Here is a 57,671-nt window from a genome sequence, read left to right as displayed (position 1 = left end):
AATATCTACAATAACCATAGGCGCGATGACAGCAAAAGGCGACCCGTCTACTAAAATAACCGCCTTTCCTTTTGCCAAAGAAGCTATCGCTCTGTCTGGTCTTTCCGTATTTAAAAATTGTGGGAAAGGAGATAGAGTATTTTCCTCCAATAGGTGCTCAACTTTCCCAGAATCTAATATCACATCCGTCTCAATCGACTGTAAGCGCCGATTCAATTCATTTACGATATAAGGATTGATTATATCTTCAATATAAATTAATGTAACTTCTTTTTGAGAGCGTTTTCCCATAATGTAGGATTGAAATCGAAGTTTCGGGTCACGCAACTCACGCCGAATTAGCATCTTATTTGTTGCAATATCCTCAGTGAAACCTATTTTAGGACCCCGAATGATATTTTCTGTAATCGGTGGCTCTAAACTTCGTCTTTCCCACGCTCGGCTATTAATCACTAATGCATGAGAAATTCCATCAATTAAAACAACCGTATCTCCTACTAGAACAGAATTAATAACATCTGAAAATGTCTCAACTATATTTACTTCACCTATAGAAATAAATCTATCTAATAAGGTTTGCATGATTGGGACTTTGTTCGGAATCTCTTCTTGTTGTAGTGGACGAATAATAAATCGATAAATTAAGTCTTTATCAGTAAGCCCACATAGAAATACAACAGCACACCGAGTAGATGAGCAAGAAAGCGCAAACTCCCGCACTGTTAAATCATTAGGAGACTGCAATGTTTCTCGAATAGAGTTTGTAATTGCAGATAAGCTTCCCTCTAAATTTGTCATCTACTTCACCTAACTTCCCTCTCAAGATGTTACCGTTATATTTCTCCATCTCGGGAAAATGTATGCAATGAAAAAAGCTATCTCCCTTTAGAAAGATAGCTTTTTCATTGCATACTATTCTTACTTCTCTAACGCAGTAGAATTGTATCGCACTTCAACATTTCTAGTTATCATACTAACTCCAAACATGACAATGATGTTTCTGATTAACGCCACAATACCGAAAAATAAAGACAAACTTTGTAAATACTGGTCCAATAACTAAGCAAAAAAATAGGAATACGTGCTAGTACGTGTATTTTTTTATCTCATTCCCCTTTTCTCATACAGTTCAAAACAGACTTCACAAAAACTTCTACCCCAATTGGTAAGGCATCTTCATCAAATGTAAAACGCGGATGATGATGTGGATACACAATGCCTTTTTCTTTATTTCCAGCGCCAATAAAGAAAAACGTACCCGGCGCCTTTTGTAAAAAGGCTGAAAAATCTTCCCCTGCCATCGTAGGTTGCAACCTACTTACTCGTTCTCTTCCATAAAGCTCTAGTGCTGTATTTTCCACAAGTTGTGTAACCCATTCATCATTCACAACCGGACGATAACCATATTCATAAGAATAATGATATGTAGCACCGTACGCTTCTGTAATATGCTTCACAATATTTTCAATCTGCTGGGCGGTTTGTTCTCTTAATTCATGCTTTAAACTTCTTACCGTACCTTCGATTTTCGCCTGCTCAGGAATTACATTATGCGTTGTACCCGCATGAAACTGCGTTACAGATAAAACGAGAGAATCTAACGGATTCGTAAGACGCGATACGATTTGCTGAAGCTGCGTAACGACCTGCGTACCAATGGCAATGCTATCAACTGTTTCATGAGGAATACCTGCATGCCCACCTTTTCCTTCTATTGTAATTTTAAACACATCAGGCGCTGCCATCGCTGGACCATAAATAACCCCAACTTTCCCAACTTCTAAAGAAGCCCAAAGGTGTGCTCCAATAATATAATCAACATCTTCCATTACACCTGCAGCAACCATCTCCCCAGCCCCACCTGGAAAATTCTCTTCGGCATGTTGAAATAGAAAGCGAATTTCACCTTGGATTTTTTCCCTTTGTTCTACGAGCGTATATACAGTGCCCAGAAGCATTGCAATATGACCGTCGTGCCCGCAGGCATGCATCACTCCTGGATTTTTAGAAACAAATTCAAACTGATTTTCTTCTCGTATGGGGAGTGCATCCATATCTGCACGAATTGCAATTGTTTTCCCTGACCTCTTACCAGTTAATCTTGCCATAATGCTATACTTTGTCGGCCTTGAAATTTCTAGGTGAGGAATTGTTTGAAGTATGTCGTATATGAACTGCGATGTTTTTTCCTCATGAAAAGATAACTCTGGATATCTGTGAAAATGCCTTCTCCATTCTATTAACTGTTCTTTAAAAAGAACACTTTCTTTTACTTCATCCATCTATCCTCTTCCTTTCTTCACTAAGTTAGCTGTTAGTATAACCCCAATCTAACATAAAAGAAATAATATTCAGAATATTTAATTCGCATAAAAGAAAAAGCTACCATATTAGATAGCTTTTTCTTTTATAAAATAGTAATTGCTTGCTTGCCCATTTGTTCCCATGCTCTTTCAAATTCAGAACGTGATACTTTTTTATTCGGATTATTAGCTAATGGATCATTCATATATACATAATTTTGATCATATCCAACTACCACAACACTATGCTCATAATATGTAATTTTTACATCGCCTTTATTTGTATTCCATGTTTCAAAACTATCCTCAGCTAGCGGTTGAAACGTTGTATTTGCAATGACCCATACTGGTGAACCCGAACTAATGACTTTATATATATCTTCAATCTCTCTTCCAGTTAAATTAATCGTTTTTTCAGGTACATATTTTTCTGCAAGTTTAAAAATTGGCTGATGATAAACACCGTAACCTGGTTCAGATTTCGTATAAATATTCCCTACAAATCCTTCATGAGGATTTCCGCGAAGATTATTTTCTTTAAATGGAACTTTATTGACTTCACTTGCAAGTTGCATCTTATCTACTTGTACATCTTTATACTGCAATAACATTGCTAGACTCGTAACCTCACAACCTCGCTGTAGTTCTGGAAGTTGTTTTATAAATGGAACATTTTCAATCATAGCTGTTTCTTTCATATCAAACAAAAAACTCACGCGTAACTCGTGTACTTTTTGAAGAATTTTATTTTTCCCTACAAAAATAGCAACAACAAGTACAATCGCTACAATACACATATATTTAAATTTCTTTAACATATTCAAAACTCCATTACATCATTATTTTCAGCAAACGCTACTCTTTTTATTGTACCTTTCTTCTACCCAGTTTGCTAGAAAGATTATATGAATTAGTATTCGATTAATATGTTTTAAAATTCTTATTTTTTGTAATAAAAAGAAAAATAAATATACATTTTCAGAATATTTCGCTATAATTAAAAATACTTAGAAGAAAGAATCCTCTTTCATTCACAAGACGTAAGATTACATGAAGCTAATCATAGTTATTTGTATCACCACTCTTACACCCAGAAAGTATACATAATCGATTTCTATAGTGATATAAAGAAAACTACTATTAGTATGTTTTTCATCCCCCACTGATGATTAGTGAAACGAAGCACGCTCGATACTCATTGAGTAAAACAAATAAGGAAAGAAATACGGGGTGAAGAGAATATGAATCAAACAACTACAGAACAAACTAGCTTACAACGTACAATGAAAAGTCGACACCTTTTTATGATTGCACTTGGAGGTGTCATTGGCACAGGACTCTTTATGGGATCAGGACAAATTGTCCATAACGCTGGACCTGGCGGAGCGATCCTTGCATTTTTAGTTGGTGGTTTCGTGATGTATTTAACCATGCTCTGTCTCGGTGAACTATCTGTTGCCATGCCAGAAGCAGGCTCATTTCAAAGTTATGCAAGCAAATTTATTTCACCTGGTTTTGGATTTGTCGTTGGCTGGATGTATTGGCTGAACTGGGCTGTTACAGTTGGCGTAGAACTGACAACTGTTAGTATTTTAATGAAGCGCTGGTTTCCAGATGTTTCTTCATGGATTTGGTGTGTTACATTTGCAGCAATCCTTTTCATTGTAAACGCTTTATCAACGAAAGCATTTGCAGAGGCAGAATTTTGGTTTTCCAGTGTAAAGGTCACAACAATCGTTGTCTTCATTATACTTGGAGGCGCTGTTATGTTTGGGTTCTTAGATTTCAATGGGAAACCCGCACCAATGCTTCATAACTTCACTGAAAATGGTGGGTTATTTCCAAATGGTGCCTTAGCTGTTCTTCTTACAATGATTACTGTAAATTATTCCTTCCAGGGAACGGAACTAATTGGAATTGCTTCAGGTGAAAGCGAAAACCCTGAAAAAACAATTCCAAAAGCAATTAAAAATACAATTTGGCGTACTTTATTCTTTTTCGTATTAGCAATTGCAGTTGTTGTAGGCCTACTCCCATGGCAGGAGGCTAATCTTGTAGAAAGCCCATTTGTACTTGTCTTTGATACAGTTGGGATTCCATATGCAGCTGACATTATGAACTTTGTTATCATTACCGCTGTACTATCAGTAGCGAATTCAGGGCTATATGCTAATTCTCGTATGCTTTGGGCTATGTCAAAACAAGGTATGGCAAGTCCTGCATTTGCGAAATTAACAAAGAAGGGAGTACCACTGAACGCTTTAATTTTCAGCCTTATCTTTGCAAGTCTCTCACTTTTAACAAGTGTATTTGCTGCAGACACTGTCTTTTTAGTTCTAACATCGATTGCCGCAATGGCAGCAGTTGTTGTCTGGATGTCAATTGCAGCTTCACAATTTTTCTTCCGAAGAGAATTTATAAAGAATGGCGGAAATATAAACGATTTAAAATACCGTACACCTCTTTATCCAATTGTTCCAATTTTAGCTTTCTCTTTAAATTTTATTACATTCGTTAGTTTGGCTTTCATTCCAGATCAAAGAATCGCCCTTTATTGTGGGATTCCATTTATGATTATTTGCTATATCTTATATCAAATTAAATATAAAAAAATCGTCACATTTGAACAACAACAAAAGATTACACAAGAAATAAACTAAATATATAAAATATTCAACTATCTTATTTTATGATAAGATAGTTTTTTTCTATTTATTGGATATGTTGGTATAACTTTATTTATCTTAAAATTTTTACAATCATGTTTTCATCAAAAAAATAGTTTACAATGTTATCAGGTTGCAAATGATATTCACCGTAAAAAGCGTGCATTTGTGTCTATTTTTTAACAATATGACAAAAACTATTGCCTTCTATAAATTAATAGGTTTATATTGTTTTATTGGCATAGTTTCAATCCAAGGAGAAAGGAGATTTTCAATCGTGCAACTAAAGAAATCGTTTTGGAAGTTGGCTTCACTTCTTCCTTTATCACTACTCTTGTTCCTCGGTGGCTGTGAGAAAAAACTTGCAGTATTAAATCCACAGGGGCCTGTTGCAAAAGCACAGTATGATCTGATCGTTTGGTCATTCGTACTTATGTTGTTGATTATTGCAATTGTATTCATCTTGTTTACAGTCATTTTGATTCGTTATCGTGAAAAACCAGAAAACATGGACTATGAGCCACCTGATCAACACGGTAACACATTATTAGAAATTATTTGGACACTCTTCCCAGTTATTATCGTTATCGCATTATCAATTCCAACGGTAAAAGCAACTTATGCATCAGAAGAAGTGCCAAAAGAGTCTAAACATATTAAACCAGTTGAAATTTATGTTACATCTGCCAACTGGAAATGGTTATTCAGTTATCCAGAGGAAAATATTGAAACCGTTAACTATTTAAACGTACCAGCTGGTACACCAATCCAGTTTAAATTAACATCTGTTGGTCCAATGAACGCCTTCTGGGTTCCAGAACTTGGTGGTATGAAATACACAATGGACGGCATGATCATGGATTTATTCCTACAAGCTGATAAGCCAGGATCTTACCTTGGTCGTAGCTCGAACTTCTCCGGTGAAGGATTTACTCACATGGAATTTGAGCTTGAAGCAAAGAAAAAAGAAGATTATGACAAGTGGGTAAAAGAAGTAAAAGAAACTGCTAAACCACTGACAGAAGAAAAATATAACGAAATCATTAAACCTGGTGTAGTAGGGCGTATGACATTCTCTAGTCACCACTTAAAGTATGTAGATCCAAAATCACTTGAATACTGTGATTACAACTACTACAAAAACAAAAAGTAATAGATACTATTCCAACAGATTGGAGTGAACACAGTGAAGCTTGATGAATTTTTTGTCACAGGTGATCCGATAATTTACGGAGCTGACGCATCTATCGTTCTTGTGACATTAGCAATCATTTTCGTACTGACAAAGTATAAAAAATGGAAATGGCTTTGGGATGAATGGTTAACAACTGTTGACCATAAAAAAATCGGTATAATGTATATTATATCGGCAGTTTTAATGTTATTCCGTGGTGGTATGGACGGTTTAATGATCCGTGCACAATTAACATTCCCGGATACAACATATTTAAACGCTGAACACTATAACGGAATCTTTACAACGCATGGTACAGTTATGATTCTTTTCATGGCGATGCCATTCGTTATGGGATTAATGAACGTTGTTGTACCATTACAAATTGGTGCTCGTGACGTTGCATATCCATTCTTAAACGCATTGAGTTTTTGGTTATTCTTTATTGGAGCAATGTTATTTAACATCGCTTTCGTTATCGGAGGTTCTCCAGACGCTGGGTGGACATCATACTTCCCAATGGCTGGTACCGAATTTACGCCTGGCGTAGGAAATAACTTCTACGCAATTGCACTGCAGATTTCAGGTCTTGGTACATTAATGACCGGTATTAACTTCCTGGTTACGATTTTAAAAATGCGTACACCTGGTATGACATTAATGAAAATGCCAATGTTTACTTGGTCAATCTTAATTACAACAATTATCATTATTTTCGCTTTCCCAGTATTAACAGTTGCTCTTGCATTAATGACATTTGACCGTCTATTTGATGCTCACTTCTTTACGATGGCGAGCGGCGGTATGCCAATGCTTTGGGCCAACCTATTCTGGGTATGGGGTCACCCTGAAGTATACATTGTTATCTTACCGGCATTCGGTATTTTCTCTGAAATCATTAGTACATTCTCACGTAAACGTCTATTCGGTTACAGTGCGATGGTGTACTCAATGATTGCAATTTCTTTACTGAGTTTCTTAGTATGGCTTCACCACTTCTTTACAATGGGATCTGGTCCAGCTGTTAACTCATTCTTCTCGATTTCGACAATGGCGATTTCGATTCCAACCGGGGTTAAGATCTTTAACTGGTTGTTTACACTGTATAAAGGACGTATTCGTTTTACAGTGCCAATGCTTTGGTCATTAGCATTTATTCCAAACTTCGTAATCGGTGGGGTTACAGGGGTTATGCTTGGAATGGCAGCAGCTGACTATCAATACCATAACAGCTACTTCCTAATCGCCCATTTCCACTACGTATTAATCGCAGGTACAGTATTCGCAATGCTTGCTGGATTTACGTTCTGGTATCCAAAAATGACTGGTCATATGTTAAACGAACGCCTAGGTAAATGGACATTCTGGATCTTTATGAGCGGATTTAACATCTGTTTCTTCCCAATGTACTTCTTAGGTTTAGATGGTATGACTCGTCGTATGTACACTTACTCAGAAAGCCTTGGATGGGGTTGGTTAAACCAAATCGCATCTGTAGGTGCAGTAATGATGGGTATTGGTTTCATATTACTATGTTACAACGTAATTTGGAGTGCTCGTCACGGTGAACGTGACACTACTGGAGATCCATGGGATGGCCGTACACTTGAGTGGGCAACTCAATCTCCTGTACAACATTATAACTTCGCTAAACTTCCTGAAATTAAAGAAGCTGATGCTTTCTGGTTCATGAAGAAACGTGGAGAAACAATTACACCAAAAGCAGATGAATTAAAACCAATTCACATGCCAAGCAATTCAGGTGTTCCTATTATTATGTCTAGCTTTATCGGTCTTGCTGGTTTTGCGTTAGTATTTAGCTGGTTCTGGTTAGCAATTATTGGTGGTATCGGTATGCTAGCTTGTATGATCTACCGTTCATTTGATTATGACGATGGTTACTACGTAAGCGTTGATGAAATTAAAAAAACAGAACATGTAGCATGAGAGGTGAAACGAAATGGCGGCTTTAGATAAAAGCTTACCTTTAGAATATCAATCTGAACAAAGCAGATTGAATATTCTAGGGTTCTGGATTTTCCTAGGGGCTGAAATTATGCTGTTCGCAACACTTTTCGCCTCTTATCTAGTCCTTGCTGGTCGTACGGCGGATGGCCCAACACCAGCAGACTTGTTTGAAGTTAAAACACTTTTAATTCAAACATTACTACTTTTAACAAGTAGTTTTACATGCGGTATCGTAATTCATGAAATGCGTAAAAACAACCAAAAAGCTATGTTAGGATGGTTCCTTTTCACATTGCTTTTAGGTGCAGGCTTCCTATTCTTTGAAATTGAAGAGTTCATCATGTATGTTGGAGAAGGCGCTACGATCCAAACAAGCGCATTCTTATCTGGATTCTTCGTTCTTCTTGGAACACACGGTGCCCACGTAACGGGTGGTATCATTTGGGCAACTTGTGTAATCATCCAAATTTTAAAACGCGGATTAACACCAGTTACAGCTCGTAAAGTATTTATTATCAGCTTATACTGGCATTTCCTTGACCTTGTTTGGATCTTTATTTACACACTAGTTTACTTGAACGGGATGGTGGCGTAATAATGGGACAAAACAATACACAAGCAAATGGACACACGCATAGCGGGTTTCCATGGTCACACGTTTTCGGGTTCATTTTATCGCTTGGACTAACGTTCCTTGCTTTATACGTTGCGCTTTACACAGACTTGCCACTTTCGACGATATTAACAACAATTATCGTAATGGCACTTGCGCAAGGTTTATTACAATTAATTATGTTCATGCACTTAAGAGAAGGAGAAGGTACAATTCAAATTGTTACAATGATATACAGTTTCTTCGTTGCAATTGCAACAGTTGGTCTTACTGTATGGATTTTCTTCTCTATGTAATGGACATGAAAAAGACTGCTGAGATAATCTCAGCAGTCTTTTTATTTATCCCCTCCTCCACCATATTACGGAAATTACAACATTATCATGTAAACTATACTTATTATGACAAATGTTAAGAAAACTCTTTCTTTATGGAATCGAGTTCATATGCATTGCTTTTCTTCAAATAATATAGCTAAAATATGTACTATATTATTTGAAGGGAGAGAACGCAATGGAACAACATTCTTCAGTCTTATCACTTATGATTGTCGTCGCAATCGCGTTTTTCGTTCCCCTTTTGTTGCAACGCTTTAAGTTAAAAGCAATTCCTGTCGTTGTTGCAGAAATTATTGCAGGAATTTTTGTAGGAAAAAGTGGGTTTAACGTTATTGAGCCAGATATGTGGCTTCAAGTCTTATCAACACTAGGATTTATTTTCTTAATGTTCTTAAGCGGTTTAGAAATTGACTTTTCGATCTTTAAACAAAAAGGAAAAAAGAATACGACAAATGAACCAAATACGTTCCAAGCCGCAAGCATTATCTTTTTATTCATTTTCATCTTATCCTATGCCCTATCACTTATATTTGTATGGCTTGGATTTGTCGATAATGCAATGTTCATGACATTAATTATCTCAACGATTTCTTTAGGTGTTGTTGTACCGACATTAAAAGAAAATAACTTAGGAAAAACAGCAATCGGCCAAATTATTTTATTAGTCGCTGTGATTGCTGACTTAGTTACAATGATTCTACTCGCTGTATTTGTCGGGTTAAATTCCGAAAGTGGTCGGAGCATGTGGCTTCTTCTCGTTCTATTTGGCGCAGGTATTGTCATTTACTTTGTGGCAAGACGCTTTAAAAATATTCCATACTTAGAAAGCCTAAAAGCTGGTAGTGTACAAATTGACACACGTGCTGTTTTTGCACTCATTTTAATATTAGTCGGATTATCTGAATCTGTTGGTGCAGAAAATATTTTAGGAGCCTTTTTAGCAGGCGTGCTCGTATCCTTACTATCACCAAATGAAGATATGGTCGAAAAACTTGATTCCATCGGATATGGTTTCTTCATTCCCATTTTCTTCGTTATGGTTGGGGTTAATTTAGAAGTATGGTCGATTTTTAAAGAGCCTTCTAGTATGCTAATGATTCCCATTTTAATTGTTGGACTCTTTATTTCAAAATTATTGCCATCGCTTGTACTAAGAAAATGGTATCCACGTAACATTGTACTCGGAAGTGCCATTTTATTAACATCTACACTTTCATTAGTTATCGCTGCGGCACAAATTGGTGAAAAGCTAAATATCATTAGTCCGAGTCTATCTGCTTCACTTATTTTAAGTGCAGTTATTACATGTATTTTTGCACCTGTGTTATTTAAAAAGATGTTTCCAAGGGTTGAAACACCAAAACCAAAAGTTTCTATCATTGGAGCAAGTCGAATCACTCTTCCATTATCACTTGATTTAAAACGTGAAGATTATGATGTAACATTATACATGATGCGTCAAAATAAAGTAAATGCAGAGGAAGCAACATCTCATGACTTCCCTATTGTAAAATTAGATACAATGACGATAGAACAATTAGACGAACACAAAGCATTCAATGTAGATCGAGTTGTTGTCGCAACAAGTGATGATGAACAAAACTTATTATTAGCAGAACATGCGAAAGAATTAGGTGTTGAACACGTCATTGCAAGTGTAGAGGATCCTCTTCTACAAGAAAAAGCAACGCAAGAACATATTGCCGTATTCTCAACCATCAACTCTACAAGAATTTTATTACGTGCACTTATCGATAAACCAAGTCTCGTTCGTTTAATTACAACTGCAAACGAAACGGTTCGTGAGATCGAATTACGTAGTAATAAATATAATGGTTTAGCGCTTCGTCGCTTACCATTCCTAGGTGATGTACTCATCATTCAAATTTACCGAGGTAATAAAGCATTGGTACCTCATGGTGATACAACATTACAACATGGTGATACGCTTCTTGTAACAGGTTCAAAAGAACATATTGATACAATGAAAAGCATATTAGAATAGCAGAAAGTCCCCTTTTCATCACGAGGGGACTTTCTGCTTACATAACACTTATTCCTTTCACCATACACTTTCAAACTTTTTCTTAAGATTCTCGTTTTTTAATGGTAAAATATTACTATCAAATATTCTGGGGATGAATCACACTATGTCTATTTCAACTTTAGCTCTTTTGCTACTCGCAGAAGTACTCGTTGCCATTATTCTCATCGGTATTAGCATTGAAATTTGCAGTTATGGATGGAAAAAAACAAATGGAACGAAATACTTTTGTCTCTTTCTTTCTCTTCTCATTGGTACTTGTAGTATATTAGGTCTTTGTGTTGCACCGGCCTATTTCTTTTTACAACTCATAGAAAAAGCGTCATAAGAAAGGTGGATTCTGTATGGTTACAATTAGATGTATTGATGCCTCTGAAACATACGAACTACGTCAAAAAATTTTACGTCCAACTCAACAGTTGGAAGATTGTAAATACCCATCTGATTACGAAACAAATTCCTTTCATCTCGGTGCTTTCTTACATGCTGAACTCATTAGCATCGCATCTTTCTCAGCTGAATCAGAACCTTCCTTACAAGGTAATAATCACTATCGTTTGCGAGGCATGGCTACAATGCCTAGCTTTCGAAAACAACATGCTGGTAGCTCATTAATCCAGCAAGCTGAAGTAATGTTAAAAGAGCGTGAAGCAGAGCTATTGTGGTGTAATGCTCGTATTACCGTTACAGATTACTATAAACGTTTAGGATTTCTTGAGCATGGCGAAATATTTGATATTCATCCAATTGGACTTCATAAATTAATGTATAAAACATTATAAAATAAAGAGGTCATCCTCTTTATTTTATAATTCCCCCCTCTCCTTGTAGCTCTTTTAAATACTCTTCTTTCTCATCACGGTAAAATAAATTATACGTATCAAACGGAATAATTCTTCCATCAGGATGTACAATATGAACACAGGATTTCTTTACCGAACGTATATCTAAATCATAATTATCCATAAACTTCATAATTAATACGCGGAATACATTCTCATAACCAATCCCTGTTGGAAGACTAACTTTTGGCAAGCAACAGAGCAATTCTTTTAATGAATCATAGCCACTTTCTGGTGAATGATTTAAGCTAAATAACTTAAAGATTTGTCCTTTTAATTGCTCATCACTTTCAAAAACAATCGTATTCCGCTCTCCTTCTAATAAAATATTTCGATCAATTATACTGGTTAGTGGAAAAATAGATCCATCTAATTTTAATGCGTATGCCATCGCCAAACTATCCGGATGACAAGGAACCGGTATTATATCGTCTTCTGTAAATAACGAAGATTGTTCGATAATCATTTGACGTACTTCACTTAATGTTAAACGATTGGTTTCAGGATTAAAATCTTCTGTTCGTCCCGCTTGCTGAATAGGTTGAAATGTAACACCCCGTACACATTTTTGTTGTATTGCATATTGTAATATCTCACCTATTTCCTTATCATTTACTCCTTTTTTCAATGTAACAACAAGGGTTGTAGAAATATTGTATTTATTTAAGTTCTCAATCGCTCTTCTTCTTATTTCACGTAAATCAACCCCGCGTAAACTCTGCAGTGCTTCTTTTTCCAAGCTATCAAACTGTAAATATATTTCAAATCCAGGTGTATATTTTACTAACTTTTCTACAAACGTAATATCCTGTGCAATGCGTAAACCGTTCGTATTAATCATAATATGTTTAATTGGTTTTTGTTTTGCAATATTTAATATATCAAAGAAATGAGGATGAAGCGTTGGCTCACCGCCGCTAATTTGAACAACATCTGGATTCTTTTCGTTTTTTACAACGGCATCTAACATCATCTCCACATGTTCTACTGTTCGCCATGTAGTGCGCTTTGGTGATGATTCTGCATAACAAATCGGACACTGTAAATTGCATACATCTGTAATTTCAATAATACTTAAGCAACTGTGTTGCTCATGATCCGAACAAAGTCCACAATCATAAGGGCACCCGTATTTAATAGGTGTATTCCAACGATATGGCATTTCACTCGGCTTAATAAATTCGCGGCATTGCTTATAATACGAGACATCTGTTGAAATGAGCACCTTTTCTCGGCCATGCAACATACAATGCTTTACCATATAGACTCTTTCATCTTGTATAATGATCTTCGCTTCTACTTTCTGTAAACATGTGGAGCACACACTACTCGTTAGGTCATAATATAAATAGTCCCTATTTGGCATGTCGTCTTTCCCCTTTTCTCTTTTTCATAACTAACACAACATAATAACAAACACCCAAAATACAAGCCCATTGAATCGCACTCAAATGCACATATAACTTATCTGTCGGCTTGAGCCATTCAACCAAAAAGCGAAAGTTTAAATATGCCAACATAAAGATTTGAAAAACGAACCCTTCCCACGGTTTATGTCTACTTAGCCAAATACAGCAAATCATAAGGATAAATAAATAACCAATCTCATATAATTGTGTCGGATGCCGGAGCATCCCATCACCAAAATCAATTCCAACTGACCATGTTGTTTGTATCCCTACCGTTTCATCTCCAATGCCAGTTAAAAAACAACCAATTCTACCAATTGCAATTCCTAGTACCAGAGGAATGACCATATCATCACCCGTTGATTCTGTATGACCAACCATTTTCTTCACACTTTCTACACCAATAAGTCCACCTAACAAACCGCCTACAATTGTTTTCCCTTGAATCAATCCTTGCCAGCCATTCTCCCCTATTACTTTCTGAACCTGCAAAAGATGCTCCAGTGTTGCCAAAAGAATCGCCCCAAGAAAAGCACCAAATATAGCACCTAAAAAGATGAATAGCGCTTTTACTTCTGGAATCTTCTCTTTTCGTCGACTTTTTAAATAATAACGAAACCCAAGAAACATACCGAGTGATTCAAAAATAGCATGAGGATGTAGCTTTACTCCAAATACATGTAAATAAATTGGAAATTCCATATAATTATACCTTTCTTACGTCTATTATCTATCTTTAATAATACATATATTGTAAAATAATACTTATTATAAAACAATTCCGAATTTTCAGGAGGTATTTATGAGTAATACAAACTCATCAAAAAAACCTCGTCCTTTTCAACAATGGATGATTGGCTTTGCAGTTACATTTCTAGCTCTCATCATATTATTTGGAGTTCTTATTCGCTGGATTGAGATTACATTTATTATTGTAGGAGTCTCTTTATTATCTTGGGGAGGATACGAAGCATATCGAGGGCGACCATTTATTTTACTAGGAATTATTAGTACACCCTTTATTTTAGGATTCGTATTCTTTATTATTTGCGGTGGATTCTTGATATTTTCTCTTTAAAAGACATGAAAAAACCTTCCATATGCCCGGAAGGTTTTTCTATGCTTTAGTTATCTTCTTTAGCTCTTATCATTCTTCTATAATTATAAATAATAAAGAGGGAACCAAAAAACAAAGAAACTTCACGATTAATGTTAAATTCTTACAAATAAATACTCTTTTCTATATTATAAGAACAAATGACATCCAAATAAAATTGCAAAGAAATACAGAAGCGGATGAACTTCCATCCCTTTCCCTTTCACAATTTTTAAAATTGGATAAATTAAAAATCCAAGTGCAATTCCGTTCGCAATACTAGATGTTAATGGAATCCCTACAAAAATTAAAAATGCCGGCAATGCATCTTCAAATTCATTCCAGTTAATATCACGAATACTTTGTGCCATTAAACTCCCTACTATAATTAATGAGGGAGCCGTAATTGCTGCCACACTTGATAAAGAAGCAATTACAGGACTGAAAAATGCTGTAACTATCGTTAAGCAGATTACTACAATACCTGTTAATCCTGTTTTACCACCTGCTGCAATTCCTGCTGACGATTCAATCGTTGCCGCTGTCGGACTTGTCCCGAACACTGCTCCCGTTGTACCACCTATTGCATCAGCAATAAATGCTTTACCGAAACGCTTTTCAGCATTATCTGTATTTAAACCAGCTTGTTTAATTAGACCAAGCAAAGCCCCTGTTGTATCAAATAAAAGTACGAGTAAGAATGAAAAAACAACGCCGTATAACCCATATTCCATTACATCAGAAAATGCAGTTATAGGATTGGAAACGATAATCCCTTTTGGTAAATGAGGAATCGCTGCAATTTGATCACTAAACTTCAATTGCCCTGTAAAGAAGGCAATTATCCCCGTTACAATCATACTTATAAATAGCGCACCACTCACACGTAATGCCATTAACACTGCTGCTAACACTAAACCAATCAGTGTTAAAATAACAGCCGGTGAATGAAAATCTCCAATTGTAACTAAATTAGATGGATAATCAACAATAATACCAGATAAACGAAGACCAATGAAAGCAATAAATAACCCAATCCCACCTGCAATAGCATGCTTCAAACTATCTGGAATTGCTACAATAAGCTTTTGACGAAATGATGTAAAAGACAATAAAAGAAAAATAATACCCGTTACAAATACTGCTGAAAACGCAATAGCATATGTAATGCCTTCTGCTTTTTGTACAACAGAATAAGCAAAGTACGCATTCATCCCCATGGCTGGAGCAATGACGATTGGATAATTTGCAAAAAACGCCATACATAATGTTCCGACAATTGTCGCAATAATAGTTGCCGTAAATGCTTGATCAAAAGGTACACCTGCATCAGATAGTATTTTCGGATTGATGACAAGAATGTACGCAAATGTAAAAAATGTTGTGATGCCAGCTAAAATCTCTTGCTTCACAGAAGTGTTATACTTTTGTAATTGAAACATGCTTAAGTACCCTTCCTACACAATGAATTATTATCACACATTCTTATAATTATGCGAGAAAATGTAATACTTAATCTTACCAATCAATAAAAGAAAGAGTCAATGTATTCAATAATAGTTAGAATTTTAAGTTTAGGTCTGACAAATACAGATATAGTACAACATACATCGACAATTTTTGTAGCATAACAGACAGAAATGTTTTATAATTTAAAATAGTTGCACTTCTAGTAAGCGCATTCAATCTTTTCATCCTATAAGGAGGCTTTTTATGCAGCAAACAAACAAATCAGGAACTTTAAACCGCGGTCTAAAACAAAGACACATCACATTGATGTCTCTTGGATCCGCTATTGGTGTAGGACTATTTTTAGGATCTGCTTCTGCTATCAAATTAGCTGGACCTTCTATTCTATTAGCTTATATGATTGCTGGACTCGTTATCTTCTTCATTATGCGTGCTCTTGGGGAAATAGCAATTGAACAACCAGTTGCTGGTTCTTTTAGTAAATACGCACATGATTATTTAGGACCCTTAGCAGGTTATATAACTGGATGGAACTATTGGTTTTTATGGGTTGTTACTTGTATGGCTGAAATCACTGCCGCTGGAATTTATATGGAATATTGGTTTCCAGATATCCCGCGCTGGATTTGGGCGTTATTGGCTCTCGTATTAATGAGCGCATTTAACTTTTTATCTGTAAAAGTATTTGGAGAGCTTGAATTTTGGTTTGCTTTAATTAAAATTGTCACAATTATCTGTATGATTGTAATTGGGACAGGAATTATTCTATTTGGATTTGGAAATGATGGCATCGCTACTGGAATTTCGAACCTTTGGTCACACGGCGGATGGTTCCCTAATGGTTTTTCTGGGTTACTTCTTTCCTTACAAATGGTTTTATTTGCTTATCTAGGAGTCGAACTTATCGGTGTCACAGCTGGTGAGGCACAAAATCCGAAGAAAACACTTGCAAAAGCAATTGATAACGTATTTTGGCGCATTTTACTGTTCTACGTTGGAGCATTATTTGTTATGATGGCAATTTATCCATGGAATGAACTTGGCGATAAAGGAAGTCCGTTTGTATTAACATTCCAACAAATTGGTATAGCAAAAGCAGCGGGAATTATTAACTTCGTTGTTTTAACGGCAGCTCTTTCTTCTTGTAACGGTGGTTTATTTAGTACAGGACGTATGTTATTTACATTGGCAGAGCAAAAAAAGGCGCCTGAAAAATTCGGCCGTTTAAATAAAAATGGCATTCCAAGTAGTGGAATTATAGCAACTTCCTTAGTCTTACTGGTTGGTGTTATTTTAAACTATCTTGTTCCTGCAAAAGTATTTACATGGCTTACTAGTATTTCAACGTTCGGTGCAATTTGGACATGGGGGATCATATTAGTTACTCAAATCCGATTCAGAAAAGGATTACCAGCACAAACTAAGCAAAATTTAACGTACAAAATGCCTTTATATCCATTAAGTTCTTATTTTTCACTTGCTTTCCTTGCATTAGTATTAGGAATTATGGCTTATTCAGAAGATACACGAATCGCATTAATTGTTGGTCCGATTTGGTTGATTTCATTAGTAGTTGTATATTACTTAAAAGGATTTCATAAGATAGATGCTGCACAAACTTCAAAAATTAGTTAAATATGTTGCCCCTTCCTTATAGCGAGGAAGGGGTTTTCTTATTTTTCACACAAATATTTATCAACAAAATCCATGTTATTTTTACAAATTTTTTGTATATTTTACATTTTCCATCTTTATTTTCATAAAAAAATCCATTACATTATTAAGGCACATATATTTATTATTAGGGGGATTCTTCTATGAAGAACAAAAAATGGCTTAAACTTTCTTTAGCAACAGCAATTACATTCAGTATCGGAAGCACTTCTATTCCACTAGCTTTCGCTGAAAGTTCTACAGATCCAGCACCAGAGATTGCTGCAAAAGTTGTAAATCAAAACAATGGGAAGAAAGTATTATTTGATAATACACACGGGCAAACAGCCGGTACAGCCGATTGGGTCATTGATGGTGGTTTTTCTGATTTTGGAAATGGTATTGCTAAAAACGGATATTTTGTAAAAGAGCTTCGCCAATCTACACCTATTACATATGAAAATTTAAAAGATTATCATGTATTTATCGTTCCTGAAGCAAATATTCCTTATAAAAAATCTGAACAAGATGCCATGTTACAGTATGTTAAAAATGGTGGTAGTATTTTCTTTATCGCAGATCATTATAATGCAGACCGAAATAAGAATCGTTGGGATTCTTCAGAGGTATTTAATGGATACAGACGTGGTGCATGGGACAACCCGGCAAAAGGGATGTCTAATGAAGAAGCAAACTCACCAGCAATGCAAGGAGTAGAAAGCTCCGATTGGTTATCCCAAAACTTTGGTATTCGCTTTCGCTATAATGCGCTTGGAGATGTTTCTGCCAAAAATATTGTATCACCTGAACAATCCTTTGGTATTACAAAAGGGATTTCATCAGTAGCTATGCATGCTGGTTCTACACTTGCCATTACAAACCCTAAATTAGCGAAAGGAATCGTATATCTTCCAGAAAACCCATCAAAATGGAATAGCGCTGTTGATAGCGGTGTTTATAATGGTGGCGGTATTGCAGAAGGTCCTTATGCTGCAATTGCTAAAGTTGGCCTTGGAAAAGCAGCCTTTATTGGTGATTCTTCTCCTGTTGAGGATGCCTCACCAAAATATGTTCGTGAAGATACAGGACAAGCAAAAAAAACATATGATGGATATAAAGAAGAAAATGACGCTATTCTATTGGAAAACATTGTTAATTGGTTATCTAAACCAGAAACTTATACAAGTTTAGATCAAGTAAATGGCCTACAACTTGATAATCCAACACCTTTACAAACATTTGAGCAACCTAATTTATCAACTGAGCCACAACCAGAACCTTGGAGCGCTCCAAATCAAGGATATCAATGGTTCAATACAAATACATTTAAGCCTGGTTCTTATGGATATAAGGGAACTGTAACAACTAGCGATTATACAGTCATTCGCCCTAGTATTCTACCAAGCAACGAAGTATTTCAAATAAGACTTCAAGCAAACAATTTATTACCTAATGCGACATACAATAATTATTCTCTAGGGATTTTTACAACTGGAGGAACACAAATTGCGAAAGTACAAAATGAAAATGGTACTTGGCCTTCTACTTTTGGATATAGTAGTGTATTCTCTTTCACAACAAATAGCCTAGGTTTTGCTGAAAAAGTAGTAAATGTACAACTCGCACCGAATACAACTGGACAAGCCACTTTACGTCTTCGTCAAAATACAACGACAAAATATAATGAAGCTGTCACTATTAATAATAAATAGTAAAAAAGCAATCCTAAATGGATTGCTTTTTTTACTAATCACCTTTTTCTTTCGAGAAAAACATTCTAGAAATAACAATTCCTAGTCCACCAATAAGTAAGAATAATACTGCACGAATCATCATTGATACTTCTGGTAAATCCAAGAAGAATAACTTACTCACTGTCACAACTAACACAACTAATCCGGCGTATAATATTTCATTCATTCCTCTATTACGCCCAAACCAAACTGAAACTAAAGCATATATCATCCATGCAAGAGAGACAGGTACACTGATAATACTTCCGTCTGTTGAAAGAACCTCTCCTATTCTAGTAATCGTAATAAATACAAGTACCATAAAACTATATAACGTCATCGAATACACATATTTCCCAAAGCGTTTCAACATTGGTTTCACTTTCATCATTCCATAATAAAATGTTCCAACTAAAATGAGGTGGGCTACAAAAGCCGCTGACATGAATGTCTCAAATGGGCTAACAAGGGTTTGCAACATACCGATTACATAAATAACTCCACTAATATAAAACTTGATTTCTTGTTTTAATTTCGCAGAAGCAACGATACCTAAAAAACCTTGTAACATCAATACAATTGCTCCATTCACTAAACTAAATTCATATAAAATCGCTAAACTAAACGACCCCATCGCAAAACCAAATAAAAGATCTGTAAATGGCGATTTTTTATTTTTCATATAGTCAGCCACAAACATTACAGTGTGTACAATTGTACAAATTAACAATCCCCATGTTGTAAAGTCTGGAATTTTCACAATTGCCATAACGAAAAAGATAGCATTAGCACCAAATATCGCCATCCGGGGCTCGTAAATAAAGTTTTTATCAATAAACATATGCCAAAACAACATAATATGAATCAATCCATAAACAATCGTTAATTGCACTTGTAAATGACCTAATAATACTGTCATAATCACAAAAAAGAAAAACGTTACAAGCACAGCAACACTGTAAGACACCACATATAAATATTGATAGCGATTTTTATACGCATACCATAATAAACTAATCGTTAACACCGTTTCATATCCAAAGAAAATGTAAGAATTAGGTGTTGTACTATTTAATAAAAACGGTACAAAAAAGGCGCCTACAGATACAAATATAGCGAGATACTCTGATTGATATCGCTTAGCTAAATAGATACCGAGTATAATCCAAATAATGTTGAATATAAATGCCATCATTGCCGGAAAGAAATGATACAAATAATGTGCAGCGAATGTCGTTAAAACAATGCCTGTAATACTTCCTCCAGCTAATACCAAACCTAACGCTTGACGTTCTTTTTTTATTTGTATATCACCTACATAATACAAAGCAACTGATAATGCTACGCCAAATACAATACGAATTGCTGGAGTAAGTAATCCTGCATCTACCCCCGCTTTAAATAGCCAAATTACCCCAAGTAGCATAATTGCAACGAAAATTCGTGGTAGCCATGTTTGACAAAATTTTATAATGTCAAATGGTTCAGGCTTAAACGCAGATATATCCACCTGCTTTATCTCCGGTTCCGTCACACTTTCTTGGCTAATGACTCTTTCTTCTTGTCGTACATTTTGCACAGGGATACTAACATCTTGTTTCTTCTCAATAGGTTCCTTTACTTGTTGAACTCTTTCTTCTTCCATTTCTCTTTGCTGTGCTTTTAACTCATAGAGCGTCTCCTGCAATGTATCAATTGCTGTTTCTAGAGCTTCTATTTTTTTACCCAAATCTTGTTTCATTTTCTCCCCCCTCTGATCATGCTGTTAAAATAGTAGAATGCATTATAACAATTGGATAAATTACCAGTTATTTATATAATACTCCTAATCTATTCATTTTTTAATAAAATTCCCCTAATAATCTCCAGTTTCTGCTATTATAGTAGCAAATGGCAATCCCTATTCTATTTTCATGAAAATTAAAACATAATGTTTATGAGGTGTTTGTTTGAAACCGCCAATTTGGAATCATCGTTCAAAAAAGAAAATTCGTGGTTTAAGGAGAGTATGCCGCAATTTTTTAAAATCTACCATCGCACATACAAGTTCTTTACCAAATGCGACTGAAACATCTTCTTTAGGTTGCTGGTCTATCCATCTTCCCATCAATCCTTCTTATATGAATTCAAAACGTAAATCAAACTCGATGAAACGATTTTATTTACAGACCGCAATCAATCAAGTAGAGCATTTCATTCATATGAAAACTAAAGTTGAAAAGGAGTATCGTATTTATTTGGGTGTCTCTTTTCCGAACTTACACACTTCTAATATCTTCATTGTATTTAGTAAGCAAGGGATCGAACGATTTTTTGAAGGCTTTCTAAGTGGATACATGGACGGACCACAGTGGATTCCATTACTACAAGAACGCGATATTGAAAAAGAATTTGGCTTACATATACCTAAAGAATTACAGGTAAAAGGCTACAGAGAAATTTTTACTGACGATAATTACAATGACAAAGAAATATGGTTTATAGGCGAATTAAATTAAACAAAAAAGGCGTTTTCCAATATAGAAAACACCTTTTTCTTTTAATTTTTTTTATTGATACAAATACTGGCAATCATTCCTAAACAGCCACCTACAATCGCTGGAATAATCCATCCTACTCCTTCTGTATACAAAGGAATGTTTTCTAATATAGGCGTCCATTTTGAAAGTAACACGTTTCGATTTAAAATATCTATCCCGCTAAACACTGCTACAAATCCAATTGTCATTGGATATATATACGTATACTTATTAATATACTTATGAAATAGTCCTAAAATAATAAGTGTTAAAGCAATCGGATAAATAAACCCAAGAATAGGAACTGATACTTTTAAAATTTGTGTTAATCCTAGGTTAGCAAGAATCATACTAACTACACTCAAGACAAAAGCCCACACTTTATAAGATACTTTCGGAAATACTTCTGCAAAAAACTGACTACAAGATGTAACAAGTCCAATCGATACACATAAACAAGCAACAGTAAAAATAATTCCTAATAATACCATGCCGCCCTGTCCAAATAATGTAGTCATAATATGAGCTAATACTTGTGCTCCATTATCGAACTTTCCAAGCGAACCACTTATTGATCCAACATATCCCAAAATGACATAAATAAGAGATAATAAAAGACCAGCACCGATACCTGCCATGCTCATATACTTTGCTAGTCCTTTTTCATCTTGTACTCCTTTAGCACGCAAAGTATTTGCCATAACAATTCCAAAGATTAATGCCGCTAAAGCATCCATTGTTAAATATCCATCTAAAAAACCTTGAAATACTGGAGCGTGTCCGTAGTTCCCTACTGGTGCTTGAACATCTCCTGCTGGTGTAATCATACTCTTTATAAAGATAAGAGCAATCATACACAATAATAAGGGTGTTAATATCTTTCCAAACAGCCCCATCAATTTTGATGGTGATAAACTTAGCCAATATACAATACTAAAAAAGATGACCGTGTAAATGAGTAGTAATACACTACTAGTCTCTGGGAAGAACTGACCTGGCCCCATTTCAAAAGCTAAACTCCCGGCACGTGGTATACCAAGTCCAGGACCGATAAACAAATAAATTAAACATGGAAAAATAATTGCAAAGGAAGAATGTACACGATTGGCCAATCCTTGAAAACTTCCGGCTTTAGCAATTGCCATTACACCTAATATCGGAAGTCCAGTTGCTGATATAATAAAGCCGAACAATGCAATCCACACATGTTCCCCCGCTTCATATCCAAGGAAAGGTGGAAAAATTAGATTTCCAGCTCCGAAAAACATGGAAAATAACATCAGGCTCATAAGCAAAATTTCTTTTTTCTGTAGTGATTTCATTTCTTTCTCCTTCTTTACTTTCATATAAAGTAGAATCCTTTTCAGCCTATATAAATCCCATTTTAATTTTTCAACATATAGCCGCTACGCCTAATAAAAGATGATTCGCACTCCTCTTCTCCCCTCTAAAAAGGGAAGTATATAACTCGATTTTGATTTTCCAACATATTAGTTGCGGCTATGTAAACAAAAGCAGACCTTCACTCATTTTCTCCTTTTGTTTTACTCGGCATGGGGCTAAAAAGAATCCTGACCGCTTCTATGCATAGACGGATGCTCTCTTCCCGCCTAAAAAAGAAAGGTTTTATATGGTTTTTCAATTTCTTGCACTTATATGCTAGAACAAACATAGTCCATAGTCTATCACAAAAGAAATCCTCATTCTATATCTGCTCTGTTTTCCAATTTCTTCTGAAAAATCGACCTTTATTGACATCCAATAGTTAATAAAGTAAAATATTAAACAAACAAAACTATTCACTTTGTTTTTGTTTGTGTCAGGAGGAAACTTAAATGGAATCAGCGATACAACTTGAAAGGAAACAACAACGAAACAAAAAACATCCTCCAGGTTTATACTTACTCTTCTTCACAGAAATGTGGGAACGATTTAGTTACTATGGATTACGAGGATTACTAACATTATATTTAACGACAGCTTTAGTAAGCGGCGGTCTTGGGTTTAGTCCAGGGTGGGCACTTTCCATCTATGGATTTTATACTGGAGCATGTTATTTTACTCCAATGATTGGCGGATACTTAACTGACCGTTTTCTAGGAAAACGCTTAGCTATAACAATAGGCGGCGTAACAATGGCAATCGGTAACCTTACACTATTTGCCCTACAAAACCAGGTTGGCCTATACCTTGGACTGGCGCTTATTATTATTGGTAATGGTTTCTTTAAACCAAATATTTCTACGCTTGTTGGAGAATTGTATGAGGAACATGATCCAAAACGCGATAGTGCATTTACGATTTTCTACATGGGTATTAACGTCGGTTCATTTTTAGCTCCACTCGTTTGTGGATTTTTATCAGAAAATTTATTCAAAACAACAGTAGATGGCGTTGTTCATTATGGTTTCCGTTACGGATTCTTAGCCGCTTCAATCGGTATGATTATTGGACAAGTTTTATTCACAACACTATCTAATCGCTTCCTTGGCGATATCGGAAAAAAACCAACAAGAGATTTACAAGCACCATCCGGCGAACAAACAGCTGGTAATACACCACTTACAAAAAAAGAAAAACAGCATACAGCGGTTATCATTATTCTAACTTGCTTCGTTGTCTTCTTTTGGGCTGGTTTTGAACAAGCTGGTAGTTCACTAACGCTATATACAAACAAGTTTGTTGATCGTTCTGTATTCGGGTGGGAGATCCCAACATCTTGGTTCCAATCGGTCAATCCACTGTTTATCATTTTGCTTGCTCCTGCTATTTCAGCACTATGGGCTAAGCTTGCTACAACAAAACGTGGAGATTTAAAAATCCCAACAAAAATGGGACTCGGTATGATTTTACTTGGAATTGGTTATATGGTTCTAGTGGTTGCCACATTAAAAACAGGTAGTGACGAACATAATATTACAGAGAAAGCAAACCTATTATTCATTGTCTTTACTTACCTTTTCCATACATTAGGTGAATTGTTTTTATCACCTGTTGGATTATCAATGGTCAGTGCCCTTGCACCAGTAAAACTCGCTTCATTACTAATGGGCGTTTGGTTGGCTGGTTCAGGAATTGCCAATATTTTAGGTGGTCAACTCGCTAGTTTTACAACTTCACTTGGCTATTCAGAAGTATTTACAGTCATTGGCGTTGTAGCTATTTTCTTAGGTTGTATATTACTATTACTTTCAAAAAAATTAGTAAAATGGATGGACTAAAAAAGCTGAGGGATTGCCCCTCAGCTTTTTTGTTTAACCTTTTATCCCGCCTTAACGGGCAGTAAGACTCCCATCAACTACCCGTTAAGGCCCAATTAATGAGAGCTAATAATCAGCGGGGAATGAAGCCCCCTTCACTGATTAAAGTTTCACTTTATTTTTTTCGCTTTTACAAACTCTCCTGTAACAACAAAACGCTTTGAGTTATCCGATACAGATACACATGTAATAAGCGTTACTTCCGTTTTCCCATGGTTTTCAACGACTTCCCATTTATCAGGCGTTACTTCTGATACATTCGTCACAGTGTACTCATATTCATTTTCATTATCATATAAATAGATTTTATCGTTCTTTTTTAATGTTGATAAATCACTGAATAGGACGCCTTTTTTAGACATATTATGCCCTGCTAATGCATAATTTTCTTTTCCCATCTCTTGCTTCTCTTTAACAGTTGCTGCTCCTGATAATAAGTTTTTCTCAGTAGAAGCATTTAAAATAGGTAAACTTAATGAAATACTCGGAATTTCAATACGACCAATTACTTGTTTTTTATCTAACGATGCATTCGCAACTTCCGCTAAATTTGGTTGTTCAATTTTAGATGCATCTACAAATTTTGTTTCATGCTTTTCGTATTCCATTTTCTGAACAGCTTGTACATTTTCTGTTTGCTTCTTCTCTGCCTTATATCCGTCATAAAATGGCTTACCGATTAAGATACCACCTACAACAAATAAAAGAATTGCTAGTATACTATATATTCTTCGTTTATTCATACATAATCCCTTTCCTTTACAGAATCTTACTTCTATATAAGATGATAAAGTAAGATGACTATATGTACAAGTCTAAGACGAAAAGAAGAAGCCACTTTATTAACTTATCCCGTTATTTGGTCGCGATAAGTCAGTCTTCCCGCATCACTTTATATGATAAAAACTTAACACTCCATCTACTTCATCTGCACTCACAAATAAATCTCGACCATTTATTTTATGAATTCCTTCTGGTGCCGCTCCTGCTGATGGCGCAATTCCAATGTATACCGGGAACATTGGAATTGTCATATCGAAGAACAATACAGCATTCGCTCTTTCAGCCGCCACTGCTAAAATCGGATTTCCTTTTATCTTACCAATTGTCACATTTTCGACTTCACTTCCCCGATTTTCACTTCTATTATCAAGATATAGGCCAGCAGCCGCTACTTTTTCATCAATAAGATTCATACTATCGTATACAAGATATCCAGTCTGACTCCATACAGAAATATTTCTTCCTCCTGATTTCACACCATCCTTAAATTCATTTTTACCAAGGTCCCCTTCATTAGCAGTAATAAGAAATTCTCCTGATGGATCCCATGTCACACCATCTGGTTCTAGGCGTGCAGTTATCTCATCTTGAAAAGATATGGTGCCATCCTTTTTTAAATCTGTTTTATGTGTTGTCGTGCCAAGGCCAAATATATTTTCAATTCGTTTTTCTGCAATATTGACAATTGCCACCGCATTATTTTCTTGTAATGTGACAGCTGCTTTATCTCCTTTTGGATTAATCGCAACATACTCTGGCTGTGGATCATGCTTATAGATCGCTCCATTACCAATGTTACTCATATGGATTGGCAGCTCGACATGTTCCCCGCGCATAACATCACCATCAGGGAATGTAATCATAGAAATACTTCCTGGTCGTTTCGTTTTTTTCATATTTACTTCATTATCATCATTTGGATCGTTTTCTTCATCTTCATTACAAATAATAAGTGTTCTTCCATCTGCTGCTAACGCTACTGAATCTGGTCCTACACCTACTTCATACGTTTTTACCACTCTCTGCGCTGCTAAATCCACTACCGCCACTTGTCCTTTATTTGCATCATATAAGTTATCTCCAGTTCGAAAAGCGGCCAATGCGTGCTTTCCGTCTGGTGTCACAGTTACACTCGTTACTTCCGCTTCTGAATGAATGTCTTTAAAACTCACATTTCCTAATACTTTTATATTTTCTAAATCTGCAATTGATAGTATTTGAATTTGACCTAAATCAGCTTCTGTAACAACTAGTGTATTCCCATCAGGCGTTGATGCTGTAATTTCAGCCTTCTTACTAGGCATTTGAAACGAGGCAATCCGATTAATCTTTGTATCCTTATGTTTTTTACCAATAAAGTCCGTCACCATCTGTTCCACTTTCCCGCGGTATGCAGGGTTAGATATACTCCCCTTTGGTAACGTCTCTATTGTATTCACAATCCGCTCTGTATCCTTTTCTAATGTTTCTGCATGTACATTACTTCCTGTCCATAATACACTTGCAATTATTACGCCATATACCAATACCTTCTTTTTCATTTTCCCACTCCCTTTATTCAATAAATCTAATTCCTATCATAAAAAGCATTTGTAAATCTTCACTTCGACATGCGTTAATTTTTTGTAAAAAATAGGATGCTTTATTACTAAAAAAAGACGTGCACGTGGCACGTCTTTAAGCAATTTTATTTCGATAAAGTGATATATGGAATACGGTCATTTGTATAAAGAAGATGAAAAATACAACATATAATGGGTATGCAGGAATATACGGGGTTACAATCGGATATATAACAAGCAATGCAGCTCCAATCGGTATAACAAACCAAAGCGCTATAAAAGTCGTACGACATGCTTTTGCTGTAATGACTTCTTCGCGCTCATCATCTTGTGGAAATAAAAGAGGAAACATCCAAAAAGATAATTTCTTATATTTCTTTTTTTGAACTTTATAAAAAATAGTTGATACAATCGCTACAATCAATAACAATAAAAACGGTGTAAGACTCATTGATATTTCAAATGGTACTTTCTCTGTTTGAATAATATTTGCAAATTCCACCTCAAAATAATAGAGTTCAATAAATGCCCAACTAGCCAATCCAATAAATAACACATTCACCACATACGACAACATGATTCTATTCATCTTTTTCTCCCTCCTTATTTAAAACAAACACACCCTCCATCTTTAAATCAAATACATCACAAATCGTTAGCGCTAATAACAACGATGGAACGTAATCCCCCTTTTCAATTGCAGCAATCGTTTGCCTTGTTACACCAACCTTTTCAGCTAGTACGCTTTGCGTGAAGTTAAAACGGGCTCTTAGCTCCTTTACTCTATTACAAATGGTCAATTTTACCACCTCTCACCATCATTGTATGCTAAACTTTACAAAATGTAAACTCGACTTAACATTAAAATTTACAAAAAAATCCAACTTCACATATTGTAAAGTTGGATTTGATTTTCAATTATAAAATTACAACACGAACTGTTCTTCTACCCCAAGCACTAGATGAACCTTTATCTGGCATTAATACATCTATTCTATGACCTTTAATTGCACCACCAGTATCGCCTGCAATTGCGGTTCCATACCCTTCAACATATACACGAGAACCTAGCGGGATAACTCTTGGATCTACAGCAATTAACTTCATTCCTGGGTTTGCAGTTAAATCATGTCCCATTGCTGAATGCACATGTTCACCTGATTTGTAACCATTTTCCGATGGATCCGCTGTATAAGCAGTCGCTTCTACATAAATTTCACGCCCGCCTTGTCCTGGCTTCTGATCAGGTTTTGTCTCTGGTTTTGGAGCTGGTGCCGGCTGTGATTTATTCACGGCAGGTTCAGTTGGGTTTGATTCTGGCTTTGATTCTGGCTTTGAAACAGCCTCTTTTTCTACTTCCGCTCTTGCTCTTTCCTCTTCTTCCCTTGCAGCTTTTGCATCCGCTTCTGCTTTTGCACGAGCTTCTTCTGCTAATCTTGCTGCTTCTTGCTCACGAGCAATCGTTTCTTGGACTTCTTTCATATTTGCTTCAATTTTCGCTTTTTCTTGTTCAGCTAAATTAATTTGTCCTGCAAGTTGATTATATTTTGTCTGTACAGCTTGTAAGTTTTCTTGACGTTTTTTCAAGTTTTCTTGTAAAGTTGCTTGTGCTTTTGCTAATTTTTGTTTATCTACTTCTAAAGATGCTTCTTTTTCGTCAATTGCTTTTTTATCTTCTTCAATTTGACGAAGATCTTGTTCTTGAAGACGTAAAATCTCTTTATCTGCCTCTAGGATTGTAGATACTGCCGTCACACGTTGTAAGAAATCAGCAAAATTCTTTGATTCTACTACAACTTCTACTACTAAACTTGTATTTGAGCTATTTTGAACAGAAACCATACGTTTTTTCATAATATCTTTACGAGCAAGTACCTTATCTTCTAAAACGATAATTTCTTGCTTTTTCTGTTCAATTTGCTTATGTGTTTCATCAATTTTGAGTTGAATAGCAGCCTGTTCCTCTTTGTTTTTTGTAATTGTTTTATTTAAATTATGTAGTTCACTTTCGATACCTTGTATTTCTTTATTAACAGCTTGCTTCTCTTGTTCTTTTTGCTGAATATCATTGTTATTCTGCTGCAATTGCTGCTGCATGTTGTTTAGTTTCTCGTCGTTTGACTCAGCTTTGACAGCAACTGTACTAGAAAGACCAATAATTCCTGCTAATACTAGACTACTGATTCGCTTAAAATAGTTCATAATCCGACTCCCTTCTCATACAGTTATACATGATTTATTTTACAGTTTCTTTACAAACTCATTAAATACACTTTATTTTTCATGACAAATAATAAAAACAAACTGTAACATGTAATAAACTCTTAACTTTTAACAACTTATTTTCATACAAATCTTACAAAGGCCTAGATTCGTATATTAGAAACAACAGATTACATGACATTGAAAACATTGTCAAATCTTGCATAAATTGCAGCGATACATAAATGAGTCTTCTGGCAACATATGACAATCTGCTACAAATTCGCTTCACGCTTATCTTTTCTTATATTTTAGAGTGAATTTTTGTTTATTTCGATTCCTCATCAATTTAAAAATATTCCTGTTAGCTTAGATGATTTATCACTAAGTATTATGGGCATTATAGAAGATTCAGCTTAAAAATCCTTCTCTTTCTATTGTGTCATCGCGGGTACACTCACGATTATTTTCCTATAAAAAATTTGTCGTCTTCCTTTTATTTACTTTAAATTTTCAGAATAGTATAATATTAAATATATATCATGCTTTAAAAATGAATTACGAACGGGATGAATCGATATTACAAACACACCCTAACCTCGTAAGAATAACAGGAGGGATTGCACATGTTATGACTGAAACAGGATACTCACTCTAATTTCTTATTACTAATACAAAAGGGGTGCAATCATGTTTATTGTTACAAAACTTATTCATATTAAATTTGGCTATGAAGAAAAAATAATTCGTTCTCTACAACAATACTATCCAAACCCTGGTACATACGGGTTTATTAATCTAGAATTTTCTCGTACGAAGCATACTGAACATGGAAATGAGTATATAGTTCGTATATTATGGAAAACGCAACAAGATTATCACGAGTGGATTTCTCAAAGAAAGGAAACCACCACTTTAACATGGAAACAACAATTCCAAAGCTGTATCCTTTCGGCAAAATCCAACGCTACGCATATTAAATATCCCCACTAAGAAGAGCCTTCTGCAAATTTGCAGTAAGGCTCTTCTTTCATCTATATACATCCAGTTTAAATTTTCAACCTATAAGTCATGGCTACGTCTAAACCAAAGTGACCCGTACTCATTTTCTATTTTTGTTTTAGTTTTAAGCTTAATATGGGGCTGAAAAATGTCCTGACCGTTTCTATGCATGGACGGATGCTCTCTCATCCCTAAAAAATAAGGGGTATGTTGCTTTTTAATTCAGATTCCCTTTCCGCCTCTAAAAATAAAGTTTGCTTTTACATTTTATTGAAGCTATAATAAAATCTTAATTTTTTCGAAAGGAGCCACATTTTGACAGCTTATTTATTTCCAATTAAAACAGCATTTATTCTATTTCCTTTTTTAGCAATGGTTCTATTGATTCCATTTCTAATATTTAATTACAGAAAATATGGCTATCTAAATAAATGGCGTTCTTTTATTTTATACTCTTTGCTTCTTTATTTGTTAAACGCCTATTTTCTTGTTGTCTTACCTCTACCGCAAACCTATGATACATGTAGCCTTCAGCCAGCTAACACACAGCACGTTCAGCTTGTACCGTTTTATTTCATTCAAGAAATTAGCAATCATACAGCAGCGATATTAGCAAAACCTGCTACCTATTTTTACTTATTAAAAGAATCTGCCTTTTTACAAGTCGCATTTAATGCCGTGTTAACGATTCCATTCGGCATATATTTACGTTACTATTTCCGCCGTAGTTTTTTACAAACAATCTTCTTTTCACTTTGTCTCTCACTATTTTTTGAAGTGACACAAGTGACTGGGTTATACGGTATATACAATTGTGCATATCGTTTATTTGATATCGATGATTTATTTTTAAATACACTTGGGGGAGCAATTGGTTATTTCATCGCGCCAATATTCACGTACTTCCTTCCTAAATCAAATGAATTAGATGCACATGTCGATTTAGCTACGAAACCAGTTGGATTTATCCGCCGCCTAATCGCACTCCAAATTGATTGGATTTTCTTATCCCTTGTTGTGCCAGGTATAAAAAATAAGGGGAATTCTATTTTCATTTCTAAAATGCAATCTTATACCAATCTATATGATCTTATTTTTATTACGTGTGCAGTCCTCGTCTACTTCATCATCATTCCGTATTTTATGAACGGAAAAACAATTGGTAAGGCGTTACTTCGTATTCATATAAAAGGAAGAAATGAACGAATTACATTAAAAGAATTATTCATTCGGTATGGACTGTTTTACTTTGTTCTCGGAGGAATTAACTATATTCTCTCTAGCAGTTCTATTTTAAATCATACGAATCCTTTAATTCTACTTGTTATATTATTATTCATGTTTGCAATTAACGGTATCTTTGTTATTCATTTTCTACTGCACGTATTTAGTCGTGATAAATTACTATTTTACGAACGAATGAGTCATACACGAAATGTAATTACACTCAAAAAAGCTGACAAATAATTTGTCAGCTTTTTTCATAAATAGAAAACATTTTTGCTACATATGGATTTAAAAACACTCCCATTGGATCTACCTTTTCTCTAGCTTCCAAGAAAGAGTTTAACTTTGGATAAACACATTGCAACTGTTCATATCGCATTGTATGCATTTTCCCCCAATGTGGACGTCCTTCATACTTTTGAAAAATACGTTCTATCGCTGTGAAGTACGCAGCATACTTCATTCCTTTATACATATGCACAGCGATATACGCTGAATCTCTTCCATAGGCAGTACTTATCCATATATCATCTCCCCTTACATAGCGACATTCAATTGGAAAATGAACTTGGAATTTCTTCTTTTCAATAAGACTGTAAATTTCCCCTACTACATCTTTCATATACTGCGCTGGGACACTATACTCCATTTCATAAAAACGAACATTACGAGATGTAGCAAATATTTGATAACTTGAACCAATTGTTTTTGCATTCGGCACTGCCTTTGCTGATAGCCTACTAACTCCCTTACTTATAGAAGGAAGTAACTTGCATCCTTTAGACAATAATGAAAAAATTATATTTTCAAGTAGTGCCGTCTTGAACTTATGCCACTTTAAATCTATCCCTTTAACTGTCGTTTCATTTGTAATTTTCACTTGAACATCATCTGAATACGGAAACACAAAAAATTCAAAATGACGATGCTGCTTATATTCCTCTAATTTGCTTATTACAGTAGATAACGATTCCTTTTTGCTTTCATAGATAAGTGAATAAGCTGGAATGACTTTTAATTTAACTTTTACAATAATTCCAAGCATACCAAGAGATAACTGAAATGCCTTCCAAAATTCAGGGTTTTCTTTCTCAGAACAAACAATAATTTCTCCAGATGCCAGCACAGCTGTAATTTCTACTACTTGTGTTGCCAAACTACCAAATTGAATACCTGTTCCATGCGTTCCTGTACTAAATGCTCCAGCAATAGATTGTGAATCAATATCTCCTAAATTCTCCTGCGCATATCCCTTTTCTTCCAACAGTTTTCCTAAGTTATACAACTTTGTTCCGGCCCATACTTCTACTATGAATGATTGTGAATCCACATCCAAAATCCCTTGTAGCTCATCTAAAGAAATTAAAATTTCTTCTGTTTGAACAAGAGGTGTAAAAGAATGACCTGATCCAACAACACGAATTCTCTTTCCCTGTTCTTTTGCAAACTTTACTACTTCTATTACATCTTGTATGCTTTTTGGGTACATCGTATATTGTGGATTTCCTTCTACATTCCCTGTCCAATTTCTCCATTTTTGCCCTTTTACAGAAAGCATTGACCATCCCCCCGGTATGTTGAATATTTCCCTATCACTTTGTTACCTGCAATACGATGTAACGATGAGAAACGCTCACATAGTTCTCCGGCTTTACTATGCCTAAATAACACGACATCCCCAACCGTTAGGTATTCTGAACCATCATAATAAACAGGCGTTTGTACTTCTCCAGCTCCTTCTAAAGCTAACAACTTCGCTCCACTTGGCTCCAAAATCTCCGGCTGTTTGTCTTTCCCAACTGATCCTGAAGCAATATATCCACCACCTAGGCAAGTATATATATGAGGGGCTGGTTGTCTAACAATTGGCAATGCAAATCCAGCAGCTGGTTCAAATTTAATATCTTTATAGTAATCAAAGAGTTTAGGAGAGTAAAAAGCCGAACCTATTGTAATCTCTGTAACAGATTCATCTTGCATTGTCGTTTGTATACTTCCTGTACCACCTCCATTTACAAAACGAAGTGCAATCCCTTGTTCTTGCACTGTTCGTACAATGCTCTGTCTGCGTTCCATCACTTCAAATACAGATTTTTTCTTTAAATAAGAAACTATTTTATTTTTAAAACCTTGCTTTGGTACATCGTCTCCAACTCCTGCAATCTGTGCTTCATAGCCCATTACACCGTCTATTTGTAAAACAGGAGATTGAATTGCTTTTTCAATAACGTCCAAAGCCTCAGCGGCAGTACGTATAGGAGAACGTCTAACACCAAAATGAAGCTGAAAAAAATGACTACTCATATCGATATCAATACAGATTCGAAAACGCCCACCTGTTTCCTCTGCAATTGTCTCTAAATAAGCAATATGTTCTACGCAATCTACCATACAAGTGATTATCAATCCTTGTTTTGTAAGCAAACTAATTTCTTGAAGTGCTTGTTCATCATGTATAGGGTACCCAAGCAACAAATCGTTAAATCCTTGTTTTATTAAAAATATTACTTCTCGTGGTGAAAAACACATAATGCCTTGAAAACAACGATTAGAGGCTAAAATTTTCTTCATCACTGGAACAGATCGTAATGATTTACTAGCAATACGAACTTTCTTTCCTTGGCACAATTGAACAATGGACTCAATATTTCTTTCTAACGCTTCTTCATCAAGAAATGCACATGGTAATGGGACCTTTTGAAATATGTTACGCTCCACATCGTTCTCTCCCCTTATATATATGTCTTATACATATTGGAAAGAAACTATCATTCTCCTGTGTCTAAACAAAAAAAGTTTCTTCTTGACGAAGAAACTTTTTAACTATTTCAATAGAAGTGATTGCCTGTACTGGATCATGAGTCATGATATGTATATGTTTATTACTAAGAAGTAACCAAGCATTCTATCGATTTACATATGTATCAAACCAAAGCTGAATATATCCCGCTGTGACACGCTGCGCCTCTACTAAACGTTTTCCTGCTGTTGGTGTAACTTCTGCACGCCATTTATCTGCATATTCTTGTGAAACTGCCGCTCTTACGAACCAATCTTTTGTAGTGCCATTTACAATACCGGCATAATCTTGCTTAGCAGCTACAGCCGCTCCATGAATCCAGTCTTCAGGGTTTAGTCCTTTCCAATTCCAATAGCCATTTCCATCAGTCACTTTATAATTATCCTTTACTGTATCAACAAAGTTTTCAAATTTAGAATGGAAACCTTGTGGATAAGAAAGATTAGTAAAGTTTGCTGCATGCATTGGTTGATTTACATCTCCTAAGTAATGCAGCGATAATCCTAAATAGAAGAATGCTTGTTTCATATCTCGCTTTTGATAAGATTCACCAGCAAGTTTAAAGTATTTAGCCCCCGTTTCTTTTGCCTGCTTAGCGAAAGGAATATACGTCTTCCCTGTATCAGGATCATAGAAATGAGAAGCAAATGTACTATTATCATAGTAAGGGTTTTCATAATCAGCAGCATAAATACCATTCTCTAGCTCTGTACGCCATTCATTTAATAAGGTGACTTGATCTTGTTTTACAATTGTTGTATTACGGGACATAATATCAATTGCACGATTGACAATCCACAAATGGGAGTTTGTCCCTTCTGCATGTTTATCTTCCGCAGACCAATATTGAATTACTCTTACCTTATTTCCGCTCTCATTTTCATGGGCAAATGCTACACTTTGCAATGGTGCTACTAATGTAATAGCTGCTGCTAGGGCTAATACTTTCTTTTTCATATGAAAACCTCCGCTTATATTTATTTTACTTTAAATATGTAGGTCATATGGTTGATCTAAGATTAGAATATCCCGCCTTTCTATTCATTTCTATTGAAAAATAAATTATGCAAATGTTCACATCATGACTCATTCATATTTTAGTAAACGAATATTAATTTTCTGCAAAGAAACAGCTAAAATATTGTAAAAAAATAAAGCAACCAGGTGCATATCCTGATTGCTTTTACTCCTTCTTTCTCCCTGCTAATATACTTGGCAATTGAACATTTACTGCGAGCTTGTGAACAAGCCCAAACACTATACCAATTCCAATGAAAATATAGAATATCGTAAAGATTTTCCCAAAGTCTATTTGCGGAGTTCCCCCCATAGCCAACTGTCGTTAATGTTCCACTCCATCCCCAAAGGCATTACCTCACCATCAATACACCAGTACCTTGCTGATTGTTGTTTGTAATACTGGTCTACAGATATGAAATTTCTTCCTTTTGAACAAATTTTGGTTTCCATACCGATCCTGCCTCTTTTTTAAAGTAATAGTATCAGTACGTTCAAGATTTACAGATTCATTGCAAGTGTTTTGAAGTTCTTGCACCATAACCATCACCTTTCTATACATAAAAAAAGTAGCCCTCTTCTATTTCTAGAAAAAGGCTACTTTCTTCTATATTATACATTATTTAGGCGAAACAAGAATTTTCACTTGATTTTTATCTTTTACGAGCGCTTCAAATCCTTCTTCTACAACTTGATCCACAGTAATTTTTTTCGTAATTAATTTCTCTGCTTGAATTTGTCCAGAGCTAATTAATTTAATAGCAGATGGGAAGATATGACGGTATCCAAGAATACCTACAATTTCTTTTTCTTTTAATACTAAGTTGTTTGGGGTAATTGTCGCATCTTTTTCCCATACACTGACAATTACAGTTTGTCCTTCAAAGCTTGTACTTTCAATCGCTTGACGAAGTACAACTTCAACACCTGTTACTTCGAAGCTAACATTTACACCTAAACCGTTTGTTAAGTTACGGATTTCTGCTAGTACCTCTTGTTCTGCTGGATTTAATACATAATCAGCACCCGCTATTTTTGCTAACTCTTGACGTTCTTTAGAAAGTTCAACTGCGATAACAGGCGTTGCACCTGCCGCTTTAACAGCTTGGATAACAAGAAGTCCAATCGGTCCACAGCCAAATACAGCTACAGCTTCACCTTCTTTTAATTTACTTTGACGTACTGCATGAACTGCAACTGCTGCTGGTTCTACAAGTGCACCTTGTTCATAAGTCATTTCATCCGGGATATGGTGAACCATATCTGCTGGAACTACAGTATATTCAGAGAAGCCACCGCCATCTCCACCAAGACCATGGAAAACAAGTTGTTCACAAACGTTGTAATGACCATGTTTACAAGCTTCACATTTGCCACAAGAATAAATAGGTTCTACAACAACGCGGTCCCCAACTTTATGAGTTGTAACGCCTTCACCAATTTCAACTACTTCCCCACTAAATTCATGACCTAAAATAACAGGTGCTTTCACATGTGTTAATGGATGTTCTTCTGTTGGAATAAAAATAGGTCCCGCTAAATATTCGTGTAAATCTGTTCCACAAATACCACACCATTTAATTTTGATTTTTACTGCTCCTGGCCGAACAGCTGGTTCTGGAACTTCTTCTACTCTTACATCACGTTGATCATACCAAAGTAATGCTTTCATTTTATGCATCCCTCTCTATGTACATATACTTAACCTAGTGAAGTTTACTAATCTATTATAGTACTTTTATCCATATATTTCAAAAAACCAAACTGAAATTCACCAAATTTTAACGAAAAAAGTTCACTTTTTTGTCACTTTGTACTTTTTTCCACATCTGTTAATTCAATTTCATTGCAGGTGAAATTCGCATTATGCCATAATAGCAGAGGAGAGGTGAACATCACTTGAAATATTTCATTTATTTTATTGTTATCGTAGCGTTTTTAGATACATTTTCACAATTACCAATTATGAGTACTTACGCGCAAAGCCTCGGGGGAACCCCTCTTATTATCGGCCTTGTTGTAGGTATGTACTCGTTTGCCAATATGATTGGAAATATTATCGCAGGTGCATCTGTTGATAAATTTGGTGCAAAGAAAGTTCTCTATATGAGTATGGGAATTACAAGTTTCATAGTACTATTGTATACCGTTGTTCAGAGCGGCGAGCAATTACTCATCGTTCGCTTTTTACATGGATTTAGTGACGGCTTCTTAATTCCTGCAGCCTTTACTTTCTTATCTAAACAAACAAAATCAACAAAACAAGGAAAAGCAATGGCACTATCTGGTGCCGCTGTCGGAACAGCAGCTATCGTTGGTCCAGCCTTCAGTGGAATTATGAAAGCAAAAGTAGGCGTTGAATGGGTCTTTATTACGATTTCGCTCTTAATGGTACTCGGTACAATCGTGGCCCTTTTCTTATTACCAAACAATGTGACTAGAAAAGATACATCACGAACGCAAATGATGAACAAAGAAGATATGATAGGATTACTAAGATCCGAACCATTATTACAAGCCTATATTGGCGCTTTTACATTAATGTTCTCACAAGGTATCGTCACATATATGTTACCTGTAAAAGTAGAGGCATTAGCACTCAAAGCGTCTACAACAGGTATGATGTTAAGTGTCTTTGGGATTACTGCCATCCTCTTCTTCTTGCTACCAACAAATCGTATTTATGATCGATTTGACCGTTCAAAGATGATGGTAATCGGTATTGCAGTCATGGCACTTGCCTTATCATTACTTGGTATATTTACAACAAAAGGCATGCTCTTTGTTGTTATGATGATTTACGGAATTGGATTCGCCATCCTCTTCCCATCTATTAATGCTTTACTTGTTGAAAATACAACTGAAGATAAACGCGGGAAGGCATTCGGATTATTTTATGCTTTCTTCTCATTAGGCGTTGTCGCTGGATCCTTTACAGTTGGAGCAATCGGGGCATCACCAAGTGTAAGCTTTGTAATTGGAACAGCATTCTTACTCACATTTGCTGGAATGATTTATGTCAGAGGAAAAATAAAAAAGACAATGATGAATTAACTCATCATTGTCTTTTTTTAATTAAATCTTTATTATAAAACCTCAACATATGAAGGATTAGCAGTTATATAGTTTCCTGATTTTAGCTTATACATTTTTGAACCATTTACAGTTAACGTTTCCACAACAGTGAACACATCACCTTTTTTCACAGTACCAGCCTTTGCATTCCAATCAGGTTGATTATAATAATATAATTCTTCTGCTTTCACACGAACTAAAAATGTTTTCTTCTGTAATCCAAATGCCTTTACTAAGCCATTTACATGCCCTCTTGCAAGTTGTTCTCTAAATGTTGCATTACCTAATTTTTGTGCATCTTCTGCTCGATCAATAAATCCATTTTCAGTTAATACTGCTGGCATATTCGTTTCTCTTAACACATGGAAATTACTCGTTTTAACTCCTCTATCATAAAGGTCAGTTGTTTTCATAATTTCTTGATGAATTACATTTTGGTAAGTCGTAGTTGGTGCTCCTGCATTTGGATAACTATAATCTTCATAGCCAGTGCCACCACCACTATTAATATGTACAGATAAGAAAAAGTCTGCTCCCCAATTATTTGCATCAGTTGTTCGCTGCGTTAACGTAGGGTATACATCACTCGTACGACTCATTTTAAGTTCATAACCTGTATACTCTGCATTTAAAATGTTACGAATACGTGTTGCAATATCTAATGTTAAGTCTTTTTCTCTTAAACCATTTCCAATCGCTCCTGTATCCGTTCCGCCATGACCTGGATCAAGATAAATCTTAACTGTCTCCGCACTTGCATGTGTAGTTGGTATAGCAAAATACATACATGCTACACATAATAAAACAATACTACCTTTCACAAAAGCTGATAATTTTTTCAATGCTGTCACTTACTTTACTCTCCCTTTGTGTATGGATTTACAAATATTCCCTACATTCTAAGTCTGCTAGACTCTACATCCTCTTCCTAAAAAAGGATTTCTATTAAACTATTAAACTATCACTATCTTATTAATCCTTTTGAATTTTACTCAAAATAAAAGACAAAATCAATATATAATTTTGTTTTTTATAAATAATTATTATTTTAGATTCAAAATTAGTAAAATCTTGAAATATATGTATTTATTCACGTTAAAAAAAGGGGTAAACTCTATTTGTCTCTATATTTTAAAAATATATTTTTATCATGTTTCATAAGTTTATTACTTCCGATTTTTATTTACTATATTTAAAAATTCCTATTGTTCTTTTTTACTTTTCAGTAATAAGCGTATTCGAATACTACGCATTGTAATTTGTTGAAACTCCTCTTTCTTCTATACCAATCATCTTGATACAATCTTCCCCCATGAACATGGATATTTTTATTTAGCACCTTATTTCAACATACATCTCAAGATTTCACCGTCAATTTCCCTCTCCTAATAATCCATAATGCATTGTACTTTTTAACAAAACAGGAAAAAATATAAGCGCAGTGAGTACATGCCCTATAATAGAAAAATAATCGACTACTAACTCTTTTATTCGTGCCCAGATAAAGGTAAAGAATGGAATAATAAAGATATCTATCGCAATTAAAAATGGCGTTACTTTTGTTTCTTTCTTTTTAATAAAAGAAACCCTATCTTATAATTAGAAATGCCAATAATCTTGTGTAAAAGCTATAACTCTTCACTCATTTTTTAAAATGCATAAACACCAACTATATCTCGACAATTTCCTCGGAAATATTCCTATTCCCTACAACATTTGATAGACACTTCATGACTTAAAAAGAAATGTTATTACAGGTATCTGTTGTTATTTTCAGTATCGTTGCAACATATTTATAGGAATTTTTAACCATCTAAATAACAAAAAAATCACAACTCAAACAAATGAGCTGTGATTTTTTATTATATGTTTATTTCTCTTGTGTTTTTTCCCAATCAGCTAAGAATTTCTCAATTCCTTGATCTGTTAACGGATGTTTCACTAATGCTCCGATTACATTCGCTGGAATTGTTGCGATGTGTGCGCCATTTAATGCTGCGTCAGTTACGTGAACACTATGACGTACAGATGCTGCAATAATTTCTGTTTCAATACCGTGAATTGCAAAAATCTCAGCAATTTGGCGAATTAAGTCCATACCATTATGACCAATATCATCTAAGCGACCTAAGAATGGAGATACATATGTTGCACCAGCACGTGCTGCAAGTAATGCTTGTACTGCAGAGAACACTAATGTAACGTTTGTACGAATTCCTAAATCTGAGAATGCTTTTACTGCTTTTAATCCTTCTTTTGTCATTGGAACTTTTACAACAACGTTTGGAGCGATTTTTGCTAATTCTTTTCCTTCTTCAATCATTTTATCTGCTTCTAGGCTAATAACCTCTGCACTTACGGGTCCTTCTACAACATTGCAAATTTCACGAATGCGTTCATGGAAATCCACGCCTTCTTTTGCTACAAGTGATGGATTTGTTGTTACGCCTGCTAATACACCTAGTTCATTTGCTTCTTTGATCTCGTTAATATTTGCTGTATCAATAAAAAATTTCATTTGTTATTCTTCCTTCCTAAATGTAAGTTTATATTTTATTTTTTCTTAATAAGCTCTAATTCAATCGGAATGAATTTTTCCACTTTTTTACCTTGGGTCACTTGTTTTGCTGTTTCCATCGCTTTCTCTCCGATTAATTCTGGTTTTTGTGCAACAGTTGCTGCCATACGTCCCTCATTAACCGCTTTTACAGCATCGTCCGTTGCATCAAAACCAACAACAGCCACATCTGTTTTTCCAGCAGATTTTAATGCTTCAAGTGCGCCTAATGCCATTTCATCATTATGAGCAAATACTGCTTTAATATCGCTATTAGCTTGTAAAATATTCTCCATAACGGACAATCCTTTGGCACGGTCAAAATCAGCAGCTTGCTTAGCAGTAACTTTTAACCCCTTATCAGCTACTTTATGGAATCCTTTCCCACGCTCACGTGCAGCAGATGATCCAGGAATTCCTTCTAGCTCAGCAACGCTTGCCCCTTCACCAATAAGTTCATGAATGTATTCGCCTGCCATTTTGCCACCTTCGATATTATCTGAAGCAATATGAGAAACAACTTTCCCTGAGTTTGCAACACGGTCTACTGTAATAACAGGAATATTCGCCGCATTTGCTGCACTCACTGCTGAAGCAACCGCATCTGAATCTGTTGGGTTAATAACAACTACATCAACGCCTTTTTGAATTAAATCTTCGACATCATTTGTTTGCTTAGCTGCATCATTTTGTGCATCAACAGCAATCAATTCGATATCACTTTCTTTCGCTTTCTTTTCTGCACCTTTTTTCAATGTGACGAAAAATGGATTATTTAAAGTGGAAACAGAAAATCCAACTTTAATAGTTTTATTTCTCCCTTTTTCGCCAGAATCCTTTGCCCATTCCGGTGGTTCCATTGAACATCCGGCAGTAATTACCATGATAAATGCAACGAGCATAAGCAACCATTTTTTCATGAATTGTCCCTCCATTACGCTTCTTTTCGACGATCAATTAATACAGCAAGTAAGATAACAAGCCCTTTGACAACTTGTTGGAAGAAAGAAGATACCCCTAATAAATTTAAGCCGTTGTTTAATACACCGATAATAAGTACACCGATGAATGTACCAACAATCCATCCTCTTCCGCCCGAAAGACTTGTTCCTCCTAAAACAACTGCAGCAATTGCATCTAATTCGTAAGAAGAACCAGCAGTTGGCTGTGCAGAATCTAAGCGCGATGTTAACACAATACCTGCAAGCGCTGCCAAAATACCAGAAAGACCGTAAATCATTATTTTTATTCTCGTTACATTAATACCTGATAGTGCCGCTGCTTCTTCATTCCCACCAATTGCAAAAGTACGGCGACCAAATGTTGTTTTCTTTAAAATAAAGTACAGAACTGCGAAAGCAATCATCATCGTTACAGCTGGTACAGGAATACCAAGGAAATAACCACGACCAAACATTTGAAACATTAAGTGATCACCAAGGCCAGTGATCGGACGTCCGTCCATGTAAACAAGCGTGAGCCCTCGGAAAATGGTCATTGTTGCTAATGTCGCAATAAATGGTGCCACTTTTCCTTTTGTAATAATGATACCGTTTACAATCCCCATTACAAGACCTGCTAACAATCCAATTGCCATTGCAAGGAACGGATCCATGCCACTTGCCATCATTCCAGCAACAAGTGCACTTGATAATGCTAAAATAGAACCTACCGATAAGTCAATACCCCCAGTTAAAATAACGAAGGTCATTCCAAATGCAATGAGTGCATTAATCGACACTTGTCGCAAAATATTAAATAAATTTGGAATCTCAATAAAAGCTGGATTTAATGCTGTAATAACTACAATAATCAGTACCAATCCAATTAAAGAACCTAGCTGCTGCAATATATTTCCCTTTTTAGCCATACCTTACTCTCCCCCTGTAGCTAATGCCATAATGGACTCTTGTGTTGCTTTATCTTTCTCTAAAATACCGCCTACTTTTCCTTCATGAATAACAAGGACTCGATCGCTCATCCCTAATACTTCTGGAAGTTCAGATGAAACCATAATAACGGCATCTCCTTGATTTGTAAGCTTGTTCATAATAGAATAAATTTCTTTTTTTGCTCCAACATCAACCCCTCGAGTTGGTTCATCTAAAATTAACAGCTGTGGATGGATTCCTAGCCATTTTGCAATCACAACTTTTTGTTGATTCCCACCAGAAAGCGACTTGACAGCTTGTTCTCCATTTGCCGCTTTTACATTAAGGAGCTTCATCATGTCCTCTGTAAACTGTGCTTCTGCCCCATTATCCATCACACTACCTTTTGAAAGGCTCTCTAAATTTGGCAATGCTAAATTTTCACGAATTGAAAAATCTAATACAAGTCCTTCTGATTTTCTATCCTCTGTAATAAAGGCAATTCGCTGCCGTATTGCATCAATTGGGCTATCAATTTTTACCTCTCGACCGTTCATAAATATTTGGCCTGAGTCTAACGGTTCATGTCCAAATATTGCTTTCATAATATCTGTACGCCCTGCCCCCATTAATCCAGCAACACCGAGAATTTCCCCTCTTCTCACTTGAAACGAAATATTTTCGAACTTTCCTTCTTTCGTTCCGTTGCGCATTTCAAAGATGACTTCGCCAATCTTAGCATCGCGCTCTGGATAACGTTCTCCAATGCTACGGCCAACCATCATACTTACTACTTCATCAAATGATGTTTCAGGAATTAACCGTGTTCCAACATATTCTCCATCACGTAAAATTGTAATGGCGTCACAGATTGAAAAAATTTCTTCCATGCGATGCGAAATATAAACGAACGATACACCTTCTTTACGTAATTTATTTATAACCGTAAAGAGCGTTTCAATTTCGCGGTCCGTTAATGCCGCTGTCGGCTCGTCCATAATAATAACGCTCGCATTTGTCATTAAAGCCTTACCAATTTCAATAATTTGCTGTTGCCCAACTGATAATTCCCCGGCAAGCATAGCCCCTTTTACGTGAAGTCCTAAACTTGCTAATTGGCTCTCTGCGATGTCATTCATTTGACGTGTACGCAGTATGCCTGTTTTCCCATACATAAGCTCTTTTCCAAGAAACATATTTTCAGCAACTGTTAAATTCGGTAATATATTCAGTTCTTGATGAATAAAAGCAATCCCATATTCTTCAGCTTCTTTTGCATTTTTAAATATGCGTTCTTTTCCATCAATTATGACTTGGCCAGTATCTTTCGTGTACACACCTGTTAAAATCTTCATAAGCGTTGATTTACCCGCTCCATTTTCCCCCATCAGTGCATGGACTTCTCCTGTTTCAATGCTAAACTGTGCATTTTTCAAAACAGGATTACCATTGAACGCTTTTGAAATATTTGTCATTCCAATACGCATTCTCATCACATCCCTTTATTAAAAAATCACGCCTGCGTGTAAAATAATGTTCGCATATGGCGTTGCTTCTCCGGTACGAATAATGGCCTTTGCCCGTTTTGTACGTTCTTTAAACTGTTCATGCGATACATATTCAAAAGCGGCTTCTTTTAAGCGCGCCTCAACTTCTTTATTTATTTCTGCGTTATTCATGGTGATTTCTTCTGCTAATGTTACTTTTTCGATTGCCATATCATCTATCAAAACTTGTAACACATCTAGAAAAGATGGTTTTCCAAGCTCTACTGCTAAATCAATTCGTTTCACACCATCAGGAATCGGTAAGCCACAATCCGCAATCACAACTGTATCCGTGTGCCCAAGTGATGCTAGTACCGCGGCAATTTCACTATTTAATACACCATGCTTCTTCATCTAACAATCACCTGCACTTCTCTAAGTCTCTCCCTTGTTGGCATACCACCTTGTGCACCAAGCTTTGTTACAGAAAGACCGCCCGCAATATTTGCAAAGCGAATTGCTTTTTCAAGTGTTTCTCCTTCAGAAAGCGCGACCGCTAACGCACCATTAAATGTGTCACCCGCTCCTGTTGTATCCACTACTTCTACAGAAATACTTGGAACATGAACAATTTCTGTACCATTATGGAAGCGAACTCCTTTTCCACCTTCTGTCATCAGTAACTTATTTGGGTATTTCGCAAGTAATTCTTCAACTGGTGACGTAAAATCATCTAATACAATGCGGCACTCATGCTCATTCGGTGTAATGTACGTTGCCTTCTCCAAAATATTTGCTGGTAATACTTGTGCTGGAGCCGGATTTAACATAACTGGAACTTTATGTTCTGTGCAAATATCAAGAACATATTCCACTGTTTCTAACGGAATCTCCAGCTGAAGGACAACCATATCAGCTTTTACAAGAAGATCTTTTGCTCGGTCTACAATTTGTTGATTTACAAGACGATTCGCTCCTTGCACAACGACAATACTGTTATCTTCCTCTGCTAACACAATATGCGCAATTCCTGTCGTTTCATCTGTAACCGGTACCACATAGTCGATAAAAACACGTTCATTTTCTAAGTTTTTTCTAACTACTTTACCGTAATCATCTTCTCCTACAGCTCCAACCATCGCCACATTCGCACCTAGTCTAGCTGCGGCAACAGCTTGGTTAGCTCCTTTTCCTCCTGGCACTGTATGAAATGCTTCGCCAATTACTGTTTCTCCTGCTTTTGGTCGCTTTTTCGAAACAGCGACTAAATCCATTGAAATACTGCCGACTACTGCAATGTTTGGCATATATCTCATCTCCTTACTTCGTTGTATTTCGTTCTATAATTTCAATCGGTAAACGATAATGTCCTGTTTCTAATTTATTTCCTTCCATCTGTTCTAGCAATAATTCCGTTGCAATTCGTCCCATTTCATAAGTAGGTTGCGCAACTGTCGTAATAGATGGATACATCATTTCTGTAAATGAAATACCATCAAATCCAATGATTTGTAAATCATTTGGAATAGAAATCCCCTGTTGTAACGCCGCTTTTACTGCACCAATTGCAATCAAATCATTTCCAGCTACAATACCATCAATGTGCGGATGCACTTCTAACAATTCCATTGTCACGCGTTCGCTATCTGCTGGATCAAACGTACTCTCTGTAATCATATAAGAAAGTCCATGTTGTGTAATAACATCTACAAAACCCTCAAAACGCTCATTTGCCGTACTCACATCACGCGGACCACGAATATGAGCAATATGTTTACAGCCTTTTTCTAACAATAACTTTGTTGCCGCCTGACTTCCCGCATAGTTATCAGCATACACTGTAGGTATTCTCTCATTAAACATGCGATCAATTGCAACAACTGGCACGGAAAGGTTCATGTAATTCACACTATTTTGTGGATTCGTAGCTACAATAAATCCATCTACATTATTTTGTCTAAGCACATCAATATATTGTTTCTCTTTTTCTAAACTTTCGTCAGAGTTACAAAGTACAACTGTGTATCCTTGTTTATGCGCTACATCCTCTACGGCACGTGCAACTTCTGGAAAAAATGGATTCACAATGTTCGGAACGACTAAACCAATTAAACGAGACTTTTTATTATATAGAGAACGTGCTACTGTGCTCGGTTTATAATCCAGCATTTCAATTGCTCGCTCTACCTTTTTTAATGTATCTTCATGAACATATCCATTTTTATTTAACACTCTGGAAACAGTCGCAACAGATACTCCCGCTAATTTTGCAACGTCTTTAATTGTACTCATTTTCTTCCCTCTCCATTTCATGTAACCGTTTACAGGAAATAATATAACTCATTTATAAAAATACGTCAATCATTTATAACTAAAAAAGATTATATGTTATACACTAAAAAAAGCATCACCATAAGGCGATGCTTTTTTCTTATTATGAGTAAGATACTTTTGTATCTTTTTCTTCTACTTCAGTAGCAGGTTCTTCTGCACCTTTTTTACGATCAGAAAGCTTAATTTTTTGTAAGAAGATTGTAAATACAGCACCAACTATAATAAATACTAATCCTGTTAGGAATACACTATGAAGTGAATCCACTAAAGATGTTTTCAAAATTGGTACAATGCTATTTGAGAATGCTTCTGGCATTTGTTTTAATGCTTCTGGGCTAAATAGCATAGAATATAAACCTTGTGGATCTGTATGAATCATATCTTTAAACTTTGTCACCATTTGTCCCGCTTCTGCTGGGAATGTATCTAGTACAGGAACTAATTTATTTGTCAATGTTGTACCTGACGTATTATTCATGATGGAGCCTAAAATCGTAATCCCGAACGTCCCACCGATTTGACGGAAGAACTGACTTGAAGATGTTACAACTCCAAGATCCTTTTTCGGGAAACTTTCTTGTAATGCTAATGTTAATGTCGGCATTACAAGCCCCATTCCTAAACCAATAATCATCATATATGATGTTGCAATAAGTTTAGTTGTATGCATATCCATTGTTGTTAATAACCAAAAACCGCCAGCCATAATGAGCATACCTGTAATAATTTGTGGTTTTACGCCTACCTTTAATACAAGCTGACCACCAATAATACTCATCACAATCATCGTAACCATCATTGGTGTCATTATCGTTCCAGATTCAGCAGCACTTACGCCAACAATTCCTTGCATAAAGAATGGAACGAACATAATTGCACCAAACATTCCAATACTCATAAAGAAACCAATTGCATTTAATAGTGTAAATGTACGGTTCTTAAAGAAATGGATTGGCAAAATTGGCTCTTCTGCCTTTGTTTCCACAATAATGAAACTTACAATACCAATGACAGCCAGTGTAAATAATCCAATGATTTGCCAAGAACCCCATGCATAGTCTTTCCCACCGAATGTTAATGCAAGTAATAAACTTACAACACCAAGAATCATTGTGAAAATACCAGCAATATCGATTTTAATTGGTCCCGTTTGTTTATGTGATTTTAATCCCATTGCGATAAAGATTGTCGCTAAAATACCAACTGGTAAGTTAATATAGAATACCCATCTCCAGTTAACAGCATCAACAATCCAGCCACCAACTTGCGGTCCGATTACAGAAGCAAGGCCATATAATGCTCCAAAAATCCCTTGCCATTTCGCACGTTCTTTTCCTGTAAACATATCCCCGATAATAATCATTGCCATTGGCATCATAATACCGCCACCAAGACCTTGAATACCGCGGAAGATAATTAATTCTGTCATACCATTTGCCATACCACAAAGTGCTGAACCAACCATAAAGATGATAAGCCCTGTTATATATACGTTACGACGTCCTAATAAGTCAGCTAACTTACCTGCAATTGGTACAACTGTTGTTGATGTTAGCATATATGCTGTTGTTAACCATGTCATTAAGCTTAATCCGCCTAATTCTCCAACAATACGCGGCATCGCTGTGCCGACAATTGTTCCATCTAATGCAGCGAATAACATTGCAATAACTAAACCAATTAACAACAGCTTTCTATTTTGATTTGCTTGTTGCTCCATGTAATCTCCTCAATTCTTTTTAGTTTGTCTCTATTTCCTCAGATGCCCCGCAAATAATTGTCTCTATTTTTTCAAATAAGCGTAATAAATCTTCTCTTTCTTGTAAATCTAATTGTGAGAAGTATTTCGCAATATGCTGATTTCGAGCGATCATTGCCTCTTCTAATACATCTTTCCCCTTCTTCGTCAGCTCAATTACAACAACACGGCGATCATCTTTATCATGGTAGCGCAGTACCAACTCTTGCTCGATTAACCGATCAATCATTACTGTAATTGCACTTGGTTTCACATACATTTTCTTCGCCAATTTTGTTGCTCTTGATGCACCATAATGGTCTAAAATTTTTAAAATATAAAACTGCGGTGGTGTAAGTCCTGATGCTTGCATTTGTTCTAGTAACTCCGTTTGCATTTTCTTTCCTATAGAAAATGCTAAAGCTTGGATTCTATCAATATGAGTCATATCATTTGGCATGTTATCCACCTCTTATTTAAGCAATAAAATATTTAACGTTTTTAAATATTAAACCTTATAATTAATTTCGTCAATATTTTTATTTTGTAAAAACGTTTACATTTTTGTCACAAAGTTGTATAATTTGTGACGAAGTTAATAGCGAAGGTCATGGAGAATTAGAGTATACGACTATGAAACATAGAAAGAGCACCTTTCTATGTTTCATGGTCTTTTTTGTTTGCCATGGTATTAAACGCTTACAATAATAGAGGAGGATTTTAAGCAATGTTTCTGACTAATTTATTTAAACCTGCGCCGCATACAGAACGATTGCCTGCTGATCGCGTCGATAGCGAATACCGTAAACTGCGCTTGCAAGTGTTTTTAGGCATTTTTATTGGTTATGCAGGTTACTATCTTGTTCGCAAAAACTTTTCACTGGCAATGCCTTATCTTGTTGAACAAGGATTCAGTAAAGGTGAACTTGGTATTATCCTTTCTGCCGTATCCATTGCATATGGCTTAAGCAAGTTCATTATGGGAATTGTCTCCGACCGTTGTAACCCCCGCTACTTCTTAGCAGCAGGACTATTTTTATCCGGTATCATTAATATTATTTTCGGTTCGTTTTCTTTTATTACAACAAGCATTTTACTCATGTTTGTTCTGCAATTCTTAAACGGATGGGTACAAGGTATGGGGTGGCCTCCATGTGGTCGTACGATGGTTCATTGGTTCTCTATTAGTGAACGTGGTACAAAAATGTCTATTTGGAATGTTGCTCATAACGTCGGTGGAGCACTTATGCCGTCCCTTGTTACATTAGGGCTATATTTATTCGCTAATGATTGGAAAAGTGTATTTTACTTCCCAGGTATTCTTTCAATTTTAGTTGGGATTTATGTACTAATTACAATGCGTGATACACCTCAATCTTGCGGATTACCATCAATTGAGGAACATACAGGAGAATATCCAGCAGATGAAAAGGTAAAAGATCGTGAGCGTGAGCTTTCGGTAAAGGAAATTTTATTCAAATATGTACTGAACAATAAGTTTTTATGGTACATTGCTATTGCTAACGTATTCGTATATTTTGTACGCTATGGTGTTGTAGACTGGGCACCTACTTATTTAGTAGAGGAAAAAAGCTTTACTCATAGTAGCTCTCGTACAGCTTACGCTCTATATGAATGGGCTGGGATTCCGGGGACACTTCTTTGTGGATGGATGAGTGATAAACTCTTTAAAGGACGCCGTGCCCCTGCTGGTATTTTATTCATGGTTGGTGTATTCATTGCTGTTCTTGTTTATTGGTTAAACCCAGCTGGCCACCCAATCATCGATAGTATCGCACTTGTTGCAATTGGCTTCTTAATCTATGGACCAGTTATGTTAATTGGACTACATGCACTTGACTTAGCTCCGAAAAAAGCAGCTGGAACAGCAGCTGGTTTAACAGGATTCTTCGGCTATCTTGGCGGAGCATCATTCGCTAGTGCTGCGATGGGCTTTATCGTAGATGCTTTCGGATGGGACGGCGGTTTCATTCTATTACTTGCATCTTGTGTGCTTGCGATTGTATTCCTTGCACTTACTTTAAATACAGGATCGTCAAAATCTCAGCAAGCATAAAGTGAAACTTTAATCAGTGGAAACAACAGCTGAAATAAAATAGCTCTTAGCATTCAGATATATGCTAAGAGCTATTTTTTATTTATGCCTAGTGATATTTTCTTGCAGCCTATAACAATCATTTCCCTTCTATTTACATATATTACTTTTATTAAAACATCTGCTGAAACATTTTCATAGCAATAGCCAATATTACCGAAGTAGTAAATCCCCCTAAACAAATAAGACTCACTCCTTGACTATATGTTAAACCTTGAAATGCTTTCATTTCTTTCATCCTTTCGTTCGTTTATTTGATATCTTTATTTTACCCATGTAAGAAATTTTATAACATCGATTTCACTAACAACTGTCTTACAATATTGTAAGATTTCTACCTAATATAAATACAAATAAAAAACATAAATCTTTTTTAGGATGTAGAGATCATCCAGCCTGCCTAGAAGCGATTGGCCCTCTTCCTGCTCCATGCCAAGTGAAAACAAAAAGAAAAACAGACAACATTTCTGCCGTCTGTTACTTCACAATCATCACTGGACATCTCACTCGTTTAGCCACTTTATGACTGACACTACCAAGCACCATTTCTTGCAATGTATTTAATCCTCTGCTCCCTACTATAACAAGATCAATATCTCCTGTATTTACATATTGCACAAGTGTATTTCCTGGATCACCATGTAAAATCGTAATATTATAGGAGATCTCTTCTTGCTGTAATAAAGACTCAATTTCCTTTAATCTATCTTTTCTACTAGCTGAGATTGTCTCTATATCTGTTTGCCCCTGTATAATATCTGATTTTGCTGTTTTATTGTCTACAACATATACAACTTCAACATTTACTTCTTTACTAAATTTAGCAATATGTGCGGTATGTTTTGCTGCACGAAGCGCATGTTCTGAACCATCACATGCTAGTATAATTTGCTTGTACATATGCTGGAGCCCCTTTCATCATCATACTCGTATTATAATATAAAAAGAACTCTTTCGGTTCTCCGAAAAAGTTCTTCCTATTTAACAAACAGCTTGTTTCGCCAATTTTATAACAAGTTCTGAACTGCGCTCATTTAATCCCGTTATCTTTACTTTTACACCATTTTGCTCATACTTCATTACAACTTTATCAACTGCTGCTACTGCTGAACCATCCCATACATGAGCCTGTGTAAAATCAATTTCTACTTCCTTTACATCTCCTTTAAATTGAAATGCATTTATGAATTCTGTAGTAGATGCAAAAAAGAGTTGGCCATAAATGGCATATATTTTTTTCTCACCAACATAAAAATGTTTCACGTGAATCTTTTTTGCCATATTAAATGCGAATAAAACTGCACTTATAACTGTACCAATCATAACACCAAGAGCTAGATTATGTGTAACGAGAACAATTGTAACTGTTACAATCATAACAAAGGCATCACCTTTGGGAACTTTATGAAGAGTAAATACAGAGTTCCAATCAAATGTCCCGATAGAAACCATAATCATAACTGCAACTAATGCTGCCATCGGGATATGGACAACATAGTCACCAAGAACAAACAGCAATACAATTAAAAATCCACCTGCTACGAATGTGGATAAGCGACCACGACCACCGGATTTAATATTAATAACAGATTGTCCAATCATAGCACACCCTGCCATTCCACCAAAGAAACCAGCAACAATATTAGAAATTCCTTGTCCACGTGCCTCTTTATGCTTATTACTTGTTGTATCTGTCATATCATCTAAAAGAGATGCCGTTAATAGTGACTCTAATAAACCAATAACAGCTAACATAATAGAATACGGTAAAATAATAGCTAATGTTTCTAACGTAAATGGCACATTCGGAATACTAAAAAACGGTAATTCAGTTGGTAAACTTCCCATATCACCAACTGTACGTAATTGTAAACCGCCCAATATTGCAATACTTGTCACGACAATAATAGCAATAAGTGTAGAAGGCACTGCTGTTGTAATACGTGGAAATAGATAAATAATTGCGAGCCCTAAAGCTACTAACGCATACATTTGCCAATTCGCGCCTTGAAAATGAGGCAATTGTGCTGTAAAAACTAAAATCCCTAACGAATTCACAAATCCGCTCATGACAGAACGCGGAACAAATTTCATAAATGAACTTAGTTTTAACACGCCAAAGATAATTTGTACAACACCGGTTAAAATTGTTGTAGCAAACAAATACTGTAATCCATAATCTTTTACAATCGTTATCATCAACAGTGCCATCGCACCTGTTGCAGCAGAAATCATTCCTGGTCTTCCGCCCACAAATGAAATTGTCACTGCGATACAAAAAGCAGCGTATAATCCAACCATTGGATCTACCCCTGCAATAACAGAAAAGGCAATTGCTTCAGGAATTAAAGCTAATGCAACAACAATCCCTGATAACACATCACCTTTCACATTAGAAAACCATTCATTTTTTATAGTTTGAAACAAAAGAACACTCCTCTAATTTTTTATTTTTGATTTTCTTCATAAGAAAATCGATCCGACTGCACGAAGGCTATTATATAACGAACGTCAGATTTTCTGCTATGAAAAAGTTTCCCAAATAAAAAAGCATTGCCTGACGCAATGCTTTTTCTTTTAATGCCCACTATGCCCCTCGCCATTTTCTTGAACAATCTCTAATCTTTCATCTAATATCCCTTGTGTATCAAATGAAATATTCTCTATATTCCCTAATAAAAAACCATGGTTATATGGCCCAAGCGTTGGATCATCTTTAAACTTCGGTTTTATCATCGCTAGTAAATCATATACTGACTGCGTTACTTTACCATTCTCTAATAGAAGGACCGGTGCATGTTTCCCCATATGTGAAAACGGCGCACCAGCAATTGCTAAATCAGGTGTTTCTGTTGAAGTAAATGATACGCCATGTCCCGGCTTTTTAAATCCCCAACCAAATTTCGTTTTTTCATCTTTGAACTTTGCGAAGGCAATTGAATTCTCTGTCGGAGTTTCTCCACTAATACGGGTTACTTTGCCATGCTTACTCAATTGTTTTTCTACCTCTTTTGAAACAATTTTTTCTGGGCCTAACACATATATATTTACTTTTCCTTTTCTTGCTTTTAACGCCTCAATTGTAGCTTCGGGTACTTTATCTTTACCTACATATAAAAGAGGTTCAGGCATATGAGAAATCCAGTTCACGGCTGGAGTTGTATACAAACGCCCTTCTTCTTCAGACGAACCGACAATAACACTTTCCGGATACTTCCCTGTTATGTCTGCATATTCTTTATCAACATCTTTCGCAAACTTCGCTGGATCAGTCTCTTTTATCTGTTTTACTTTGTATTCTTTCAGTTGATCTAATACGGGAGATTCTACATCTCCCATCACCATAATTTGCGTTCCATCTTTTGTTCCAAGTGGTTTTAACCGTTTTATTTCCTTTAATGTCGCTTCCGGAATACTTTCCTTATTCATAAATAAAATAGGTCCATTGTTTGGATGATGAATGAGATCCGCACTAGCAATTCCAAGTTGCCAATGATTAACTGGTACTAAAATTACCGCTCCCGGTTGATTCTCCTTATGAGTCGCTGGCCAAATTGTTTGTGATGTTAAGACTGCCATGTGAACAGAGTCATTTGTGTTTAATCGTGTGATATTTTTTAAGCTTGTTGTTAATAAATCACGAGATGCATCGGCATTCATTTCTTTCGGTGGCATCGCTTCACGATTCATTTCCTTTTGCTGATTATTTTTCTTCTCGTTTGCAGATTCGTGATTTTTATGCTCTGTATTTGCTTGCCCACACGCTGCAAGTCCAAATGCAGCAACTATTGTCATACTCAAAACTTGAGTTACCTTTTTCACTAAATCGCCTCCATATCCATCATTTTTCAAGCCTATATCCTTTACCGAAAATGGAAATTTCAACTATACGATAGCAAGCAATTCTGAAGAAATTATGCAGATGCATCATAATCTGCACCATTTCTTCATGATTTTGCTTTACACTTTTAGTAGTGAATACAAATACGGAGGATATTATATGATGGATATACTACTTGTAGATGATGAAACGCGTATGCTGGAATTAGTAGCACTTTATCTTACTCCTAGAGGATATAACTGCATTTGTGTCACTTCTGGACAAGAAGCCCTTTCCTATATAGAAAAACAAAATTTCAAGTTCATTCTTCTCGATATTATGATGCCGAAAATGGATGGATGGGAAACATGCAAAAGGATCCGTTCATTTAGTAACGTTCCTATTATTATGGTAACCGCACGCGATCAAACGATTGATGTTGTTCAAGGATTAAAAATTGGGGCTGATGATTATATAACGAAACCTTTTCAAGAAGAAGAATTATTAGCACGTATTGAAGCTGTATTACGGCGTAGTAATCAACATGAGCAACTACGCTATAAAGGAATTTTGTGGGATGAAGCGAGACACTTTATCTCCGTTTATGATCAAGAACTCCTCCTTACACCAATCGAATTTTCTTTACTTGGGTTATTTTTACATCATGTGAACTATGTATTAAGTCGCGATCAGCTTATTGAGCGGATTTGGGGGCTAGATACAAATACAGAGGATCGTACAGTAGATTCTCATATTCGTAATTTGCGTGATAAATTACGAAAGGCCAAATTCCCAATTGATAAACATTTAAAAACCGTGTATGGAATTGGCTATCGATGGATTGATATTGAAAATTAAGGAGTAACGCGATGAAACGGATTTCTGTTCAACTTGGATTTTATTTTTTAATTGTTACACTTCTAATTGAGAGCGTTTTATTTATATTACTCTATTATAGTCTTGTAAATAATAGGGTAAACGAAGAGATGACAGCATTATTAAAACGCGGAAATAGCCACCGAGATGTACTCGAAAAACATTTTGATTCGCAAACTATTTCTCATGTCGCCTTAATGGAGTCAGAAGCTGAAACAAAGGTTGTCATAACAAATACCAATAAAGAAATATTAGCAAATTCTAATGATATAGATTCCACTATAAAGAGGCACATTATTGGAATGATAGCAGATACGAACCACAACGGAACTATCGTGGAGAATCACTGGAAAACTTCTAATTATATATGCACAGTTAGTCCAATAATAATAGAAGGAAAAATGCAAGGTTATGTTTATATGTTTCTTGGCACAAGTTCCATTAAACAAATGATTGCAGGTCTTACAAAACAATTTCTTGTTGCTGGTGCTGTTACATTCATTTTAACATTCATTACGATATTTCTTCTATCACGTCTGTTAACGAAGCCGCTCCTCCGTATGAAGCATGCTACTGAAAAAATGAGTCATGGTGATTTATCCGTCTCTTTAACTAGTACTCGAAATGATGAAATCGGCGAACTTGCCGTGTCTATCCAAACGCTCGCAAATGATTTACATTACATGAAAAAAGAACGCAGTGAATTTTTGGCAAGTGTCGCTCATGAACTAAGAACACCGCTAACTTATGTAAGAGGATATGCAGACATCGCCATGAAAAACGGTACATCTCCTGAGCAGCGTCAAAGGTATTTATCGATTATAAGAGACGAAGCTGATTCTATTACAAATTTAGTACAGGACTTGTTTTTACTTGCTCAAATGGAAAATCATAATTTTTCTATTCAGGCAAGGGAAGTACACTTGCAAACCTTCCTTTCTCGCATTGTTACAAAAGTGAATATGATGTATGAAGCGAAACATATCCACGTTTCTTCAACATGTTCTTCTTCACTTTCCATAGTTCTTGATGAACAAAGATTTGAACAAGTTATTGTTAATATTTTAAATAATGCTTATGCACATTCAGCTGAACATTCTCGAATTATAATTTCCGTTACAGAGCATAAAACACAAATTGAAATTGCCATACAAGATACTGGAGAAGGAATTCCAAAAGAAAATATTCCACACATTTTCGAACGATTTTATCGCGTTGATAAAGCAAGATCTCGTTCAACTGGTGGAACTGGATTAGGGCTTGCTATTGTTAAAGAGATAGTTGAACTACATGATGGAGAAATTACTGTCACAAGTGAAGTAAATCAAGGTTCTTGCTTTACTATTTCATTACCCACCAATATGTGAAAAAGCTTTAGACAACTTGATAAGGAAGATAGGTGGGGGACAGGTGACGCTTATAATAAAAAACAGAAGTCATTCGTAAAAATGACTTCTGTCGTTCAAAACTTTTTATTGAACTCTTCATGGAATACCTTTACTAAACGGCTGAATTCGTTTCATAATTTAAATTCCATCATTTGCAAATTCAAAAAAGTTTTTTTTGCTAAAAACTCGAGTTTATCAACAATTTTTATTTATTTTTTAATAAATTGTTGCGTCCAAATATTTCCTTGTTTCACGTAACCAACACCTATATAAGTAAAATTCCTATTTAGAATATTCGCACGGTGCCCTGGACTGTGCATCCAAGCATCCATAACTCCTTCTGGTGTTTGTTGCCCTTTAGCGATATTTTCACCTGCTGCTGAATAAGAAATACCAAAACGTTTCATCATGTCAAATGGCGAATTATAAACTGGACTATTATGATCAAAATAATTATTTGTCAACATATCCTCTGATTTTAAACGTGCTACTTTACTAAGCTCTGTATCTATCTGCAATGGAGATAAGCCAACTTTCGCTCGTTCTACATTAACTAGCTCCACAACACGTTTTTCAAACGCATTTAGTACATGACCTTTATTCTCTTGTTTTTTAGCTTCTTCCTGCTTTCTAGCCTCTTCTTGCTTTCTAGCTTCTTCCTGCTTTCTAGCCTCTTCTTGCTTTCTAGCTTCTTCTTGCTTTCTAGCTTCTTCCTGCTTTCTAGCTTC

The 57,671-nt window shown here is 35.7% G+C and carries 51 protein-coding genes and 1 pseudogene (1 of these 52 running past the window's edge); 19 read left to right on the top strand and 33 right to left on the bottom strand.

All coding sequences use genetic code 11. From position 1 onward, the window contains the following. The 3 genes from M014_RS0118005 to M014_RS0117995 all read right to left on the bottom strand — a co-directional run. Window positions 1–798, bottom strand: the 5' portion of a protein-coding gene (locus M014_RS0118005; protein WP_026592970.1) for a spore germination protein. The gene continues 672 nt to the left of window position 1, outside the view; only the first 798 of its 1,470 coding nucleotides appear in the window; its start codon is at window positions 796–798; its stop codon lies beyond the left edge, outside the window. Window positions 799–1,106: 308 nt separating this feature from the next. After that, window positions 1,107–2,282 carry a M20 family metallopeptidase gene (locus tag M014_RS0118000; protein WP_026592969.1) on the bottom strand — a complete coding sequence of 392 codons (1,176 nt, stop codon included), beginning with the start codon at window positions 2,280–2,282 and terminating at the stop codon, window positions 1,107–1,109. Window positions 2,283–2,407: 125 nt separating this feature from the next. After that, window positions 2,408–3,121: a C39 family peptidase gene (locus tag M014_RS0117995; RefSeq protein WP_026592968.1), complete on the bottom strand. Its 714-nt coding sequence runs from the start codon at window positions 3,119–3,121 to the stop codon at window positions 2,408–2,410. Window positions 3,122–3,544: 423 nt separating this feature from the next. On the opposite strand from M014_RS0117995, the gene M014_RS0117990 reads away from it, so the two are divergent. From M014_RS0117990 to M014_RS0117955, 8 genes are all read left to right on the top strand, one after another. Further along, a complete protein-coding gene (locus M014_RS0117990; RefSeq protein WP_026592967.1) occupies window positions 3,545–4,963 on the top strand; it encodes an amino acid permease in 1,419 nt (472 codons plus the stop codon). A 283-nt stretch (window positions 4,964–5,246) separates the two neighbouring features. Next, window positions 5,247–6,122, top strand: a complete 876-nt coding sequence (qoxA, locus tag M014_RS0117985; RefSeq protein WP_026592966.1) for a cytochrome aa3 quinol oxidase subunit II — start codon at window positions 5,247–5,249, stop codon at window positions 6,120–6,122. Between the two features lie 33 nt (window positions 6,123–6,155). Continuing rightward, the gene (gene qoxB, locus M014_RS0117980; RefSeq protein ID WP_026592965.1) at window positions 6,156–8,090 is read left to right on the top strand and encodes a cytochrome aa3 quinol oxidase subunit I; all 1,935 of its coding nucleotides are present in this window, start codon (window positions 6,156–6,158) and stop codon (window positions 8,088–8,090) included. A 13-nt stretch (window positions 8,091–8,103) separates the two neighbouring features. Further along, a complete protein-coding gene (qoxC, locus tag M014_RS0117975; protein ID WP_026592964.1) occupies window positions 8,104–8,706 on the top strand; it encodes a cytochrome aa3 quinol oxidase subunit III in 603 nt (200 codons plus the stop codon). 2 nt (window positions 8,707–8,708) lie between these two features. Beyond that, entirely contained in the window at window positions 8,709–9,020 is a 312-nt protein-coding gene (qoxD, locus tag M014_RS0117970) for a cytochrome aa3 quinol oxidase subunit IV (protein ID WP_026592963.1), read from the top strand. A gap of 217 nt (window positions 9,021–9,237) precedes the next feature. Beyond that, window positions 9,238–11,067 (top strand): monovalent cation:proton antiporter family protein, encoded by a 1,830-nt coding sequence (locus M014_RS0117965; RefSeq protein WP_026592962.1) that lies wholly within the window; start codon window positions 9,238–9,240, stop codon window positions 11,065–11,067. Window positions 11,068–11,200: 133 nt separating this feature from the next. Continuing rightward, the gene (locus M014_RS0117960; protein WP_170833695.1) at window positions 11,201–11,434 is read left to right on the top strand and encodes a DUF4022 family protein; all 234 of its coding nucleotides are present in this window, start codon (window positions 11,201–11,203) and stop codon (window positions 11,432–11,434) included. Window positions 11,435–11,450: 16 nt separating this feature from the next. Further along, the gene (locus M014_RS0117955; protein ID WP_026592960.1) at window positions 11,451–11,888 is read left to right on the top strand and encodes a GNAT family N-acetyltransferase; all 438 of its coding nucleotides are present in this window, start codon (window positions 11,451–11,453) and stop codon (window positions 11,886–11,888) included. 19 nt (window positions 11,889–11,907) lie between these two features. On the opposite strand, the gene M014_RS0117950 is transcribed toward M014_RS0117955, so the two are convergent. Together M014_RS0117950 and M014_RS0117945 are read right to left on the bottom strand one after the other, a co-directional pair. Then, entirely contained in the window at window positions 11,908–13,314 is a 1,407-nt protein-coding gene (locus tag M014_RS0117950; RefSeq protein WP_026592959.1) for a radical SAM protein, read from the bottom strand. Further along, a complete protein-coding gene (locus M014_RS0117945; protein WP_026592958.1) occupies window positions 13,304–14,059 on the bottom strand; it encodes a prolipoprotein diacylglyceryl transferase in 756 nt (251 codons plus the stop codon). The genes M014_RS0117950 and M014_RS0117945 overlap by 11 nt, the downstream gene beginning before the upstream one ends. A gap of 100 nt (window positions 14,060–14,159) precedes the next feature. On the opposite strand from M014_RS0117945, the gene M014_RS0117940 reads away from it, so the two are divergent. Continuing rightward, window positions 14,160–14,435, top strand: coding sequence for a hypothetical protein (locus tag M014_RS0117940; protein ID WP_026592957.1), 276 nt, complete (start codon window positions 14,160–14,162; stop codon window positions 14,433–14,435). Between the two features lie 167 nt (window positions 14,436–14,602). On the opposite strand, the gene M014_RS0117935 is transcribed toward M014_RS0117940, so the two are convergent. Then, entirely contained in the window at window positions 14,603–15,895 is a 1,293-nt protein-coding gene (locus tag M014_RS0117935; protein WP_026592956.1) for an NCS2 family permease, read from the bottom strand. Window positions 15,896–16,166: 271 nt separating this feature from the next. Here M014_RS0117935 and M014_RS0117930 point away from each other — a divergent pair, with 271 nt between their 5' ends. Beyond that, window positions 16,167–17,558 carry an amino acid permease gene (locus M014_RS0117930; RefSeq protein WP_026592955.1) on the top strand — a complete coding sequence of 464 codons (1,392 nt, stop codon included), beginning with the start codon at window positions 16,167–16,169 and terminating at the stop codon, window positions 17,556–17,558. A gap of 182 nt (window positions 17,559–17,740) precedes the next feature. After that, window positions 17,741–19,288 carry a DNA-binding protein gene (locus M014_RS0117925; RefSeq protein ID WP_026592954.1) on the top strand — a complete coding sequence of 516 codons (1,548 nt, stop codon included), beginning with the start codon at window positions 17,741–17,743 and terminating at the stop codon, window positions 19,286–19,288. 34 nt (window positions 19,289–19,322) lie between these two features. Here M014_RS0117925 and M014_RS0117920 read toward each other — a convergent pair whose 3' ends face one another. Then, window positions 19,323–21,050, bottom strand: a complete 1,728-nt coding sequence (locus tag M014_RS0117920) for a DUF2339 domain-containing protein (RefSeq protein WP_026592953.1) — start codon at window positions 21,048–21,050, stop codon at window positions 19,323–19,325. Between the two features lie 208 nt (window positions 21,051–21,258). On the opposite strand from M014_RS0117920, the gene M014_RS0117915 reads away from it, so the two are divergent. After that, window positions 21,259–21,807: a DUF3916 domain-containing protein gene (locus tag M014_RS0117915; protein WP_026592952.1), complete on the top strand. Its 549-nt coding sequence runs from the start codon at window positions 21,259–21,261 to the stop codon at window positions 21,805–21,807. 41 nt (window positions 21,808–21,848) lie between these two features. On the opposite strand, the gene brnQ1 is transcribed toward M014_RS0117915, so the two are convergent. Continuing rightward, window positions 21,849–23,150: a branched-chain amino acid transport system II carrier protein BrnQ1 gene (gene brnQ1, locus M014_RS0117910; protein WP_098303266.1), complete on the bottom strand. Its 1,302-nt coding sequence runs from the start codon at window positions 23,148–23,150 to the stop codon at window positions 21,849–21,851. 513 nt (window positions 23,151–23,663) lie between these two features. On the opposite strand from brnQ1, the gene M014_RS0117905 reads away from it, so the two are divergent. After that, window positions 23,664–25,049 carry a peptide MFS transporter gene (locus M014_RS0117905; RefSeq protein ID WP_026592950.1) on the top strand — a complete coding sequence of 462 codons (1,386 nt, stop codon included), beginning with the start codon at window positions 23,664–23,666 and terminating at the stop codon, window positions 25,047–25,049. Window positions 25,050–25,198: 149 nt separating this feature from the next. Here the strand turns inward: M014_RS0117905 and M014_RS0117900 are convergent, their stop codons facing one another. The 5 genes from M014_RS0117900 to M014_RS0117880 all read right to left on the bottom strand — a co-directional run bounded on the left by M014_RS0117900 (window position 25,199) and on the right by M014_RS0117880 (window position 29,635). Beyond that, on the bottom strand, window positions 25,199–25,831 hold the full coding sequence (locus M014_RS0117900; RefSeq protein WP_026592949.1) for a class A sortase: 633 nt from the start codon (window positions 25,829–25,831) through the stop codon (window positions 25,199–25,201). A gap of 144 nt (window positions 25,832–25,975) precedes the next feature. After that, a complete protein-coding gene (locus M014_RS0117895; RefSeq protein ID WP_035415342.1) occupies window positions 25,976–27,412 on the bottom strand; it encodes a choice-of-anchor I domain-containing protein in 1,437 nt (478 codons plus the stop codon). A gap of 136 nt (window positions 27,413–27,548) precedes the next feature. Then, on the bottom strand, window positions 27,549–28,022 hold the full coding sequence (locus tag M014_RS0117890; RefSeq protein ID WP_026592947.1) for a hypothetical protein: 474 nt from the start codon (window positions 28,020–28,022) through the stop codon (window positions 27,549–27,551). After that, window positions 28,015–28,242 (bottom strand): helix-turn-helix transcriptional regulator, encoded by a 228-nt coding sequence (locus tag M014_RS0117885; protein ID WP_081811078.1) that lies wholly within the window; start codon window positions 28,240–28,242, stop codon window positions 28,015–28,017. The genes M014_RS0117890 and M014_RS0117885 overlap by 8 nt, the downstream gene beginning before the upstream one ends. Before the next feature lie 109 nt (window positions 28,243–28,351). Then, complete coding sequence (locus tag M014_RS0117880; RefSeq protein ID WP_026592945.1) at window positions 28,352–29,635, bottom strand: 3D domain-containing protein; 1,284 nt, start codon at window positions 29,633–29,635, stop codon at window positions 28,352–28,354. Window positions 29,636–30,325: 690 nt separating this feature from the next. On the opposite strand from M014_RS0117880, the gene M014_RS0117875 reads away from it, so the two are divergent. Next, the gene (locus M014_RS0117875) at window positions 30,326–30,628 is read left to right on the top strand and encodes a hypothetical protein (protein ID WP_026592944.1); all 303 of its coding nucleotides are present in this window, start codon (window positions 30,326–30,328) and stop codon (window positions 30,626–30,628) included. A gap of 324 nt (window positions 30,629–30,952) precedes the next feature. Beyond that, window positions 30,953–32,104, top strand: a complete 1,152-nt coding sequence (locus M014_RS0117870) for a VanZ family protein (RefSeq protein WP_026592943.1) — start codon at window positions 30,953–30,955, stop codon at window positions 32,102–32,104. Window positions 32,105–32,108: 4 nt separating this feature from the next. Here the strand turns inward: M014_RS0117870 and M014_RS0117865 are convergent, their stop codons facing one another. From M014_RS0117865 to bdhA, 5 genes and pseudogenes are all read right to left on the bottom strand, one after another. Continuing rightward, on the bottom strand, window positions 32,109–33,422 hold the full coding sequence (locus M014_RS0117865) for a D-arabinono-1,4-lactone oxidase (protein ID WP_026592942.1): 1,314 nt from the start codon (window positions 33,420–33,422) through the stop codon (window positions 32,109–32,111). Beyond that, on the bottom strand, window positions 33,410–34,582 hold the full coding sequence (locus M014_RS0117860; RefSeq protein WP_026592941.1) for an amino acid deaminase/aldolase: 1,173 nt from the start codon (window positions 34,580–34,582) through the stop codon (window positions 33,410–33,412). The genes M014_RS0117865 and M014_RS0117860 overlap by 13 nt, the downstream gene beginning before the upstream one ends. Before the next feature lie 187 nt (window positions 34,583–34,769). Continuing rightward, window positions 34,770–35,621 carry a phospholipase CerA gene (gene cerA / locus M014_RS0117855; RefSeq protein WP_026592940.1) on the bottom strand — a complete coding sequence of 284 codons (852 nt, stop codon included), beginning with the start codon at window positions 35,619–35,621 and terminating at the stop codon, window positions 34,770–34,772. A gap of 226 nt (window positions 35,622–35,847) precedes the next feature. Then, a pseudogene (locus M014_RS29305) lies at window positions 35,848–36,013 on the bottom strand (ion channel); the annotation flags it as partial. A 287-nt stretch (window positions 36,014–36,300) separates the two neighbouring features. Continuing rightward, window positions 36,301–37,353, bottom strand: a complete 1,053-nt coding sequence (gene bdhA / locus M014_RS0117845) for a (R,R)-butanediol dehydrogenase (RefSeq protein WP_026592939.1) — start codon at window positions 37,351–37,353, stop codon at window positions 36,301–36,303. Window positions 37,354–37,580: 227 nt separating this feature from the next. On the opposite strand from bdhA, the gene M014_RS0117840 reads away from it, so the two are divergent. Continuing rightward, window positions 37,581–38,735, top strand: a complete 1,155-nt coding sequence (locus M014_RS0117840; protein WP_026592938.1) for an MFS transporter — start codon at window positions 37,581–37,583, stop codon at window positions 38,733–38,735. 32 nt (window positions 38,736–38,767) lie between these two features. Here M014_RS0117840 and M014_RS0117835 read toward each other — a convergent pair whose 3' ends face one another. The 10 genes from M014_RS0117835 to M014_RS0117790 all read right to left on the bottom strand — a co-directional run bounded on the left by M014_RS0117835 (window position 38,768) and on the right by M014_RS0117790 (window position 49,203). After that, window positions 38,768–39,607, bottom strand: a complete 840-nt coding sequence (locus tag M014_RS0117835; RefSeq protein ID WP_026592937.1) for an N-acetylmuramoyl-L-alanine amidase — start codon at window positions 39,605–39,607, stop codon at window positions 38,768–38,770. Between the two features lie 1,019 nt (window positions 39,608–40,626). After that, entirely contained in the window at window positions 40,627–41,274 is a 648-nt protein-coding gene (gene fsa / locus M014_RS0117830) for a fructose-6-phosphate aldolase (protein ID WP_026592936.1), read from the bottom strand. 35 nt (window positions 41,275–41,309) lie between these two features. Beyond that, window positions 41,310–42,233 (bottom strand): ribose ABC transporter substrate-binding protein RbsB, encoded by a 924-nt coding sequence (gene rbsB / locus M014_RS0117825; protein WP_026592935.1) that lies wholly within the window; start codon window positions 42,231–42,233, stop codon window positions 41,310–41,312. A gap of 14 nt (window positions 42,234–42,247) precedes the next feature. Continuing rightward, complete coding sequence (locus M014_RS0117820; protein ID WP_026592934.1) at window positions 42,248–43,183, bottom strand: ABC transporter permease subunit; 936 nt, start codon at window positions 43,181–43,183, stop codon at window positions 42,248–42,250. Between the two features lie 3 nt (window positions 43,184–43,186). Then, window positions 43,187–44,671 carry a sugar ABC transporter ATP-binding protein gene (locus tag M014_RS0117815; RefSeq protein ID WP_026592933.1) on the bottom strand — a complete coding sequence of 495 codons (1,485 nt, stop codon included), beginning with the start codon at window positions 44,669–44,671 and terminating at the stop codon, window positions 43,187–43,189. A gap of 18 nt (window positions 44,672–44,689) precedes the next feature. Then, on the bottom strand, window positions 44,690–45,085 hold the full coding sequence (rbsD, locus tag M014_RS0117810) for a D-ribose pyranase (protein ID WP_026592932.1): 396 nt from the start codon (window positions 45,083–45,085) through the stop codon (window positions 44,690–44,692). After that, the gene (gene rbsK, locus M014_RS0117805) at window positions 45,082–45,978 is read right to left on the bottom strand and encodes a ribokinase (protein WP_026592931.1); all 897 of its coding nucleotides are present in this window, start codon (window positions 45,976–45,978) and stop codon (window positions 45,082–45,084) included. The genes rbsD and rbsK overlap by 4 nt, the downstream gene beginning before the upstream one ends. 13 nt (window positions 45,979–45,991) lie before the next feature. Then, window positions 45,992–46,963, bottom strand: coding sequence for a LacI family DNA-binding transcriptional regulator (locus tag M014_RS0117800; RefSeq protein ID WP_026592930.1), 972 nt, complete (start codon window positions 46,961–46,963; stop codon window positions 45,992–45,994). Window positions 46,964–47,105: 142 nt separating this feature from the next. After that, a complete protein-coding gene (locus M014_RS0117795; protein WP_026592929.1) occupies window positions 47,106–48,725 on the bottom strand; it encodes an MDR family MFS transporter in 1,620 nt (539 codons plus the stop codon). Between the two features lie 19 nt (window positions 48,726–48,744). Continuing rightward, window positions 48,745–49,203 (bottom strand): MarR family winged helix-turn-helix transcriptional regulator, encoded by a 459-nt coding sequence (locus M014_RS0117790; RefSeq protein WP_026592928.1) that lies wholly within the window; start codon window positions 49,201–49,203, stop codon window positions 48,745–48,747. A 267-nt stretch (window positions 49,204–49,470) separates the two neighbouring features. Between M014_RS0117790 and glpT the strand changes: the two genes are divergently transcribed. Further along, window positions 49,471–50,820, top strand: a complete 1,350-nt coding sequence (gene glpT / locus M014_RS0117785) for a glycerol-3-phosphate transporter (RefSeq protein ID WP_026592927.1) — start codon at window positions 49,471–49,473, stop codon at window positions 50,818–50,820. A gap of 151 nt (window positions 50,821–50,971) precedes the next feature. On the opposite strand, the gene M014_RS28585 is transcribed toward glpT, so the two are convergent. The 4 genes from M014_RS28585 to M014_RS0117765 all read right to left on the bottom strand — a co-directional run bounded on the left by M014_RS28585 (window position 50,972) and on the right by M014_RS0117765 (window position 54,654). After that, window positions 50,972–51,088, bottom strand: a complete 117-nt coding sequence (locus M014_RS28585; protein ID WP_081811076.1) for a DUF4027 family protein — start codon at window positions 51,086–51,088, stop codon at window positions 50,972–50,974. 248 nt (window positions 51,089–51,336) lie between these two features. After that, on the bottom strand, window positions 51,337–51,759 hold the full coding sequence (locus tag M014_RS0117775) for a universal stress protein (RefSeq protein ID WP_026592926.1): 423 nt from the start codon (window positions 51,757–51,759) through the stop codon (window positions 51,337–51,339). Between the two features lie 81 nt (window positions 51,760–51,840). Next, window positions 51,841–53,286: a SulP family inorganic anion transporter gene (locus M014_RS0117770; protein ID WP_026592925.1), complete on the bottom strand. Its 1,446-nt coding sequence runs from the start codon at window positions 53,284–53,286 to the stop codon at window positions 51,841–51,843. Between the two features lie 150 nt (window positions 53,287–53,436). Next, complete coding sequence (locus M014_RS0117765; RefSeq protein ID WP_442852740.1) at window positions 53,437–54,654, bottom strand: cell wall-binding repeat-containing protein; 1,218 nt, start codon at window positions 54,652–54,654, stop codon at window positions 53,437–53,439. Between the two features lie 154 nt (window positions 54,655–54,808). Between M014_RS0117765 and M014_RS0117760 the strand changes: the two genes are divergently transcribed. Both M014_RS0117760 and M014_RS0117755 read left to right on the top strand, forming a co-directional pair. After that, window positions 54,809–55,537 (top strand): response regulator transcription factor, encoded by a 729-nt coding sequence (locus tag M014_RS0117760; RefSeq protein ID WP_170833696.1) that lies wholly within the window; start codon window positions 54,809–54,811, stop codon window positions 55,535–55,537. 11 nt (window positions 55,538–55,548) lie between these two features. Then, on the top strand, window positions 55,549–56,922 hold the full coding sequence (locus tag M014_RS0117755) for a sensor histidine kinase (protein WP_026592922.1): 1,374 nt from the start codon (window positions 55,549–55,551) through the stop codon (window positions 56,920–56,922). A gap of 230 nt (window positions 56,923–57,152) precedes the next feature. On the opposite strand, the gene M014_RS0117750 is transcribed toward M014_RS0117755, so the two are convergent. Further along, the coding region (locus M014_RS0117750; protein WP_026592921.1) for a CAP domain-containing protein at window positions 57,153–57,671 on the bottom strand (519 nt) is incomplete at its 5' end.

The organism is Bacillus sp. UNC437CL72CviS29 (assembly GCF_000482345.1).
In the GTDB taxonomy this organism is placed as follows: domain Bacteria; phylum Bacillota; class Bacilli; order Bacillales; family Bacillaceae_G; genus Bacillus_A; species Bacillus_A arachidis.
The sequence above is the reverse complement of the archived record's forward strand: the minus strand, read 5'-3'. Positions and strand labels throughout refer to the sequence as shown.

What these genes read in the sequence shown, in the direction of transcription:
- cerA (WP_026592940.1), bottom strand. Translation starts at nt 35,621, where the DNA reads ATGAAAAAGAAAGTATTAGCCCTAGCAGCAGCTATTACATTAGTAGCA.
- M014_RS0117950 (WP_026592959.1), bottom strand. Translation starts at nt 13,314, where the DNA reads ATGCCAAATAGGGACTATTTATATTATGACCTAACGAGTAGTGTGTGC.
- qoxD (WP_026592963.1), top strand. Translation starts at nt 8,709, where the DNA reads ATGGGACAAAACAATACACAAGCAAATGGACACACGCATAGCGGGTTT.
- M014_RS0118000 (WP_026592969.1), bottom strand. Translation starts at nt 2,282, where the DNA reads ATGGATGAAGTAAAAGAAAGTGTTCTTTTTAAAGAACAGTTAATAGAA.
- M014_RS0117890 (WP_026592947.1), bottom strand. Translation starts at nt 28,022, where the DNA reads ATGAATAGAATCATGTTGTCGTATGTGGTGAATGTGTTATTTATTGGA.
- brnQ1 (WP_098303266.1), bottom strand. Translation starts at nt 23,150, where the DNA reads ATGAAATCACTACAGAAAAAAGAAATTTTGCTTATGAGCCTGATGTTA.
- M014_RS0117990 (WP_026592967.1), top strand. Translation starts at nt 3,545, where the DNA reads ATGAATCAAACAACTACAGAACAAACTAGCTTACAACGTACAATGAAA.
- M014_RS0117955 (WP_026592960.1), top strand. Translation starts at nt 11,451, where the DNA reads ATGGTTACAATTAGATGTATTGATGCCTCTGAAACATACGAACTACGT.
- M014_RS0117795 (WP_026592929.1), bottom strand. Translation starts at nt 48,725, where the DNA reads ATGGAGCAACAAGCAAATCAAAATAGAAAGCTGTTGTTAATTGGTTTA.
- M014_RS0117940 (WP_026592957.1), top strand. Translation starts at nt 14,160, where the DNA reads ATGAGTAATACAAACTCATCAAAAAAACCTCGTCCTTTTCAACAATGG.
- glpT (WP_026592927.1), top strand. Translation starts at nt 49,471, where the DNA reads ATGTTTCTGACTAATTTATTTAAACCTGCGCCGCATACAGAACGATTG.
- M014_RS0117935 (WP_026592956.1), bottom strand. Translation starts at nt 15,895, where the DNA reads ATGTTTCAATTACAAAAGTATAACACTTCTGTGAAGCAAGAGATTTTA.
- M014_RS0117815 (WP_026592933.1), bottom strand. Translation starts at nt 44,671, where the DNA reads ATGCGTATTGGAATGACAAATATTTCAAAAGCGTTCAATGGTAATCCT.
- M014_RS0117875 (WP_026592944.1), top strand. Translation starts at nt 30,326, where the DNA reads ATGTTTATTGTTACAAAACTTATTCATATTAAATTTGGCTATGAAGAA.
- M014_RS0117765 (WP_442852740.1), bottom strand. Translation starts at nt 54,654, where the DNA reads ATGACAATAGTTGCTGCATTTGGACTTGCAGCGTGTGGGCAAGCAAAT.
- M014_RS0117925 (WP_026592954.1), top strand. Translation starts at nt 17,741, where the DNA reads ATGAAGAACAAAAAATGGCTTAAACTTTCTTTAGCAACAGCAATTACA.
- qoxC (WP_026592964.1), top strand. Translation starts at nt 8,104, where the DNA reads ATGGCGGCTTTAGATAAAAGCTTACCTTTAGAATATCAATCTGAACAA.
- M014_RS0117900 (WP_026592949.1), bottom strand. Translation starts at nt 25,831, where the DNA reads ATGAATAAACGAAGAATATATAGTATACTAGCAATTCTTTTATTTGTT.
- M014_RS0117865 (WP_026592942.1), bottom strand. Translation starts at nt 33,422, where the DNA reads ATGCTTTCTGTAAAAGGGCAAAAATGGAGAAATTGGACAGGGAATGTA.
- M014_RS0117755 (WP_026592922.1), top strand. Translation starts at nt 55,549, where the DNA reads ATGAAACGGATTTCTGTTCAACTTGGATTTTATTTTTTAATTGTTACA.
- M014_RS0117965 (WP_026592962.1), top strand. Translation starts at nt 9,238, where the DNA reads ATGGAACAACATTCTTCAGTCTTATCACTTATGATTGTCGTCGCAATC.
- bdhA (WP_026592939.1), bottom strand. Translation starts at nt 37,353, where the DNA reads ATGAAAGCATTACTTTGGTATGATCAACGTGATGTAAGAGTAGAAGAA.
- M014_RS0117895 (WP_035415342.1), bottom strand. Translation starts at nt 27,412, where the DNA reads ATGAAAAAGAAGGTATTGGTATATGGCGTAATAATTGCAAGTGTATTA.
- rbsD (WP_026592932.1), bottom strand. Translation starts at nt 45,085, where the DNA reads ATGAAGAAGCATGGTGTATTAAATAGTGAAATTGCCGCGGTACTAGCA.
- M014_RS0117820 (WP_026592934.1), bottom strand. Translation starts at nt 43,183, where the DNA reads ATGGCTAAAAAGGGAAATATATTGCAGCAGCTAGGTTCTTTAATTGGA.
- fsa (WP_026592936.1), bottom strand. Translation starts at nt 41,274, where the DNA reads ATGAAATTTTTTATTGATACAGCAAATATTAACGAGATCAAAGAAGCA.
- M014_RS0117775 (WP_026592926.1), bottom strand. Translation starts at nt 51,759, where the DNA reads ATGTACAAGCAAATTATACTAGCATGTGATGGTTCAGAACATGCGCTT.
- M014_RS0117920 (WP_026592953.1), bottom strand. Translation starts at nt 21,050, where the DNA reads ATGAAACAAGATTTGGGTAAAAAAATAGAAGCTCTAGAAACAGCAATT.
- M014_RS0117960 (WP_170833695.1), top strand. Translation starts at nt 11,201, where the DNA reads ATGAATCACACTATGTCTATTTCAACTTTAGCTCTTTTGCTACTCGCA.
- M014_RS0117995 (WP_026592968.1), bottom strand. Translation starts at nt 3,121, where the DNA reads ATGTTAAAGAAATTTAAATATATGTGTATTGTAGCGATTGTACTTGTT.
- rbsB (WP_026592935.1), bottom strand. Translation starts at nt 42,233, where the DNA reads ATGAAAAAATGGTTGCTTATGCTCGTTGCATTTATCATGGTAATTACT.
- M014_RS0117760 (WP_170833696.1), top strand. Translation starts at nt 54,809, where the DNA reads ATGATTTTGCTTTACACTTTTAGTAGTGAATACAAATACGGAGGATAT.
- M014_RS0117905 (WP_026592950.1), top strand. Translation starts at nt 23,664, where the DNA reads ATGGAATCAGCGATACAACTTGAAAGGAAACAACAACGAAACAAAAAA.
- M014_RS0117880 (WP_026592945.1), bottom strand. Translation starts at nt 29,635, where the DNA reads ATGAACTATTTTAAGCGAATCAGTAGTCTAGTATTAGCAGGAATTATT.
- M014_RS0117800 (WP_026592930.1), bottom strand. Translation starts at nt 46,963, where the DNA reads ATGAGTACAATTAAAGACGTTGCAAAATTAGCGGGAGTATCTGTTGCG.
- rbsK (WP_026592931.1), bottom strand. Translation starts at nt 45,978, where the DNA reads ATGCCAAACATTGCAGTAGTCGGCAGTATTTCAATGGATTTAGTCGCT.
- M014_RS0117945 (WP_026592958.1), bottom strand. Translation starts at nt 14,059, where the DNA reads ATGGAATTTCCAATTTATTTACATGTATTTGGAGTAAAGCTACATCCT.
- M014_RS28585 (WP_081811076.1), bottom strand. Translation starts at nt 51,088, where the DNA reads ATGAAAGCATTTCAAGGTTTAACATATAGTCAAGGAGTGAGTCTTATT.
- M014_RS0117790 (WP_026592928.1), bottom strand. Translation starts at nt 49,203, where the DNA reads ATGCCAAATGATATGACTCATATTGATAGAATCCAAGCTTTAGCATTT.
- M014_RS0117930 (WP_026592955.1), top strand. Translation starts at nt 16,167, where the DNA reads ATGCAGCAAACAAACAAATCAGGAACTTTAAACCGCGGTCTAAAACAA.